The organism is Caballeronia zhejiangensis (assembly GCF_022879815.1).
In the GTDB taxonomy this organism is placed as follows: Bacteria; Pseudomonadota; Gammaproteobacteria; order Burkholderiales; family Burkholderiaceae; genus Caballeronia; species Caballeronia zhejiangensis.
This window is the reverse complement of sequence record NZ_CP084284.1, coordinates 686,383-742,249: the sequence shown is the minus strand read 5'-3', so window position 1 is coordinate 742,249 and position 55,867 is coordinate 686,383. Positions and strand designations below refer to the sequence as shown.

The window sequence follows — 55,867 nt, the reverse complement described above, 5'->3', positions numbered from 1 at the left end:
GTCGGCAGGGCTTCGAGCAGTTCCTCTTCCGTGACGAACTTGCCGTATTCGAAGTATTTGCGGCATTGCGCGGCGAAGCCACGAATCATGCGCCGGTTCTCTTCATTGTTTCGCAGCACGAACATCTCGGTGTTAATGCCGAAATGCCCTTTCGTGACCAGGACGTCGCGGTCCGCCATGATCGGCTCGAAGTCGTGAAAGCGGAGGAACAACGCGTTTTCCGTGGCGAAAATGACGAGTTCGCCCTCTTCGGCCTCCCGCAGTACGTCGTTCAGCAACTGGTATTTGTAGAGCGTGCGCAATTCGAGCGAATCGACGCAGCCGGATATCGGCTCGAAACGATGCTTCGCGTTCGCGCGCCGGCAATATTCGATGTGATTGTCGAGCGATGATGTCGCGTTGCGATCGGAGAAACAGCTAACCAGAGTCACCATGGCGGTTCAACAGTCGGAAGACGGAAAGCGAGCAGATACGGACGACCCGCCCGGATGGAACATCCGAGCTTATCCGGCCCGTCTCGTGGATTTGTAAATTATTGCGTCAAATCAGCGGATTGCCCCTAGGAATAGGCCGATTCTCAGCATTTCTTGAGACGGGTCGACGGCGCGGTCAGCGATGCTATTGCGTGTGTTCTTGTCAATCCGCAGTAGGTGGTCGCGGCGGCGTTCGTGTGCGCGACGTCGAGTCTCGCGTCGTTCGGACATCTCGCGGGGAAACCGGCGCTCGCGTGGCTGTCGCTGAGTGCGCTCTTTGTGACGGGCACCGGCACGGGCGGCGCGATGCTCGGCGCGCCTGGTTGCCGCCGCGCATTTTTGAAGCGGTAGCCGGGCCGGTCGCGATCGCTGCGGTCAGCGTGTGCGCGCTCGTGGTGTATCGCGCGCGGCATCCGGCGACGCCGGACGGCGCCGCGGCGGCGACTTCGGGCGAGCCGCGCACGAGCGGCGCCTGAGCGACGGCATCAGCCCGACACCGCCACGCGCGGCGCGCGCATCGCGGATGCGCCGTCGAGTTCCGCCTTGCCGCATTCGAACGCGAAGTTCGCGGCGGCCTGCGCCGTCGCAAACGCGCGCATCGGCCCGATCGCGCGCCGCACGCCGCCCGGCCGCTCGATCAGAAGCGTCGCGACGAATTCTCCAGCCCGATGCTGGACGATGACCGAAAGCTCACAGCCTCGATATTCGATTGGGGTGGAGTCCATCGCTGACCTCGTTTGCCTGAATGCACTGGGAGAACTCAATCTACGCAAGGTCCGCGAAACGCGTAACCCCGCGTGTGAGTGGCTGCGAACGCATGCCGAGCGATTGTTCCGCGCAAACGTTTCACCTTGCCGTCGGTGGAAATAGGAATTAGTCAGAACTTTGCGGGAGTTTTCCTAAGTCTGTATCCTGCATCGGAACAGACCGCACGAAAGTTGCCGGAACCTTCCGAATCCGACCTCGCCGATGACAAGAACCCAGAACGAACGACATTGCAGAACGGCCCTTCGCGCGATCGCTTTCGCGCTACTCGGCATTGCGAGCAGCGCGGCTCACTCGCAGGAATTTTCGTTTCTGGCTGGCGCACTCCAGAGCAGCAGCCAGAACACGTATTCGTGGGAAGCGAATTATCGTGAAGGGCTCGGGCCTTACGCCGCCTGGAGCTTTTCCTGGCTCAATGAGGGCCATATTCCCGATCATCACCGTGACGGGCAGGCGCTGCAGTTATGGGGACGCCTGCCGCTCTGGAACGAGCGGCTGGAATTGTCGGCGGGCGCCGGGCCGTATCGCTATTTCGATACGAGCGAGGCGCAGTCGGGCGGCGAATACTCGAACACGCACGGCTGGGGCGCGATGTTCACGCTGCGCGCGGCGTATTACTTCGACAACCGCTGGATCGCGGAGATGAAGCTCAATCGCGTGCAGGCATTCGGCGGTCCCGACACGACCGCGCTGCTCTTCGGCATCGGCTATCAGCTCGACGCGCCCGAAGGACGCGGACCGCGCGCGCGCCCCGTGTCGCGCACGACCAACGTCACCAACAACGAAGTCACGGTGATGCTCGGCACGACGATCCTCAACAGTCCCGACTCGGAAACGAATCTGGCGGAGAGCATCGAATATCGGCGCGGATTGTGGCGTTACTTCGACTTCACCGCGTCGTATCTGCACGAAGGCGGCCACGTCCAGTCGCGCCGCGACGGCGTTGCCGCGCAACTCTGGGCGACGCGCGCGTTCTTGAATGACAAGCTGACGCTCGGCGTCGGCGCGGGGCCGTATCTGTCGATTACGCAGAACGACGATCTGGCGCAGAACCGCACCGGCGACGGACGCTTCTCCGGTCTCGTATCGGTGTCGGCGAGTTACCGCTTCTCGGATCGATGGCTCGCGCGCGTGACGTGGAATCGCATGGTCACGCGTTACGACCGCGATGCGGACATCATCGAAGCGGGCTTCGGCGTGCGTTTCTAGACTCGGAACTCAGAACAGCTCTTTCTGACCGGACATCAGCGCGGTGAAATCGTCGCGCAGGAAAGGCAGAATGCCGTCCGCGACCGGCTGAAGCTGCTTGCTGACGTAGTGCTCGTAGTCGATCGGCGCGTGGCGCGCTTCCACCGGTTCGGGACCGACCGCCGTCATCACATAGCTGATCCAGCCGCCGTTCTGATATTGCAGCGGGCGTCCGGCACGCGCGTTGTACTCATCGGCGATGCGCGCGGCGCGCACATGCGGCGGCACATTACGCTGATAGTCGCCGAGCGTGCGGCGCAGGCGCTTGCGATAGACGAGCAGTTCGTCCAGCTCGCCGCGCCGCGTGCGTCCGACGTAATCGCGCACGTAGTCCGCGTATGCCTCACCCTTGAATACGCGCAGGTAAAGCTCCTGCTGGAAGCGTTGCGCGAGCGGCGTCCAGTCGGTGCGCACCGTTTCGAGCCCTTTGTAGATGATTTCCTCGGTGCCGTCGGCGCGCGTCGTGAGGCCGGCGTAGCGCTTCTTGCTGCCCTCTTCCGTGCCGCGGATCGTCGGCATCAGAAAACGCGTGAAATGCGTTTCGAACTGCAATTCCAGCGCGCTGTCGAGCCCGAAGGTCTCGCGCAAATGCTCGCGCCAGTATTCGTTGACATGCGCGACGAGCGCGCGGCCGATGCGCCCCGCGTCTTCCTCGCTGCGCGCGCGCCTCAGCCAGACGAAAGTGGAATCCGTATCGCCGTAGATGACGCCGTAGCCGCGCGCTTCGATCAGCTCGCGCGTGCGATGCATGATTTCGTGACCGCGCATGGTGATCGACGACGCGAGACGCGGATCGAAAAAGCGGCAGCCGCTCGATCCGAGCACGCCGTAGAACGAATTCATGATGATCTTCAGCGCCTGCGACAGCGGCTTGTTGCGCTGACGCTTCGCCGCTTCGCGCGCTTCCCACACTTGCGCGACGATCGCGGGCAGACAGTGCGTGTCGCGTGAAAATCGCGCGCCGCGAAAGCCGGGAACCGTGGCGGTCTCGTCGGAAGCCGCCATGCCTTGCGCGAGCCCGGCCGGATCGATCAGAAACGTGCGGATGATCGACGGATACAGGCTCTTGTAATCGAGCACGAGCACGGAATCGTAGAGACCGGGACGCGAATCCATGACGAAGCCGCCGGGACTGGCTTCCTCGGGCACGTCGCCGAGATTCGGCGCGACATAGCCGAGCCGATGCATCCGCGGCATATACAGATGCGTGAACGCCGCGACCGATCCGCCGCTGCGATCCGCCTGCAAACCGGTGACGGTCGCGCGCTCCAGCAAAAACGGCAGCAGTTCGGTCTTGTCGAAAACTTTCGTGACGAGCTCGCAGTCGTTCAGGTTGTAACGCGCGAGCGCGGGCTTGTCTTCCTGAAAGCGCCGCTCGATCTCGTCCATGCGCGCGTACGGACTGTCGATGGCCTTGCCCTCGCCTAACAGCGATTGCGCGACGTACTCCAGGCTGAACGACGGAAAATTCCACGTCGCCGAACGCAGCGCCTCGATGCCGTCGATGACGAGCCTGCCCGCGATCGACACGAACCAGTGATTGCGCTTCATGCCGTGCTCGCGCCATTCGACCGTGCCGCCGTCGCGGCCGAGCGTAAGCGGCACGCCGTAGTCGTCGGCGTGCCGCTGGAGGATGCGCAAGTCGAACTGCACGACATTCCAGCCGATGATCGCGTCCGGATCGTGATGCGCGATCCACGCGTTGAAGCGGCGCAACATGTCGGCGCGGGTGTCGCAATAGTCGAGCGCGAAATCCGCTGGCTCGGCGGCGCCGGTCGGCGGTCCGAGCATGTACACCTGACGCGCGCCGCAGCCTTCGAGCGCGATCGAATAGAGATCGCCCTTCACGCTCGTTTCGATATCGAGCGACACGACGCTCAGCGACGGCCGGTAATCCGGCGCGGGCTTCAGTTCGCTGCAAATGTAACCGTCGCGCGGCGCGCCTTCGAACGACACCGGCGCCGTGATAAAGCGCTCCATCAGATAGCGCTCGTGCGGACGGATATCGGCCTCGAAGACATTGACGCCGGCGCTTCTCAGGTTCTTTTCGAGCGCGAGTAACTGACGATACTGCGGGCAGTAAAGCCCGAGCACCGGCTTTTGACGGAAGTCCTTGAGCGGCAGCTCGCGCAGATACGTGTCGCGCACGCCGGCGACGACAGGCTCCGCCTTCGCGCGATCTTCGGCGCGAATGAACGCGACGCTCGTCTGCGTCGCGATGCGGATCTTTCTCGGGCCGTCGTCGGTCGCGAGCCAGAAATCGACTTCCGTCCCTGCCGCGGTGTCGCGCCAGTGGCGAGTCAGCAGAAAACCCTGTTGTGCGGTAGCCAAGCCGTTATCTTCGAGAGCGCGTGCCATCGAAGCATTTTACTGGGCGGCAAAACAAAAAAGCCCGGCACGCCAATCGGCGCCGGGCTATGGATTCGGGAAAACGGACGAGAAGTAAAACGCGGTAGCGGCGAGCCGGACATCCACCATCCTCGCGGACAGTCCCCGGAAGGAACGCCGGCGGCCGCTACCGCCTAAGCAGCCTGTGCGACCAGGCTAGCTCGTTGCGGCTGTAACGCCGCTACTGCCGCTACGTTAGCGAGTACCGTGTGCTCCGCATGCTCCGGCACTTCGTTCTTCGACATCACTACCTCCAGCGCGGCTTCTTTGCTGGCCTGTTTCGCGGCCGCCGCTTTCTTGGTCTTCCCCGCGCGTGACGGCGGCTGGCAGGCCCCGCACACCACGTTGTTCTGCAAATCATGTTTGTGTGCGACAAACTTCCCGGTGCAGCGGCAGCAAGCCGTCATCTGCAGCATGCCCGCGTCGAAGAAGCGCACAAGAGTCCAGGCCCGCGTAAGATCGAGTACCGCCTCGGCGCCGCTATGGTTGCAGTGCTCGAGATACAGCCGATACCCCTTGGTCAACGCATCGAGATGCGAACAGCCGGCTTCGTTCTTCAGGAACGTATAGGTGTTATAGAAAAGCGATGCGTGGATATTGGCGAGCCACGTCATGTACCAGTCGGCCGAGAACGGCAGCATGCCCTTCGGCGGCGACACGCCCTTCACTTCGCGATACAGGCGGATCATGCGATCGCGCGAGAGCGTGAGTTCGCTCTCCAGCACTTGCATGCGCGCGCCGAGCTCGATCAGCGCGATGGCGCGGAACACTTCCTGGGCGTCTTCAGTGAGGCTCTTCTTCAGCATGGCTCGCTCCGTCATCACTTAAGCGAACTGTTCGGCCGGCTGGCCAGCCAGCAGGATTGCCGCGTGCGTCGGCGCGATGTCCGCGTTCTTCGCGGGCTGCACCAAGGCCGACAGCATCGTGTGATCGTTGAAGCGGAATGCGCAAAGCAGGTTATCCGACGACGCGAGCTTGACGACCTGTGCGAGCGTGAGCCCCGACAGCAGATCGGCGAGTTCCGCCGACAGACCGAGCCGGAACATGCCGATGGCGCGGTCTTCGCGCAGCAGACGCTGCGCGAGCATGATGTACGACAAATTGATTTCCCGGATCGATTCCAGCGTTTCGCGACCGTTCATGGTTGCAACTTCCAGTAAATCCCCGATTTCCCGCCGGCTTTTTGCCGATGTCTTTTTTGTGCCTCACCGGACTCGTTCTGCCCGGCTACGTACCGCGTAATCTTTGTTTCAGTGCGTTACATCTTGTAACAACCACTGTGAGACGGATTCTAAGAACTGTCTGAACCTAAAGCAAGAGTGTCTCAATAATATTTTGTTGCAAACAACACTTTAGGTCGGTAATTTTTTCGGTCTGGAGAATTTGACCGATTCTTTGATCCGGTGCGTATTTGTCTAACGTTTGCGAGGTCCGCCCGGCGCGGCTTCGTTTTTATCTTAATAATCGCCTTCCGCGCCATATAACGGGCATTTACGGGATTCCGTTGACGCCAAGACCCAGCTTTTATTCGCCATTCATCGGACGTGAAAGAGCAAAAAAATGCCGCGAAATCGGCGATTACCGATCCGCGGCAGGTTAGGTAATAGTTACTTGGTCGCAGTAACAGAGTTGTTACTGCCAGAAACATGGCCTTGTTACCGGCTTTGTAACGCCGTGGCGTTACTTTTGCGGGATGCCTTTGCGCCAGGCGCCCCAATGTGTAACAACCTCCTGTATGAATGGATTGCCCGTTCGATACAGGTTTTCGATGGCCGGCGCAAAGCCGCCCTGATCGGCGTAATTGAGCAGATTGTCCGAAGCGGCTTGCCCTTCGTACGGCCGGTCGAAGTCCGATCCGGCGCGCAGCACCGCCACGCGCGACAGATCCACCCGTTTCACGCTCGCCGCGCGCTTGAGCGCCTCGTACGTCGCGTTGTCTTCCTGTTGCGTCGTGCAATAGACACCGCGCCCGTCGGTCAGGAGGCGCGTCCACTCCCTCGCCCGCTCGCCGATATATTTGCCGGACCACCACGTATCGCCGGCGAGCGTGTCGCACTGGATCACGCGCGGCGGCTGGTTGGCCGGCGCGTAGTTGAATTTCGCGCGCGCGACTTTCGCCTGATCGCTGTCCGAGAGCGTGACGTTGCGCGAGATCGCGAAGGCCGCATCCGCAAGCGATGCATTGAGCGCGAACGCCTCCGTCCGATAGTCGAGCGGCGGTTTCTCGTACGGACTTTTCGTGTTGATGCCGAGGAAACCCGAAGGCCAGTCGGCGGGCTTCTCGCGCGCGTCGAGTTCCCATTGAATGCCGAAATCGACGAGATACTTCGCCCAGGCTGCCGAGCCGACCGTGCCCTGCTTCGGATCGATACCGGCGATGCCCGCGACGAGAAAATACGTGTGCCGCAGATTGAAGCGGTCGGAGAATGCCAGCGCCATCATCGACGCGGCCGCGTTGGTGTGACCCATGCCCGTCGTGATGACGCAGACATCGTCGCGATTGCAATTGACCTCGGGATAATCCGGCGACAGTCCCGGCACCTTGATCGCCTGCCACGGACCGAGCTTGTCGAGCCAGACCTGGCCCTCGGGGCCGAACATCGTGACGATCATCACTTTGACGTGGCGGCCGCCTTCGGGGCCGCTGTCATCGGATGGCTGGGCGAACGCGCAACCTGTCAGGGTCGCGAGGCCGGCGGCGAACAGTGACGCACAGGCGGTTTTTCTGAGCTTTATCGATCGTGACGCGCGGAGTTTTCTCATGGCGAGCGGATCCTCGTAAGGGTTCGACCTTCGAAAGAAGACCGCGCCCGGCCAGGGCGCGGTCAACCCGCACGATTATAGGAGCGCTAACCGAAAACTCAGGTGCCGCTTTGCGATGAGCGCGGCGGCGGCGCGTTCGACGCGACGTTCGCCGAACCCGCCGCCTCGCCCGTCGGATGCTGCGCGGCCTTCGACGGCTCGCCGCGCTGATCCGCGCCCGCCTCGTCCGCGTCCTGAACGCCTTCCGGGCCGCCTTCCTGATTGCCGCCGTTCACGATCACGAAGTTGCGCTGCGGATTCGCGATCTCGATGCCGCGCGCCGTGAACTCGTTGAGAATGCGCCGGTTGAACTCGCGCTGCACCGGCCAGCGCGCGCTGTCGCGGCATTGGATCTGGCCGGCGAGCGTGACGGTCGAGCCGTCGACGGCATCGACGCCCCAGAAACTGAAGTCGGAGAGAATGCCGTCGCGGAACGCTTCGTCGTCACGCAAGGCGGCGCCGATTTCCTTCAGCGTCGAAATGGCGAGATCGACGTCCTGACCGAGTGCGATCGAGACGCGCACCGCTGCATTGCCGATGCCGCGATTCGTGTTGTTCACCGTCGAGACCGAACTGAACGGCACGGTGTAGAGCGAGCCGTCGCCGCCGCGCAAGCGCACCGTGCGAATCGACAGATATTCGACCGTGCCCGACACGCCCGCGAGCGTCACCCAGTCGCCGACCTGCATCGCGTTTTCCATCAGCAGGAAGATGCCTGTGATGAGATCCTGCACGAGCTTCTGCGAGCCGAAGCCGAGCGCCACGCCGAAGATGCTCGCACTCGCGAGCAAGGGCGCGGTGTTCACGCCGAGTTCCGAAAGGCCCGTCAGCACGACGACCATCGCGATCACGATGAAAAGGCCGGTACGCATCATCGGCAGCAGCGTGCGCAGGCGCGCGGCGCGCAGACGCTCGCCGCTCGCGGTCCATTGTTCGAGCCGCCGTTCGACGACGATGTTCGCCGCTTCCCACACGAGCACGGCGAACACGGCCGCGATCACGATGGTGACGAGCGCCGACGCGAGCCGGTTGCCGACGCCGCCCGACGTGAAGAAATGCACGATATCGACGTGCCACACCTGCAGCAGCGCGACCACGGTGATGACGGAAATCAGCGCCTGCACGATACGCCGCAGCGCCGGGTAATAGCGATACGCGCGACGCCGCGCGATCGACTCGCCGGCGAGATCCTCTTCGTCGTTCTGATGGAAAACGCGGCCGAGCGCGCCGAACGCGACGATCGCGAGCACGCGCGCGCCGACCAGCACGAGCAAGGACACGCCGCCGAGATGAAACAGCGTGCGGTAGCCGTTCTGCACGTCGAGCGCCCACACGAACCACAGCGCGATCACGAAGAAGATCGCGACGCCCGCCCAGATATCGGCGAACCACGCGCCGACCAATCTCACCGAGCGGTTCGAACGCGCGCGCTGCCGGATGCGCTCCGCCACCGAATTGCGGCTCTGGAAGATCACGAATGCGATCATCAGATGCACGATCAGCAGCGTGACCTTCAGCACCGCGATGCGCGCATCGCCCGACAGGCCGATCGGTTCGCCGGCATTGGCGAGCGCGATGCCCGCGCCGGCGGTGCACACGATGCGCCGCACCCAACGATGCGTGTACGCGGCGGCGGCATCGCGCATCTGGATGAGGCGCAGTCCGGGCGCACGCGGCGCGACGAAAAAGCCGCTCACGATCACGACGGCGCGGCACGCCAGATAGACGTCGATGAGCGAGCCCGCGACGCGCGCCTCGGCCGTGTTGTCGTCGATGAGGATCGACATCAGCAACGTCACCACGCCGATGAACACGATCAGCGGAACCAGCGACAGCAAGCCGTACAGGAGCGCGCTCGGCAGGCGCTGCAACAGCGTCCAGTGACGCGCGGCGTGACGCTGGCCGCGCGCGGTGTCCGCCTTGCGCTCGGCGAGATGCATCGCGGTGGCGTCGCCGGTTTGCGCGGCGGCGTCTTCCGCGCGCTCGGCGGCGTGCTGTTCGCGCACGAGGTCGGGATCCTGCTCCTCAGCATCGGCGACGCCGCGTGCCGCGATCCGGGCGCGCGGGCGCTTCAGCAGGCGCAAGCACAAGAATTCGAGCAGCAACGCGGGAATCAGCGAGGCCAGCACGGTCCACATGACATGGCCGATGAGCGCGCGCCCCGCGTCGCTCGACGTACGGTCGCGCCACCACGAAATCACGGAGCCGAAATCGAGCAGCGCGACGGTCGAATGCCGCAGCCCCGCGCCGATCTCGACGAGCCAGTGCCCCGCCTGCCGCGACAATTGCGACGCGAGCCCATTCGCGGTCAACGAATGCGCGAGCACGCCCGATGCGCCCGATGCCGGCGCCGCGGACGATGCCGCCTGCGGCGCGCTCGCGGGCGCGGCCAGCGCGCCGGCCGCGGCGATCGCGCGCAACGTATCCGCGACTTGCGAACGGCGCGCGGGATCGTTGAGCACGGCAAGCGCATCGCGCGCCTGCTGCGGCGTCAGCGCGACCGCCGGCTGCGACGCGTGCTGCGCGGAAGCGGCTGCGGCGAACGAGGACTGGGAAAAGATCGGGAGAACGCTCGCCACGGCGACGAGCAGCACTGCAAGGAGCAATTTGCGCATGGGTCGGATGAAGATCACAGAATTTCAGGGACTCGATGCGGACGACGCGCACGCCATATGCTAGCGCGATGACGTCCGCGCGGCAGGAGCGGTCCCGGACGACCCTGAAAGCCGTAGCACGCCGCGCTCCTTACCTGCCCTCGCCTCAGGCGGCCGTCGGCTCGCCGCGATCGCGTGCTACGTCGGGTTCGAAGAACACCCAGCGCACTTGCGGAAAGGCGCGCTGCAGATCGTCTTCGATGATGTTGATCGCATCGATCATCGCGCCGCCGCTGGCGTAATCGATCATTTCGGCCTGCACTGCCACCACGACGTGCTTGCCCCATTGCAGCGTAATGAGGCTGATGATGCGCGTGATTTCCGGGCGCGTGCGCAAGTGCGCGTCGATCGCCTTGCGTACTTCCGGGCTCGCCGATTCGCCGACGATCATCGACTTCACTTCACGCGCAACGAGAAACGCGATGATCATCAGCAGCACGCCGACGCCGATCGAGCCGGCGGCGTCGTAGGCCGGGTTGCCGGTGAGCATCGTCATGAGCACGGCGGCGAACGCGATCGCAAGGCCGAGCAGCGCCGCGACGTCCTCGCCGGCGACGACGAGCAATTCCGATTCGCGCGTTTCGCGAAACCATCGCCATAAGGTTTTGTTCGGCGCGCCCTTGCGGATTTCGCGGATCGCGCCCGCGAGCGAAAAGGCTTCGAGCACGACGGAGATGCCGAGAATCACGAGCGCGACGATCGGGTTCGACAACGGCTCGTGATGCATCAACCGATGCGCGCCCTCGTACACAGAGAACGCTCCGCCGACGAAGAACAGCAGCAGCGCGACGATGAGCGCGTAGAAATAGATTTCGCGCCCGGAGCCGAGCGGATGCAGCGCGTTCGCGGGCGCCTGCGCGCGCTTCAGGCCAAAGAGCAGCAACAGTTGGTTGCCGCAATCGGCCGTGGAATGGATGGCTTCGGCGAACATCGCGCCCGAGCCGGTGAAGGCAGCCGCCCCGAACTTGCAGACGGCGATGCCGAAATTCGCGGCGAGCGCGTAGAAAATGGCTTTCGGGGATTCTTCCTTCATGCGTTTCGAGTTTGTTTAGCTGACGTCGACGTGGCCCCGGCCGTCCACCATTTCGCCGATGATCGTCGCGTCGTGAAAGCCGTCCGCGCGGAAGATCGCGAGCACGTCGTTCACGGCATGCGGGGCGCACGACACGAGCAGGCCGCCCGAGGTCTGCGGATCGGTCAGCAAGGCGCGGGCCTCCTCACCTTCCTTGCCTTCGACGTTCAACGAGATGTGGTCGCCATACGCGCTCCAGTTGCGTCCCGACGCGCCCGTGTAGATGCCCGCGCGCACGAATTCGCGCACCTGCGGCAGCCACGGCAGATCGGCGTAACGGATGCGCGCCGTCAGTTGCGCGCCGCGCGCGAGTTCGAGCGTGTGACCGAGCAGGCCGAAACCGGTGACATCGGTGAGCGCGTGCACGCCCTCGAGCTGCGCCAGTTCCGCGCCGGGACGATTGAGCTTGGTGGTCGCGTCGATCATCGCCCTGTAGCCCGCCGCGTCGAGCTTGTCCTTCTTCAGCGCCGCCGACAGCACGCCGACGCCGAGCGGCTTGCCGAGCACGAGCACGTCGCCCGAGCGCGCGGCCGCGTTGCGCTTCACGCGCGACGGATGCACGATGCCGAGCGCCGCAAGCCCGTAGATCGGCTCGACCGAATCGATCGAATGGCCGCCCGCCACCGGAATGCCCGCTTCCGCGCACACCGCTTCGCCGCCCTTCAGCACTTGCGCGATGACTTCATGCGGCAGCACGTTGATCGGCATGCCGACGAGCGCGAGCGCGAGAATCGGCTTGCCGCCCATCGCGTAGACGTCGGAGAGCGCGTTGGTCGCGGCGATGCGGCCGAAGTCGAATGGATCGTCGACGATCGGCATGAAGAAGTCCGTCGTCGCGACGATCGCCTGCTCGTCGTTGAGCTTGTAGACGGCGGCATCGTCGGCGGTGTCGTTGCCGACCAGAAGATTCGGGAACGCGGGCAGCGGCGTCGCGCGCTTGAGCAGGTCGGCGAGCACGCCGGGCGCGATCTTGCAGCCGCAGCCGCCGCCGTGGGACAGGCTCGTGAGCCGGGGGGAAGTCGTGTCGGTCATAGTGGAAATCGGTTGAGGCGAATGTCTGCGTATTATCGCCGGATGCGCGTGAAGAGGCCGGGATAGTCGATCACGAGGCCGTCTTCGTCGACGGTGATATCCGCCGTGAAGCCCGTGTCGAGCCCTTCGTAACGATAGCGACAATCCGGCTCGATGCACGTATAAGCCTGCTCCACCGCGCTCACGCCGAGCTCGGGCACGCGCACATAAGCGACGCGAATCACGCGCCGTTCGCCGCGTTCGAGTTTCAGGCGGCGGATGGGCAGCGTGTTGGTGAAAGGCGTCGCGGTGATGTCCACGTCGATACAGCCGCGCAGCGCCTCGAGCGGCTCGCCGTTCGCATCGGTCCATGCGTGCGCGTCGCCGTTGTCGCCGTCCCTGCGATGCAGATCGAGCGATGCGCCGCCCGCGAGCTTCAGCGCGAGCCGCGTCACTTGCCAGCGCGCATCGCATTCGATGCGATACACGAGACCGAAGGCACACGCTTCGTCTTCGCCCACGACCGCGCTTTCGATCACGATGCCATCGCGCGTTTCATCGAGAACGAGATGCTCGAGCCCTGAGCCGTCTCGTTGCGACCATCGCACCGCTTTCATTGGGCACCTCGTTCGCGTGTTTATCGGCATCAAAGGATACATCGCTGCGGGCGAGGCTTTCGATCGGCATTCGACCTGCGCGAATCGCTCGACGTCACAAAACGTCACACGGTATACTTCGCGCCATTCCTGCGCAGGCGCGCGCACCGCACGTTCAGCGCCATTCACGCGATCCGTGCTCCGGCGATCCGCGCTCTGCCCGAACATCTCCGAACGCCCTTTTCATCGCCCATCGCATGAAGAACATTCTTGCTCCCGCCCTGGCCGCGCTCGCTTTGTCGGCGTCGATGTTTCAGCTCGTCCAGGCGCAGGAAACGCCGGACGTGCCCGAGGATTATTCGTATCTGACGAGGCTTCACGTACCGGATGCCGTCGCGCAATGTGTCGCCGCATTCGATCGCTGGGTGGAGAACGCGCCGAAGTACGACACGCTCATCGTGCCCGACCGCCGCGTGCTCTCCGCGAAGATCGACGACGATACTACGATCTTCAGTGTCGGCAACCCGATTCCGGTCGATCAGGTCATCGTGATGCGCGCGTTCGCGAAGGCGCGCGGCAAGGAGCAATGGACGCGCGTAGATAGCCGCTGCGGCGTGCGCGCCGGACATGTGGTCGGCGTATCGCTCACGCCGAACATGAAGCCGAAGATCGTCCGCTAAAGTCTTTCAGCGCTTGGCCGCGCGGCGCTGGTCCGTGCGCCCGCCGAGCCATTTGACGACCTGCGGCCCGAACGTGCGCGGCGCTTTCGCATGCATGCGCCCGGAGAGATCCGCCAGCCGATCCGCCGCGAGCGCTTCACGCATGCGCTTTTCGGCGTTCTTCATCACCGCGTGAACCGCGCATACGCCGCTCGTCGCCCAAGGCGGCGCGTCGTCGCCGAACACGGCGCAGCGCGCGCGAATCTCCCTGCATTCGAAGAGAGGCTTGTCGCCGTCGATTGCGTCGACGACATCGAGCACGCTGATTTCCTTCGACGGACGCGCGAGCGCGAAACCTCCGCGCGCCCCTTCCGTCGCGACGACGAGTCCCGCCTTGTGCAGCTTCGTGAAGAGCTTCGCGACGTATTCCGCAGGCACGCCCTGCAATTCCGCCAGATCGCGCACGCTCGCCTCGCGCACGCCGTGTGGCGGCTCCGCGAGATACAGCATGCAGTGCAGCGCGTACTCGACGCCCGTGCTGATGTGAGACATGTTCACTCCGACATTTCGAATCGGAGTTCAGAATAGCGCGTCCTGCATCCGCCGTACAACGGCGCACGACGGAGCTTGTAGACGCCCGTCGCGAATATTTCAGATTACACGTTTGCTTACAAACGAACACGGCTTGTCATTTTGCGAACCGCTAAATTGGTCTCCATGGATTCACACGGAGAAACCCATGAAGAAACTAGCGATCCTTGCAGCGTTGAGCGTGTTGTTGGGTAGCGCGCTATCGGGCTGCATCGTCGTGCCGGACGGCGGCGGTTATCACCATCATCACGATTACTACCGTTGATAAGCCGGTCCTGAACCACACGCCAAAGTTTGGCCGAACTGCGACCAATCGACTCGCGGTTTCACCGCCAGGCAAACGACCAAGGAGCACACATCATGAACAAGACGAAGAAAAGCCTGTTGATCGCTTCCCTTGCCGCCGCGCTGGGCATGGGTCTCGCAAACGCGGCGTCGGCGGACGTTCACCACGGTCCCACGCATCGCGTGACGGTCGGCTGGCATGGCGAGCGCTACTGGGACGGTCATCGTTACTGGCAGCGTCAGGAATGGGAACGCCATCATCACCATGTCGCGCCGCCTCCGCCGCATCGCTATCGATAAGCACGATCGCGCATGAGAAAGGCCGCAACGATCACGCATCGTTGCGGCCTTTTTATGGATTCCCGGCTCACCAGTTCTTCGGATCGCCGCCCAGCTCCTTGCAGGTGTCATAGGCGATTGCCTGCAGCTTTTCCTCGCCGATCTGCCCCGAAAGCGCATAGCCGACGCGATTCCACGCCCAATAGAACGTGGTGCGTTGTCCGTCCTTCAGCGTGCGGATCTTGCTGTCGTTGCGCCTGATCGTGGCGGTCGTCATGTAGAGCGTGAGGCGCTCGCCCGCCGCGTTCTGATACATGAACTGCGCGGCCGGACCCTCTTCGTCCGGCAACAGGCGTCCGCCGACGAGCTGAAATCCGTACTCGGCCAGCGACGGAATCGTCACCGCGCGATTCAGCCGCTTCGAGAGCCAGGTGACGAGATGATCTTGCTGCGACGCCGCCACTTCCACCGCGTGCCGCTGCTCGGGCGCGTACACGGCATACGCGATATCCGCGCGTTCCGCGAAGCGCGGCTTGTCGCCGAGCGCGGGCAGGAGCATCTGCAACAGGAATCCGCACGCGAGCCCGACGGCCATGAAGCCTGCCGCGATCAGATAACGCTCGCGCGAGCGCGGCCGCAGACGCACGATCTGCGGCTCGCTCTGATCGGCGAAGAGCGCGCGCAACGCATTGTCCTGCGCACGATACGCGGCGACGGTCGCCTCGCTCGCGGGATCGCCCGCGACGCGTTCGGCCACGGCATCGCGCTCATTGCCGGGAAGTTCGTCGTCGATAAAGGCGGACAGCGCCTGCAGATCGCGATCGGGTTTGGGCGGCCCCATACGGTCGCCGCCTTCGGATGGACGGTCTTGATTGGTCATGAGCGGCTCACCACTTTCAGCGACGAAGGCGACGCCTTGCGGCCCGATTCCTCGCCGAGCAGAACGCGCATGTGCTCCCGCGCTCTCGACAAGCGCGACATCACGGTTCCGGTCGGCACATTCAACACCACGGACGCCTCCTGATAACTCATTTCCTCGACACACACGAGCAGCATCACTTCGCGCTGCTCGACCGGCAGACAGTACAGCGCGCGCTGCACGTCGCGCAGCACGAGGCCGTCGACTTCCCCGCGCGGCGCGGCCATCTGCCGCCAGGGCGCGCTTTCGTCGTCGACGGCGATATCGCGGCGACCGCGCAACTGGTCGATATACAGATTGCGCATGATCGTGAACAGCCACGCGCGCAAATTCGTGCCCGCATGAAACGACCGGGCGCGATTGAGCGCGCGCTCGGTCGCGTCCTGCACGAGATCGTCGGCCCAGGCGCGATCGCCCGTCAGCGCGCGCGCGTAGCGGCGCAACTGCGGCAGATGCGCGAGAAGATCGCTCTCGAAGCTCAAGACCGTGCGTCCTCTTGCGTGCGGGGCGAGCCGGAGGCGTTCGCCATCAGTAGCTGCCTCCGCCGGCAGGTCCGCTCGGCGCGCCAGAAGAAGGCGGCGCACTTTGCGTACCGCTCGCGCAGCCCGCTGTGCCGAGCGCGAGCCCGAGCGCGATCAGGAGCGCCGTCACGCCGATCGATCGTTTCATGGTCGTTACCTGTTGATTGAAAGACTGGCGGACTCGCCGATTTATTCCGCGAGCCCGCATCGATGCGAAGGCGCTCAGGGCTTCACGACGTGCCAGACATCGCGGAAATTGTCCCCGTTCTTGTCGCCGGGCTTCGTGTCCTTCGCGAAGCGATAGACGCGCTTGCCGTCATAGGCCCACTGTTTGCCGCCGTCGGCGGATTCCATGGTCCATTTCCCGCTCGGCTTGTCGGAGTCGCTCGCCATCGCGGCGGGCCAGGCCTGCGCACAGCCGCCGCTGCACGCGCTCGGGCCGCCTTTCGTGTCCTTGTCGAAGGTGTAGAGCGTCATGCCGTTTTCATCGACGAACATGCCGTTCGATTCTTTCGGCGCCGCAGCATGCGCGGATGACGCGAGCGAAGCAAAAGCGGTAGCGACGGTTGCGGCAGCGACGAACATCTGGATACGCTTCTTCATTTCATCTTCCTTGTTGTAGAAGTATCCGTAGAACGTTCGGAAGCGCTGCACTATTCCGCGGACGATGAAATAAATCGATGCGGCAGCGCCGTCGCATCGCCTGTCGGCAATCCATTCAAGACCATTCGCGCGCGCTCGGCCAGTGCTTCGTTGAAATTTCGGTGCTCAGGCCCCCGCGGCGGCGGCCGTCGCGTCGCGCCAGCGGCGGGTGTCGCGCAACGGCGGCGCACCGAAAAGCCGGCTGTACTCGCGGCTGAACTGCGATGCGCTTTCATAGCCCACGCGATGCGCGGCGGTGGCGGCATCGACGATATCGAGCATCATCAGGCGGCGCGCCTCCTGAAGCCGCAGCTGCTTCTGGTATTGCAGCGGGCTCATCGCCGTCACCGCCTTGAAATGATGATGCAGCGACGACACGCTCATGTGCACGTCCCGCGCGATGTCCTCCACGCGCAGCGGCTGGTCGAAATGCTGGCGCAGCAACTGGATCGCCTTCGCGATGCGCTGCGTCTGGCTGTCCTGCAGCGCGATCTGCCGCAGACGCGCGCCGGAGCCGTTCATCAGCAGGCGATACAGGATTTCGCGCTTCACGAGCGGCGCGAGGATCGGCACGTCCTCGGGCGTGTCGACGAGCCGCAAAAGGCGCAACACGGCATCGAGCATCGAGTTGCCGAGGCGGTTCACGTAGAGGCCGCGCGAGGCGTCGGTCTGCGTCGCGGGCGGCAGGCTTTCGTCCTGGATCAGCGACGTGATTTCGTCGACATCGAGATCGAGCCGCATGCCGAGATACGGCTCGGACTCGCTCGCCACCGACACCTGCCCGCACACCGGCAGATCCACCGACGACACCAGATAGTGCATCGGATCGTAGATATAGACCTCGTCGCCGACCATGAGGCGCTTGCTGCCCTGCGCGATGAGCGCGAGCGCGGGCGTCTGGATGCCGTGCTTCGGGCCGCCCGGATTCATGATCCGATGCAGGAACAGCCCCGGCACCGGCGTCTCGACCGAGCCTTCGCAACCGATGGTGAAACGGTCGAGCAGCGCGACGAGATCGAGGCGCGCCTGATCCAGCGCGGCGTCATGACGCGTTTCTTTCGGCTGGTCATGACTTTCTTTTCCGGCGAAGCCGGGCGTGTCGTTCAGAGCCATGGTTTGCGGACCATTTTCAAGATGGGAGAAGTCTGGTTAGCTTACTCGCGCGAGCGCGTGATTGCTCGCGCGCGCCCCCAGCGTTTGCAGGAACAGGCAAGGATTGAACAGGATCAGGCTATGAACCCGCCGCGCGCCGGGACGATACTGCATTGTCGGCGCGGACCCTGTCGTGAAGGTCGTGCGATGCCGCGCCATTCCAGTCACTCGGGAGCAACCATGCGTTACAGGAAATTCGGCAACACCGGTCTTTTCGTCTCGGAGCTGTGCTTGGGCACGATGACCTTCGGCGGCGGAACGGGCGGAATCTGGGACAACATCGGTCAGTTGCAGCAGGCGGAAGCCGACAAGCTGATCGGCCGTTCGCTCGATGCGGGCATCAATTTCATCGACACCGCCGACGTCTACGCCGACGGCCGATCCGAAATCATCACCGGCCAGGCGCTGAAGAACCTCAACGTGCCGCGCGAAAACGTGGTCGTCGCGACGAAAATCCTTGGCGAGACCGGCACCAAGGGCGTGAATTCGCGCGGCGCGTCGCGCTATCACATCATCGATGGCGTGAAGGCGAGCCTGAAGCGGCTGCAGCTCGATCACGTCGATCTGTACCAGATTCACGGTTTCGATCCGGCGACGCCGATCGAGGAAACGCTGCGCGCGCTCGATAATCTCGTGCAGCATGGACACGTGCGTTACATCGGCGTTTCAAACTGGGCGGCGTGGCAGATCATGAAGGCGCTCGGTATTTCCGAGCGTCTCGGTCTTGCGCGTTTCGAGTCGCTTCAGGCGTATTACACGGTCGCTGGCCGCGATCTGGAACGCGAAATCGTGCCGCTGCTGCAAAGCGAGAACGTCGGGCTGATGGTCTGGAGTCCGCTCGCGGGCGGCCTGCTTTCGGGCAAGTTCACGCGCGAAGGCGGCAAGGAAGAAGGCAGCCGGCGCACCAAGTTCGACTTCCCGCCGGTCAATGTCGACCGCGCGTACGACTGCGTCGACGTGATGCGCCGCATCGCGGAATCCAAGGGTGTATCGGTCGCGCAGATCGCCCTTGCCTGGCTGCTGCATCAGAAGGTCGTGTCGAGCGTGATCGTCGGCGCGAAACGGATCGAGCAGCTCGACGACAACATCGCGGCGACCAACGTGCGTCTCAACGAAGACGAACTCGCCGCGCTCGATGAGGTGAGCCAGTTGCCGTCGGAATATCCCGGCTGGATGCTCACGCGCCAGGGCGAATATCGACGTAATCAGTTGAAGGAGGAAGCGGCGGAGTAAGGCCGTCCGGCGCGGGCGACCGGCCCGCGCCGGCTAGGGATTTACCCGTACTTCAGGCCATTTTGCCGCGTTTTAGGGGCTTTATCTCCGAATCAGATAGTTCTTATCCTCCCTATCGCGTTGCGGCATAAGGCCGCTCTGCCGACACTGTACGCACAACATCACCACTGCCTCACGGAGACAATCATGCGTACTCAAGTCGGCATCGTCGGCGCCGGCCCGGCCGGGCTTCTTCTCTCGCACCTGCTTCATTTGCGCGGCATCGAATCGGTCGTGCTCGAAGCGCGCAGCCAGAACGACATCGAATCGACGATTCGCGCCGGCGTGCTCGAACAAGGCACGATGGACACGCTCACTCAGGCCGGTCTCGGCGCGCGCATGCAGGCCGAAGGCGCGCTGCACCACGGTTTCGAGCTCGCGTTCGAAGGCCAGCGCCGCCGTATCGCGCTGACCGAGCTCACAGGTCACTCAATCACGGTCTACGCGCAGCACGAAGTCATCAAGGATCTGGTCGCGGCGCGGCTCGCGGCGAACGGCGAGCTGAAGTTCAACGTGTCGAATGTGTCGCTGCACGACTTTCAGGATGGCAGCGATCGCAAGCCGCGCATCAAGTATCAGCACGAAGGCCGCGACGAAGAACTCGAATGCGACTTCATCATCGGCTGCGACGGTTCGCAGGGCGTTTCGCGACAGTCGATTCCCGAAGCGGTGCGGCAGGATTATCAGCGCATCTATCCGTTTGGCTGGTTCGGCATTTTGGTCGAAGCGCCGCCCTCCTCCGATGAACTCATCTACGCGCGGCACGATCGCGGATTCGCGCTCATCAGCACGCGCTCGCCGGGCGTGCAGCGCATGTACTTCCAGTGCGATCCGAAAGATACGGTCGATGCCTGGTCCGACGACCGCATCTGGGCCGAACTGCACGCACGCGTCGATACCGCCGATGGCTGGCAGATCACCGAAGGCAAGATCTTCCAGAAGAACATCGTCGGGATGCGCAGCTTCGTGTCCACGCCGATGCAGTCGGGCAAGCTGTTCCTCGCGGGCGACGCAGCGCATATCGTGCCGCCGACAGGCGCGAAGGGCCTGAACCTCGCCGTGTCGGACGTGCGCGTACTGAACGCCGCGCTTCTCGATTTCTATCAGGAAGGCAACGGCGAGAAGCTCAGCCGCTATACGGAAACGGCATTGAAGCGCGTCTGGCGCGCCGAGCATTTCTCGTGGTGGATGACGCGCATGCTGCACAAGCTGGACGATACGTCGCCGTTCGAGCAGCGCCTGCAGGTGGCCGAACTCGAACATGTGACGACATCGCGCGCGGCCGCCACTGCCCTCGCCGAAAATTACGTGGGCAGCGTCGCGGTATAAGCGCGGACCGGTCGCACGGCGCTTGGTCGGCGCCGTGCGTCGTCGACGTTACAGAACGGCCACGACCCTGACGTCGCCTTCGACGGACGGAATGACCTGCCCGCCGACGCGCCGGAACGTGATCGTCGCGGTCTTGTCGCCGAGCCGCAGATCGCCGATTTCGAGCCAGTCGATGCCTTCGGGCAACTCCGGCCGGTCGATACGCACTTCTTCCTTGACGGCGTCGACGGTCACGCCGAGACACGCTTCCAGAATCATGAAAGGCGCGCCCGCCGCCCACGCCTGCGGCAGACACGCGACCGGATAGGCGATCGGCCGTTCGCCGCGTTGGCGCGTGAATCCGCAGAAAAGCTCCGGCAGACGCATGTCGAACGTGACGGCGGCTTCGAACAGCGACTGCAGCAGTCCCACGGCCGCGCCGCGATCGCCGTAGCGCGCGAGGCCGCGTGCGCAGAGCGCGGTGTCGTGCGGCCATACCGAGCCGTTGTGATACGACATCGGATTGAAGCGCGGCTGCCCCGCCGCAAGCGTCCGCACGCCCCAGCCCGTGTGAAAGAGCGCCGATTCGAGTTGCTTGGCGACAGCCTCGCCGCGTTCGCGTTCGACGAGATCGAACGCGAGCAGATGCCCCGCATTCGACGACAGCACGCGGCATAGCTCGCCCTTGCCATCGAGCGCAATGCCGTAAAAATCCATCTCCGGCATCCAGTACATCTCTTCGACACGCTCGCGAATGTGACGCGCACGCCGCTCGAACTCGCTTGCGTTCTCGCCTTGCCCGCGCTCGCGGGCGAGACGCGCCATCGTGGAAAACGCGGTCGATGCGTAACCCTGGACTTCGACGAGCGAGATCGGGCCGATCGGAAACTTGCCGTCTGCGTGGAAGACCGAATCCTGGCTGTCCTTCCACCCCTGATTCGCCAGACCGTGCTCGGATGCGCGCTGGTAGTCGAGCAGACCGTGCGGATTCTTGTCGCAATGGCGCGCGACCCATTGCGCTGCGAGCTGCAGCGCCGGCCAGATTTCATCGATCAGGGCGGTGTCACCGGTGCGTTCCGCGTATGCGCCCGCCAGCACGATGAAGAGCGGCGTGCTGTCGACGCCGCCGTAATAGAGCGCGAACGGCACTTCGCCGGTTGCCGCCATCTCGCTCTTGCGCGTCTCGTGCATGATCTTGCCGATTTCGGCATCACGGAAAGCGGAGTCTTCACGCGCCTGATTCGCGGCGAGGAAGCGCAGCACGCCGCGCGCGAGCGTCGGATGCAGCCAGAGCATTTGCAGCGACGTGATGATCGCGTCGCGGCCGAACGCCGTCGAGAACCACGGAATGCCAGCGTACGGATAAGGGCCGGTTTCGAGATCGGTGGTGAGCAGCCCGAGATCGGCGAGCGAACGGTCGATCCATTCGCTGAAGAGCGGATTGCTCGAACGCACGCGCGCGCTCGCGCGGCGCCGGTCGCGCATGCGGCGATGCGCCTCCACGAGCGCGTCGCGGATCGCCGGACGGCCCGATTCGGGCGCGCATTCGGCCGCTTCCGCGGCGTTGCGCTTGCTTTGCTCGCTGGCGTCCGAGAGCGCGTGCGTCACGGCCGTCACCGAGAGATACACGGAAATGGCCGTTTCGGACTGGATATGCAGCGCGTAGTCGGCGCGGGTGGGCGAAAGCACGTCCGGCGCGGGCGTGAACTGGATGCGCGCCGTGCGCTCCACCTCGTCGAGGCCGACATAGCGCAACACGACCTCGCCGTTCTCGACGACCGGCGGACGCAAAGCCCCGCGCTTGCCACGTATCGCGCCGCGAACCTCGAACATGTCGAGGAAGTCGGCCTTGAAGGAGATCGACAGCGGCACGGTGGACGGCTCCGTGCCGTAGTTCGTCAGCACGATGCTCTCGTGCAGCACATGCCCCGACAGCACGCGCTTGCGTTCGACGTGGATTACGCCTTCCGGCGTGCGTGCTCCGCCGATGGGCGGCAGCGGGCGGTTGGTCAGGTGCGCGGTAAAGACGGCGTTGTCGCTCGATACGCTGCCCGAAAGCAGCGACGGCGCGCGTCCGCCGAACGTCAGCACGAGCTCCGAAAGCACGCGCGTGTCGTTGACGAAGAGGCCGTCGTCGTCGCCGCGGATATCGCCGTTCGCATCGTAGACGGCGAACGTGTTGCCCGACTTCAGCACGAACTGGCGTTCGCTCGGTATGTTCGGGTGCTCCGTCGGGATGAACGCTTCGTCCGGCAGCTTCGATTGCGACACCTGCATCTGCTGTTGTTGCTGCTGTTGCTGCTGTTCCTGTGTGTTCATTGCACCTTCCTGAAAGTAATCTGAAGGGTTTCGTGAGGCGTTCGGGGGCGCTTACCCGCTGTCATCGACAGCCTTTCGACCCGCCCACGCCTGACGCGTTCTCCGCGCGCAATGTCATCTCGATATGTCGGACCATAAGCCTCTCGGCCTTATGTGGCAATGGCTTGGGCTAAAATTGCGCTTTTTGAGCGAACTCAGAGGTGGATTTGCGCAACAGAACAATCGACGCAGCCCGAGGGATCGGGATCGTTCTTGTTGTCCTTGGACACGCCATTGGTTTGCCAGAGTGGCTCTTCCGAGTCATTTACTCGTGTCATATGCCTCTGTTCTTTTTCCTGTCTGGATACCTTTTCAACGGCAAGAGAGGTCCGCTAGAGGTCATGCGCAGGAATTCCCGACGCCTTCTGATGCCGTACGCAGTCGCCGCCGCAATCGCGATCTTCCCGTCGATTCTATTTGGGAATACAACCAGTCTCTCCCAATTCTTCGTGCAACTCGGGGGTACGGCGTATTCCATACCTCGATCGAATCTTACTTTCTATTGCACGCCGCTCTGGTTTCTAACTTGCCTGTTCTGCACCGAAGCCATGTACGCGGCGTTGACCCGGTACGCGCGACACGTTGTGCATGTCGTGATCGCCGCATCATTGGTCGTCGGCTGCACGTTAATGGCCTTCGTGAAAGGCTTCTCACCCTGGAACATCAAGATCGCTTTTGTCGCGCTCTTTTATTTCCACCTGGGTTTCGTTGCAGCCGAATCCAAAATGCTGGACGGCAGGCGTTTTCCCGCTTGGACGCTGCCACTTTGCGCGCTCGGATGGATCATCGCTTCGCTGTGGAATCCCAAAGCAGCGAACCTCGCCGGCGAGACTATCGGTAATCCAGCGCTTTTCCTCCTCGCATCAATATGTGGGATATGGGCATTGGCCAGGTTAGCCCGGCTCACCGCGACGTCGCGCGCACTCAGTTTTCTCGGTAAAAACACGCTGCCCATATTCGCGTTCAACTATCCCCTCAATCTTTTTGCTCAGTGGCTGTTCGCGCCGACCACGCCGTGGTTCGTCTTCGCTGCTTCGGAAATGGCGTTAGCCGTCGGGTTCGTTTTCCTGCTTCGACGCATTCCGGCAATCGCGCGCGTGTTCTCGATCGAATCGGGACAACGCGCAAGCCCAACTGCGGTCTAGGCCGGCCAGGCTGGTCAGTTCGGCATAGGCTCCGCGAGCCATAGCTGAAGAGTGCTATGCTCTTAGCCCTTTTGTCCGGCCAGCGCTAAAAGGCGTCTGCCGGGAGGCGCACGGTTTCATTAGAAGGCCGGCGCAGCGTTTGGGCTCCGATCGCTGAAAGAGTACTTCGCGGACGCGCGCGAAATCGGGACGCCCTAAGCCGCGACGCCGAAAGGTTCTCACGAAATCCGACCGCTCTCGGCGCGCCTCCGTTTGCAGGAAAAAGGAAAGGATTTTGCCCGGGCAATTTTCGGGCGTCGGTCGGCCGCGATGACCGAGTCGTACAAGGATGTCCGAAGCCAAGAGTCGCGATTCGGACAAATTTTGGATGAACGTTAAACAGCCCCGCCCAGCAAGGGTTGCGGGCGTCCGGCATGTCATTTCCGCATATCGACTTACTTTATTCTGCCTCAGGTCTCGCAGTGGGTTTCCTGGTCGGCCTGACGGGCGTCGGCGGCGGCTCCCTGATGACCCCGCTGCTCGTCCTGCTGTTCGGCATACATCCGGCGACCGCCGTCGGCACCGATCTGCTGTACGCCACCGCGACCAAGACGGCCGGCACGCTCGTGCACGGCATCAAGGGCTCGGTCGACTGGCGCATCACCGGCCGTCTCGCGGCGGGCAGCGTGCCCGCTGCGGCCATCACACTCTACTTTCTGCACGAGCACGGTGTGACAGCGCCGGGCACCGCGCGGCTCATCCAGCTGATACTCGGCACCGCGCTCCTCATCACGGCGGTTTCGCTGATCTTCCGGCCGCAACTCGCGCGCCTTGCCTACAAAAAGGGACATGGCCGCCCCGAACACCCGACGCGTACCGCCGCGTGGACCGTCTTCACCGGCGCGATTCTCGGCCTGCTGGTCTCGATCACTTCCGTGGGCGCAGGCGCAATCGGCGTGACTGTACTTCTGCTGCTGTATCCGCGTCTCGCGACGGCGCGCATCGTCGGCTCGGACGTGGCTCACGCGGTGCCGCTCACGCTGATTGCCGGCACCGGCCATTGGATGCTCGGCTCAGTCGACTGGTCCTTGCTCGCCTCGCTCCTCGTGGGCTCGATTCCCGGCATCGCCCTTGGCAGCATGCTGTCGACCAAGGCGCCGGAAGCGTTACTCCGTCACGTTCTCGCCGCGACGCTCGTTCTCGTCGGAGCAAAGCTCGTGTTCAGTTGATGTTAGTCACGGTCGTTCGCGCTTTCCAGTCGGCCAAAAGACATAGGCCGATTCGTACGATATTCCTGTTTTTTGCCTATGTCGTTCGGCCGGGTTTCCCGCGGCGGGACGATGCGGCATCATCCCCACTCAGTTGAGCCGCACGCAGAGCGGTTCAAGTCGGGGCGCCGGTAACGGGCGCGTCATCTTTCGGCGTCGATCATGCAGCGTGCGTCAACGGGCGTGGGCCGCATATTCACGAGGAGTCAGGCGATGAATGAAAACGATCATCCGCAGCACGAGCTTCCTTCCGGCAACGATACGCCAGCAGGCGACGCACCCGCCGACCCCGCGCGGCGGCGGCTGCTCGCCGCGGGCGTGGGCCTGGCGGGGCTGTCGCTCGGCGGGTGCAATCTGTTCGAAAACAAGCCGACCACCCCGAAAACTGCCGCCGATATCGCACTCGACCGCACGCTCGCCGCGAAAGTGCAGCACATCGTCGTGATTTACGCGGAAAACCGCAGCTTCACGAATCTCTACGGCAACTATCCGGGCGTGCAATATCCGCTGTCGGCGGTGCCGGCATCGCACTACACGCAACTCGATCGCGATGGCGTCACGCCCATGCCCACGCTGCCGAAAATCTGGGGCGGGCTTGTGCCGCAGGCGCAGGAAGTCGACGGCAAGCGCTACGCGATCACCGAGCAGCAGATCATCGATCTGCGCAACGCGCCCTTCCAGATCGCAGACGCGCACGGTGCGCCGCTGCCCAATTCCGTCATCACGCGCGATCTCGTGCATCGGTTCTATCAGAATCAGATGCAGATCAACGCAGGGCGCAACAACCAGTTCGCGGCGTGGGGCGATTCGGGCGGCCTCGTCATGGGGCACTACCAAAACTCACCCGAAACGCTGAAACTTTGGGGGCTCGCGCAGCAATACACGCTCTGCGACAACTTCTTCATGTCGGCGTTCGGCGGCTCCTGGCTGAACCACATCTTCCTCATTTCCGCGCAGGCGCCCTTCTATCCCGATGTCAAAGGCAGCCCGGCTGCGAAGCTGCTCGCGGTCGTCGAAGGCGACGATCCTGCCGGTTCGCGCCTGAAGCTCGCCCCGGATTCGCCCAAATCCGCGCTCGAGGGCCCGCCGAAGTACGTGCGCGACGGCGCGCTCACGGCGGACGGATACGCCGTCAACACCATGTTCCCGCCGTATCAGCCGAGCAACGTGCCGCCTCCGCAAGGCGGCGACTCGCGCTATGCGGACCGCTCGAACGCGCTGGTATTGCCGCCGCAGACGTACGCGACGATCGGCGACCGCCTGTCGGACAAGAACGTCGATTGGGCGTGGTACAGCGGCGCGTGGCAGTACGCACTGGAACATCGGGACACCGGCGCGGTGCCGGACTTCCAGTACCACCATCAGCCGTTCAATTACTTCGCCAACTTTGCGCCGGGCACGGCCGCACGGGCGCAGCATTTGCGCGACGCGGGACTTGGCGACGATCCGTCGACGAACAAGCTACTCGCGGACATCGACGCGGGCCGCCTTCCTGCCGTCACGTTCTACAAGCCCCAGGGCAATCTCAACATGCACGCGGGCTATGCGGATGTCGCTTCGGGCGATCGGCATATTTCGAACGTGATCGAGCGTCTGCGGCGCGGGCCGCAATGGGAGAACACCGTGGTGATCGTCACCGTCGACGAAAACGGCGGCTGGTGGGACCACGTCTCGCCGCCGAAGGGCGATCGCTGGGGGCCCGGTTCGCGCATCCCGGCGCTCGTGATTTCGCCGTTCGCGAAGAAGGGCTACGTCGATCACACCGTGTATGACACGAACTCGATCCTGCGCTTCATCTCGCGCGTGCACGATCTCGCGCCGCTGGACGGCGTGGCCGCGCGGGATCGCGCGTTCGCCGCAAGCGGTCAGGCGCCGCTCGGCGACCTGACAAAATCGCTCGATCTCGCGTAACGGCTAGACGCGTTCGACCCACGCTCGCGCGGAAATTTCCAGCAGATAGCCGTAGTGCAGCGCGCCGACCGGCACGACGGCGCGTGCCGGTTTCCAGGCGCCGAAGTGACGCGCGTAGATCTCGTTGAACGCTTTCCAGTGTTCGACGCCGACGAGATACACCGTCACCTCGATGCAATCCGCGAGGCTCGCACCCGCGGCTTCGAGCACGGTGCGCAGATTCGAAAGCGTCTGTTCGGCCTGCTCGTCGAACGGGAGATCGCCGGTATGCGTGCCGTCCGCGCGCATCGGCAATTGACCCGAAACGCAGACGAGATTGCCGGCGCGCGTCGCGTGGCTGTAGTGTCCGGCGGGAATCGGCAGGCCCGGAGCGTTGATGAGTTCGATCGGTGGCATCGTCGGTCGCGTTGGGTGGATGGCCTCGGATTATTGATTCCGAGTCAAGTTTCATTTGAGACTATCACCGTTTTTGCGAAAGTCGAAGCGGCTCATACTGTGTTCATCGCAGTTTGAACATTCAACGGAGCAAGAACATGAACGTTTTCATCACGGGCGCGGGCGGTTTCATCGGCGGCTCGATCGCGGCGGGACTCGCGCGGGACGGACATCGCGTGCGCGGCCTCATCCGTCGCGCGGAACAGGCCGACGAACTGAAACGCCTGAACATCGAACCGGTGATCGGCAGTCTCGACGACGCGGCCTTGCTCGCCGCCGAAGCGCACGCGGCCGATGCCGTCATCAACGCGGCGAGCAGCGATCATCGCGGCGCGGTCGAAACGCTGATCGGCGCGCTCGAAGGCACGAACAAGCCGTTTCTGCATACGAGCGGATCGAGCATCGTCGGCGACGCATCGGGCGGCGAGGCATCGGAGAAGATCTATACCGAGGACGACCTGCCGGAGCCGACGCCCGACAAGGCGCCGCGCGTAGCGATCGACAATCTCGTGCTCGACGCCGCCAAGCGTGGCGTGCGCTCGACGGTGTTCTGCAACACGCTGATCTACGGCCACGGCGCGGTGCGCGATACCGCGAGCGTGCAGTTGCCGCGTCTGGAACGACAGGCGCGCAAGAGCGGCATCGTGCGCCATGTGGGGCGTGGCCTCAACATCTGGTCGAACGTGCATATCGACGATGTCGTGACCATCTATCGGCTCGCGCTCGAAAAGTCGCCTGCGGGCACGTTCTACTTCGTCGAAAGCGGCGAGGCGCAATTCCGCGACATGACCGTCGCGATGGCGAAGGCGCTCGATCTGCGCGGGCCGGAAGACTGGCCGCTCGAAGAAGCGATCAAGGAATGGGGCTACGAGATGGCCTCGTACGGCCTCGGCTCGAACAGCCGCGTGCGCAGCAAGCGCACCCGCGAGATTCTGGGCTGGCAGCCGTCGCGCACGTCGGTGGTCGAATGGATCGAAACGGAATTGACTGCTTGAGTGAAGTTCGCGCGGCAAATTGGCTTGACCAATTTGCCGCGGCTACCGCTTCACGCAATTACTGCAGTGCGGCCGCGAACTTTTCGATTTCCGCTTCCGGCATGCCCGATTTCGTCGCCGAATCGCGGATTTGCTGCCACGTCGTCGGATCGATTGCGATGCCGTTCGCGCCGCGGTCCGCACGACGCGCCTCTTCCGGCTCGCCCGGCGCGTAGATCGCATCGACGCCTTCCGCGCGCGGCGACGCCTTCATCCATTCGAGGAACGCTTCGGCCTCTGCTTGCGCGGCGGGCGCATCGAACGCGTTCGGATCGACGATCACCGAAGTCATGCAGTTGATGATCGCACTCGATTTCTCCAGCGTCTCTTCGTGCGTCGTGTAGCCGCCCGAGAGCGCGCCGCCGAAGATCTCGCACAGCGCGGCCAGGCCCGAACCCTTGTGCAGGCCGAACGCGGTGAGGGAGCCGAACGGCTCCTCGTGCATCACCTTCGGCTCGATCGTCGGCTTGCCCTCATGATCGAGCAACATGCCCGGCGCGACCTTTACGCCCTTGTTGTAGGCGACGCGCGTCTTGCCGTACGCGATGCCCGCCGTCGCGAAATCGAGCACGAGCGGGCTCTTGCCGTCGCGCGGATAGGCTGCGCAGAACGGATTGGTGCCGAAGCGCCGGTCGATGCCGCCGAAGGGCGCGACGAGCGGATCGCCCGCCACGTTCACGAAGTGGAACGATACGAGTCCGGCCTTCGCGCACTGTTCCGCCCAGTGGCCGATACGCCCGATGTGGTGCGCGTTGCGCAAGCCGACCGCGCATACGCCGAGCTTCTTCGCGCGCTCGATGCCGTGCTCCATCGCCTCGTAGGCGACGACCTGACCGAAGCCCTTGCGGCCGTCGACGGTCAGCACCGCGCCCGCATCGCGCACGATTTCGGCGTGCGTGTTGAGCTGCAACTGACCTTCGGAGAGCGACGCGACATAGCGCGGGATCATGCCGACGCCGTGGGAATCGTGGCCCGAAAGGTTCGACATCACGAGGTGATCCGCGACCAGTTCCGCCTCGCGCGGCGCGCTGCCGGCCGACTCCCAGATGGCGCGGACGTACGCGTGCAGCGTGTCGGCGGCGATGCGCCGTTCAGTGGCGGATGGGGTGGACGTGGGGGATGCATTCATTGCGACACTCGTCTCCATAGTTGATGGCTCGCGCTCTGCTTTTCGAGATGCGCGCGGATTATCACTTTACAGACGATCAACTGGCCTTACCACTTTGTTTTTACGAAATCGCTGAAATCGGCCGAAAAAAAGCCCGGACGAACCGGGCTTTCTCCAGACAGAAGTTCGGCCGCCCGGCCTCAGGGCGCTGCCGCGATGACCTCGGCCACCGACGCCGTCAGCTTCTTCGCGTACGGCACGTGCAGGAATTCGTTCGGACCGTGCGCGTTCGATTTCGGACCGAGCACGCCGCACACCATGAATTGCGAGCGCGGGAAGCCTTCCTTGAGCGTATTCATCAGCGGAATCGTGCCGCCCTGCCCGATGTATGCGACATCCGCGCCGAAGTGCCGTTTCGACGCCTCATTCAGCGACGAGCGCAGCCACGGCGCGAGATCCGGCGCATTCCAGCCCGTCGCCGCGCCCGCTTCGGGCTTGAACGTCACCTTGGCGTTGTACGGCGGATCCATTTCGAGCAGCCGCTGCAGGCGGACGATCGCACTGGCAGCGTCGACGAGCGGCGGCAAGCGCAGCGACAGCTTGAACGCCGTGCGCGGCGCAAGCACGTTGCCGGCATCGGCCAGCGGCGGCAGGCCCGACGCGCCCGTCACCGTGAGCGACGGCCGCCAGGTCGAATTGAGCAGTGCCTCGCGCGGATCGGTCGTCGTGGGCAGAACGCTGCCGCCATCGGCGCCGCACGCCCACGGCAGCTTCTTCCAGACATCGTCGCCGAGAATGCGCGCGGTCATTTCGGCTTCGCGCCGGCGCAGCATCGGAATCGGACAATGAAAACTTTCCGGCAGCAGATTGCCGGTGCTCGAATCTTCGAGGCGCTCGAACAGTTGCCGCAAGATTCGAAATGCCGACGGCGCGATGCCGCCATAGCCGCCCGAGTGGATGCCCTCGTCCAGCACCTGCACTTCGAGATCGCCGGCGACGAGGCCGCGCAGGGACGTCGTGAGCCAGAGCTGATCGTAATTGCCCGCGCCCGAATCGAGACAGATCACGAGGCCGACATCGCCGAGCCGGTCGCGCAAGGCATCGATATACGGCAAAAGATCGTAGCTGCCCGATTCCTCGCACGTCTCGATGATACCCACGCAACGCGGACGCTCGACGCCCTGCGCATCCAGCGCCGCCAGCGCGGTGATGCTCGCGTAGGTCGCGTAGCCGTCGTCGGCGCCGCCGCGGCCGTACAGTTTGTCGTCTTCGAGCTTGGGCGTCCACGGACCGAGATCGCTGCGCCAGCCTTCGAATTCCGGCTGCTTGTCCAAATGGCCATACAGCACGACTGTTTCGGTGCTGCCCGAGCGCGTGGCGGGGGCTTCGAAGAAAATCACCGGCGTGCGCTCCGGCAAGCGGACGATTTCGACCTTCAGGCCTTTGACCGGCTGCGTTCTGATCCAGTCGACGGCGTCCGTGACCACGCGTTCGATGAAGCCGTGACGCGCCCAGTCGCTGTCGAACATCGGGCTTTTCGCGGGCACGGCGATGTAGTCCGTCAGCGCGGGCACGATTTCGTCATTCCATTTGCGATCCACGAAATCCCGCAGCGCGACGGAATCGAGCCGTACTGCTTCGTCGTGATGCGTGCTGTCGCCGATAGTCATGACCGTGTTTCCCTTCGAGGCAAACTTCCATCATAGACGGGATTTGCCCGCGGTTCGACCGCCGCCGAGCCGCGCGCGCACGTTTTCCGCGACTTTTTTCAACGTTTCGGCGCGCCCGGCCCTCCGTCGCGCGTTCCCGAAACGACGACGCGCGTCACCGCCGGATCGGAGTCGATCGACTGTTCGGTGAAGGGAAAGCGCGCCCAGCGTTTCGCCGCGAACGCGCGCGTCGCGTCGCCCGAATGGGGCGATGCCGGATCGTCCGATTCGGAGTGCGACAGCATCGTGTCGGCTTCGACGCCGTTTTCGCCGAAGGTGACGACTTGCACGTAGCTGTCGCCCTGGCCGCTTGAGTCCATCGGATAGCCCTTGGGATCGAGCGGACGCCGCGCGCAGACGATCGTGAAATAGCCCGCTTCGTCGCAGCCGCCGTAAAGCGGCACGCGCGCGCCGTTGCGCGTCGTGTAGAGGATGTCGCCGCGCCGCGAATCGAGCGCGAAGCCGTTCAGCTTCAGCGCGAGCGCCGCGCCGCCCAGCGCCTGACGCAAGTCCTGCACGACGGCAGGATTGTCGATGTTGAAGCCGCCCGGCGTCGCGAGCGGCTTGTTCGGATCGAAGCCGGATTCGTACAGGCGCTCGGGCGCGATCTGCATCGCGCGCTGCCAGAACTCGTCCCACAGGTTCGCGCCGCGCGCGTCGATATCCGCCGTGCCGTTCCACTTGCGCAACACCTCGCAGGCTTCGTGCAGCGGCCCGCCCGCTTCATTCACCGTGCACACGGCGTCGAGCAGCGGCCGGCGGAACAGCCGCTCGGACATCGAGTGCGTCTCGAGCACCGCCGATTCGAGCGCCTCGCGCGTCACGCCGCCGCGTTCGCGCTGCAGACGCGCCGCGAGCAGATGGCCGTAGCGCGTGCGCAGCGATTGTTGGACGCGCGCCGCGCCCGCAATACGCGGATAGCCAGACATCGGCGCATTCGCATTGGTGAGCCAGTAGCTGTCGTTGAAGTTGCCGACGTAGTCGCCGCGCACGGCGCTCGGCAGTTGCTCCAGCGGCAACGCGCCCGGCTGCGCGCTCGTCGCATCGACGCGCCACGCGCACGCGCTTTTCGAGCCGTCGAGGAACGGCACGCCCGGCGCGCGGGCCGCGAACGCGCGTCCGGCGGGCGGCGTGCACGATTGCGCGAGCGCGTCAGGCACGTTCGGGATCGGGCCGATGTCCGCGAACCAGACGCGCACGTCGTCGCGACCGATCGCGAACGTGTTGACCCACGGCATGCCGGCGTAGCGCTTCTGGATCGCCATGAAATCGGCGAGCGAGCGCGCCTGATTCCACGCGAAGAAGTTCTGAAAGGCGCGCGTGTTGTCGGCGTTCACGTCCGCGATCGCGAAGGCGGTTTGCGCGGTCCAGCCGAGGCCTTGCGCCATCGCGGACAGATCGACGACCGGCCCGAAGCGCGTCTTGTACAGCGTGCGCGACACGGACTCATACGTGCCGTCGGCGCGGCGCGCGCGCACGGTGAGCGGCACGGGCGTCATCGCTTCGCTCTGGCCATCGACGAGATAGCGCGTCGGATCGGCGGGATCGAGCGTCAACTGAAAGATGCCGAAACGCCGCGCGCTCGACACCGTATGCGTCCACGCGATGTTTTCGTTGAAGCCGAGGACGATCAGCGGCACGCCGAGAAAGGACACGCCCGCGACGTTCGTCTGGCCGGGAATCGTCAGTTGCGCCTGATAGAAACGGTCCGGGCCGCGCCAGAACCAGTGCGGATTGCCGAACAGGATGCTGCGCCGGTCGCGCGTGATCTGCGCGCCGAACGCGAGCGCATTGCTACCGATGCCCGGATTTTCGCCGATCGGAAACCGCAGCGAATCGAGCGCGGTACGCGCGGCGTCGGCGTCGGCGTTGTCGCCGCGCGGGGCCGCCGCGCCCGGTTTCGGCGGATGCGCCAACGCGATCGGCGTCACGAAACGCGCCGAGCCGCCCGCGAGATTCGCCGCGATCAGACGCAGGTAGATATCGTCGGCGCTGATCTTGTCGACCCACGGCTTGCCCCGGCACGCCGCATGTGCCTCGGGAAAGTTGCCGGCGTTGAGGTCGTCGAGATAGCGGTCGTAGCCGTTCGCGAAGCCGTCGATGAGATCGCGCAATTCGGGCGATTGCGCCGCACGGTAACGCTCGACGGCCGCCTGATCGCCGACCAGACGAAAGAAGAAATCGGCGTCGATGTTGCGCGGCTGACCGAACGTCGCCGCCGACGTCGGGCGTGCATCCGCGCCGAAATACGCCGAGCGCTCGCCGCGATACGTGACGAAGCCATCGGCGAGCGTGCAGAGATTGTCCTGCGCCTGCGCGTAGCCGAAACCGAAGCCGAGGCTGCCCCAATCGGCCGCTCGGATATGCGGAATGCCGTCCTGCGTGCGGCGGATTTCGGCGTGCCAGGCTGTTTGAGCGCCGGACTCCGGCTGCTGGCCGGGCGCCGCGCAGCCGCCAAGCAAAGCGCTCGCGAGCGCAGCGGAGATCGCAAGGCTGACGATCTGATTCATCGCGTGAGTTCCTCGATCCGATCGACGTGATGACGGGGCGCAATCGCCGCCCCGCGCGCAGTATCGCATTGCGCATGACGCGCGCCGCAGCCAAAGTCTAGCCGCCCGCGTCCGCTCAGCGAAGCCGATGCACAATGAAGCGATGAACGATCCATCCCACCCCGCCGACGATCCTCGCCCGACGCCGCCCGAGCGTCCGCTGCCGGAAGACTGCTGCCGCAGCGGCTGCAATCAGTGCGTGTTCGAGTTGTACAGGGAAGCGCTCGAGCGCTATGAGGCCGACGTGCGCGCGTGGGAAGCGCGGCATGCGCAGGCTTCCCGTTCGTGAGTGACTCCGGCCGATTCGAGCAGGCAACCGGGCGCGGCGCTATGCTTGTGACCCCTGTCGTTGTCGAATTCAAACCTCAAGGAGCGCAACCCATGTCCCTCACGATGTATCGCGCATCGATTCCGGTCTTCATTCGCGGACTCGAAGTCTGCGCGGATCTGCTGAAGAAAGGCGCCGCCTTCGCCGATGAAAAAGGCCTCGCTCACGCCGATGTGATCAACGCGCGCCTCGCGCCCGACATGCTGCCGCTCGCCGCGCAGATCCAGCGCGCGAGCGACACGGCGAAGCTCTCGGCGGCGCGTCTCGCGGGCATCGAGGCGCCGCGCTTCGAGGACAACGAGGACAGCTTTCCGGCGCTGCAGGCGCGCATCGAGAAGACGATCGCGTTCCTGAAGAGCATCGACAAGGCTTCGCTCGCCGGCTGCGAAACGCGCACCGTCACGCTGAAATTCCCGGATTTCTCGCCTTCGTTCTCAGGCGACGATTATCTGTTCGGCTTCGGCTTGCCGAACTTCTATTTCCACGTCGTCACGACCCACGACATCCTGCGCCATCTCGGCGCGCCGATCGGCAAGCGGGATTATCTCGGCCCGCTCAAGTAAGCCGGTCGCGGCGCTGCGTTATTGCTGCCGCGCCGCGATCTGCTTGCGCCAGCCCGCGAGAATCCGCCGCGCCAGCACATCGTAGTCGCCGCCGAAGTGATGATCGCCCGGCAGCTTCACCACTTCGATGCCCGTCTTCGTCAGCGCGGGACACAGTGTGTCTTCTTCGTTCGCGCCGTAGATGCACTGCACCATCGATGGCGGCAGTTTGTCGAATTCCGGCCGCACCTTCAGCGCCTTGTCGCTCGCCTTCATGCCGAGCCAGCCCGTCACGCGAATCTGGAAGTCGGCGTCGGGCGCGAAGCCCATCAGCGAGATATACGACACCTGCGCGCGGACTGCGTCCGGCAGACGGTTGTACGCGAACGGCATCACGTCCGCGCCGAACGAATAGCCGACGAGCGCGACATGGCTCGTATGCCAGCGCGCGTTGTACGTGCGGATGATTCGCGCCAAATCGTCGGCGGTTTGCTGCGGCGACTTCTCGCTCCAGAAGTAACGCAGCGAGTCGACGCCGATCACCGACACGCCATCGCGTTGCAGCGCCAGCGCCATCGTTTTGTCGAGATCGCGCCAGCCGCCGTCGCCGGAAATCACGATCGCCAGCAAGTCGGTCGGTTGCGCGGCGCGCAGTTCGATCAGCGGGAGATCGGAGACATCGTTCTCGGTCGGACGCCCGGCTTTTTTCAGACGCGGCGCCGTCATCGCGACGAGCGCGTCGGCCTTCGAGCGGTTCGCTTCCAGCACGGCCGTGTATTCGAAGAAGCCCGGCAAACCCTTTGCGTGGATGATGGTCGCATCCGGCGCGCACGGATTGAAACGCGGGTCGAGCATCGGGTCGGCCGCAAGCGAGACCGCGCCCGCGACGGTGTTGTCCGGCGCCTGCTTCAGCGCGCTTTCCGCGACCATCGCGCCCTGCCCGCTGCCGACGAGAATCGGCGAAAAATATCGATTCGACTGAACGGTGCGTTCGAGCTGATGGCTCATGTTTTCCGCATCGCCGACGAGGTTGTGGCAGGACTTCTCGGTCTTGTCGGCGGCGAGGCGCGCGGCATAGCGCGGCGTGTCGACGCCGATGACCATCGCGCCCTTGGCGGCGAGCGCATCGGCGGCCTGCTGATCGGCCGGCGTCCAGCCGCTCTTCTCGGAAAACAGCACGACGAAGCCGGTCATGTCGCCCGCAGGCTTCGTGAGTTGGACCTGACCGTAACGTCCGCCGGAGATCGACTCGGCGGCATGCGCCATACCCGTCACGGACACACCACAGACGGCGGCCACCACGAGCGCCGCCGCTTTCTTGCAAAGGAATTTCATGAACGCCAGCCGCCCGCGAGGAGCGAAAGATCCGCCAAAGTGAAAAATACGCCGACCGAGCCGGACGCCGCCAGATAGCGCGGCTCCCAGCGCGGCTGGAACTTGCTTTTGAATCCGCGCAGACCGCGGAAGTTGTAGAAACGGCCGCCGAAGCGCCACACCAGTCCGGCCATCCGATGCCACGGCGATGCGAGCGGCGTCGGCTCCATGCCCGACAGCGGCGCAATGCCGAGCGACAGCGACTTGAAACCCGCTTCCTTCAGATGCAGCGCGAGCTTGGTGAAGAGATATTCCATCGCGTAGGGCGACGCGGCCGAAACATGGCGCATCACGCCGACGGTCGCTTCGGTGTTCATGTCGGTCGTCATGAAAGTGACGAACGCGACCGGCTCGCCCTGCTGGCGCACGAGCAGCACCGACTGCGCCGCGAGGTATTCCTCGTTGAACGCCGCGACCGAGAAGCTCTTCTCGCGCGCCGAGCGGCTGCCGAGCCAGTCGTCGGAGATGGCGCGCAACATCGGCATGCTTGCTCCGATGCGCTCCGGTCCGATGACTTCCGTGTCCAGACCGTCGCGCTCGCCCCGTTTGATCGCATAGCGCAAATGCGAGCGATGCGAGCCCTTCAGATCGAAGTCGGACAGAGCGAGATGCGCTTCCTCGCCGAGCTTCATCAGCGTGAGGCCGGCGTCGAGATAGAGCGGCAGCGCATCGGCGCGCACCTGATAGAACGCCGCGCGGCCGTTGTGCGCGTGCGCGAGCTCGACGAACTTGCGGATCAGTTCGGCCCACTCGCGGCGCGGACCGACCGGATCGTGCAGCGCGGCCCACGTGCGGCCGTGTTTCGCGTACATCAGAAAGGCTTCGCGCGACTCGGAGAAGAGGAAGCTCTTGTCACCCATCATCGCGAGGCCGGCGTCGCTGCGTTCCTGCGCGCGCAGGATGCGTGCGGCATCGGCGAGATCCTGCGGCGCGGGCTTCACGAAGCGGCCCGCCGCCGGGCGCAGCAGTTGCCACACCGCGAACGCGGACGCGAACAGCGCCGCCGCGAGCGTCGCGCGCAGCGCACGCGGGGCGCGCTCGTCGAATGCGAACTGCCACCAGAGATCGCGGCTATAAGGCACGTCGCGGAAGGCGAAGAACATGATCCACACGGCGAGCGCCATCACGACGCCGATCGAAATGAGCCACGTCGCGGTGAAACGCTCGGCGAAGAGCGATGAACGGCGATTGAAGCGCTCGCGCGTCAGGACGAGCAGCACGACGAGAAACGCGAGCACGCCCACTTCGACGAACGCGAGACCTTTCGCGAGCGACAGCGCGAGGTTGGCCACCGCGAGAATCAGCGCGAGCCACCAGGCGGCGTCGAGGCGGCGCATGAGACCGCGCGCGACGAACAGCAGCAGCACGCCGAGCACCGAGCCGAGCAGTTGCGAGCTTTCCAGCACCCAAAGCGGCACGATGGTCTGCAACAGCGCGATACGCATCTTGAACGCGGGCGTCGCGCCCGAGATGACGAGCATCGAGCCTGCCGCGAACGTGACGATCGACAGGAACAACGGCGCAAGCTGCGAAACGTGATGCGGGCTCAGAAAATTGAAGCGGCCTTTCAGCGCGCGGCCTTCGAAGGCGGCCATGACGCCGGCCGACAGGATCAGCGGCAAGCCGAAGTAGATCGCGCGATACGCGAGCAGCGCGGCGACGACGTCCGGCGTCTGTGCGCTGCCGCCGAGCGCGAAGACCATCGCCGCCTCGAACACGCCGACGCCGCCCGGCGTATGGCCGATCATGCCGAGCAGCATCGCCGCCGAGAAGACCGTCATGAATTCGCCGAAGCCGACCTGGGGATTCGGCAGGAGCGCCCAGAGCGCGAGTCCGGCGCCGAACACGTCGACGACGGCGAGCGCGGCCTGCGCGACGAAATCGCGGCGCGCCGGCACGGTGAACGACAGCCACTTCCAGCGCGAGTGCAAAGTGCGCGGCTCGCGGCCGCAGACGATGACCATCGCGGCGAAAACGGCGAGCAGCGCCGCGCCGGTCGCGCGCAACGCGGCCGGCGGCAGGTGCATCATGCCGGAGAGCGTCTCCGCGCCGAACACCATGCCGGCGGCGGCCATGAACGCGAGGGACAGCGCGAGCGTGATGCTCGTGAAAATCGTCAGACGGCCGACTTGCGCGGGCGTGACATCGGCCGCGCCGTACACGCGGCAACGCACGGCGCCGCCCGTCAGCGCGCCGAAACCGGTCACGTTGCCGAGCGCCGAACCGACCGTCGCGCCGACCCACAACAAAGACCGCGGCACCGCGACGCCGATGTGACGCAGCCCCACGGCGTCACGCCCGACGAGCGCGGCGAAGCTGAGCGCGGTGGCGAACAGCGCGGCGAACCACGCTTGCGCCGTCATCATGCGCAGCGAGTGCATGACCGACTTGTAATCGACCGAGCGCGAAAGATGCTGGAAGACGACGAGCAGCAGCACGCAGATGACGACCGTGAGCACGGGGGCGGCGAGCCGCTGAAGATCGACGCCGCCGGACAAACGTCCGATCGGGGAAATGGCGCGAAGCCGGGCGAGCAACTTTGTGCGAGACATGCGTTCTATGAAACTGGCTCACGCTGCGTTTCGTCAGCGAATCGACGACGGCAACGGTACGTCAAGGTTATCGGGGTCCACGCATTGCCGGGACTTCGCGCGGACGGAGAGCGCCATTTCGGCTCCCGCCGCCCGCGCTCGCGCCATACAAAAGGCTTCAACGTGTGAAACGCCTATATAACGGCCATGGTTGACCCGACTTGACCAATATTGGGAAAACTACGGATCGAAAGCTTGCTTTCAGATCTGGCGCGGAGTTCCGGACAGCGCGACCGGCACGAACGAGCGGTCGCCCATGCTTTACGGTTTGTCAGGGAAACGGTTAGGATCGACGGCCGTGAAGCTTGTCGGGCATCGAATAGACGCGGGTCGGTAGCTTAAGCGGATACTACAGAAAAAGGCATCGGAATCATGAGAAAAACCACATCGATCTTGTTCGCCGCCATCGGCGCGTGCGCCCTGAGCGCCTGCGTTTCGACCGACGACGCCCTGCTCAAGACCGTCCCGTTCGGGTCGGGCACGTCGCAGTACAAGCCGTACGAGTTCATCCGCTGCGTGAAGGAAAAATGGACGCCGATCGCGCCGCGCGTGCGCGAATATTCGCCGAGCTCCGACACGCTGGCCGTCTCCGTGCCCAGCGGCGGCCTGACGAGCCAGTCGCTGGTGCTCGTCATCGCGCAGGCGTCGGCGAACGGCACGGGCTACACGATCTACGGCGACATCGCGGCGGCCGGCCGCTACGTCACCGCGACGCACACCTGCGATTAACCCCGGTTTCCGCGCTTCAGGAGGGCTTGCCGTTGCGCATGTCGACGCCGGCGAGATGCGTCCCGACGACACGCCCGATCAGATAACCATCCGACGCGCACGCGTTGACGCGCTCCTTTCCTTCCCACTGGATCTTGTATTGATCGTCCTGGGAATGAACGGCCGATGCGTCGAACTTGCGCTTCGCCTTGCCGCCGTTGCGCACGTCTTCGCTGACGAGCCGGTTCCATGTCAGCGCATAGCCGTAGCGCACGCCGTCTGCGAACGCGTTGTCGTCGCAGACTTGCGATGGCGGCGTCGTCTTGAGCATCAGGTGATAGCCGTTCGCGGTGCCGACCATGATGCGCCTTTCCCCCGGCGGCGCCGGCGCGACGGGCGCCTTGACCGCCGCCTGAGCCGCTTGCGCGGCCGATGCCGCCGATGCCGCCGCGGCCGCGTCCGTGTCGTTCTGCTGCGGAAGCGGCGCACATGCGCCAAGAAGCAGCGCCGCTGTCACCGTGAATGCCGTGCCGGCGCCTTGCATTTTCGTGAACGTCATCCTGCGAATCACCTACGCTGACCCCATCTCAAATTTAGTCCGGGCTCTACCTTACCATCCCCGGGATGATTCATCGGACCGATGAAAAAAAGACGACGCGGACGCCCTTTCGGTGCGCCCGCGTCGAGGAAGAGAAACTGGCGGCTCAGGACGCCGACGACGTATTGCTCATCGGCATTTCGATCCCGCGCCGCGCCATTTCGACGATTAGAAACGTTCGCCGCGTCACGTGAAAGCGCGCGAGCAGATCGCTCGAATATTCCTTCGCGGTGTTTTCGCTGATGTTCATCTTTCGCGCGATCGCCTTGTTCGACAGCCCTTGCAGCAGATAGCGCAGCGTCTCGGTGAGGCGCGGCGGCAGTTCGAGCGATTCGATCGTCACGCCCGCGTGCGGCGAGACCGGCTTCGGGCTGTGACCGCCCTTGCCCAGCACCGTATTCGGCAAATACACGCGCCCGTTCAGAATCGTTTTCAGCGCCTCGCGAAACACGCCCGCGCCCTGCTCACTGCCCTTCGAGATGAATCCGCACGCGCCGTTCTTGATGCATTCGAGCACCGTGTCGCGGTCATCCTGCGCCGACAGCATGATCGTCTGGACCTCGCGTTCTTCTTCGCGGATCCAGTTGAGCAGATCCATGCCGGTCGCCTGGCCGCGCAAGTGGTAGTCGAGAAACATCAGATCGTAGGTATTGGCGGAAAGCTTGGCTTTCGCCTGCTCGACTCCATCGGCTTCGTCGATTTCGAGCAAAGGCTCGTTCGCCAGGATCAGGCTTTTCATCGCGCTCCTGGTGAGCCCTTCGTCCTCTACTAGCAACACAGTTTTGAAATAGCCATTTTCCATTGCGACGCTCCGAGAACGGTTCCGATATTACGCGCGCCTTGCCCGACTTCCACCCTCCTTTCGCAGGGATACATTCGGCAGTCTCCCAAAATCTCCCGCGTTCCCCTCCCGCGCCGGGTTTGGCGACCGCCACGTTCGGCCGAAACTGAACGCAGTCGAATCACCACGTAACCCAAAACGAGAATGGAGGATGAGATGTCAAGCCGTCTGGCCGCCAGCGAAAGCGAATTCGCATTGTGGCGCATCAAGCGGGCGCGTACCGGAGACGCATCGCGCCGTGTGCTGATCGCCCACAAGGACAAGTCGATCGGCGATTCGCTCGCCGTGCAACTTCGGCTCAAAGGCTTGCAGGTCATCCTTTCGCAGGATCTGAAATCGGTGCGCGCGCTGGTCAATAGCTGGCATCCGCACGCGCTGCTTCTCGACACGAGCCTTGACAACGAATCCGGCTACGTCTTTCTGCGCACGTTGAGTACGGACGGCGATGTCACCGGCCGCCTGCTCGTCGCGATGAGCAACGTGTGGCCCGCCGATCCGGTGCAGACGCTCAAGGACGCCGGTTTCGACGCCCATTGCCGCCGGCCTTGCGCGACGTGGCGCATCGTCGATCTCGTCGAATCGTTCTTTTCGATGCCGCTCACGCGCTGAGTCGATGGAGGTGCGCCATGAACACGGATATTTGCATCGTCGGGGGCGTGCTGCCCGCGAACGCATCGCGCTGCCGCGCGGTCCGCGAGCGCGCCTGTGTCGAAGCGCGCGTCAGGCGGCGGCGCCGTCGTGCCGGGCCGGGTTCGCGCCGGCTGCCATCGAGAGCGACGCCTGTATTTCACTACCTGGCTCGATGACGGCGATGCCCGTCCCGCGCAAGCCCTGCGCCGCGAGATTGAAGCCGTCGCTCACGTGCGACACCGGTTCGACGCACAGATAACCCGCCCCGGCCGGACAATGCACGACGACGTGACCGAGCGCGTCGTCGGCGATCAATCCGAGCGTGCGGCCGTCGGCGTAATGCAGCGTCGCACGGCCGTCCCAGCCGCTCAGATAGCGCGTGTACCCTTCCGTCTCGCGTTGGTGGAGAAGCGCGGGACGTTCGTCCGTCGGCTCGATCGCGATTTCGGCTTCGTGACGCCAATGCGTCGTCGTATGGAGTTCGGCTTCCAGCGCGACGAAATACGGATGAAAACCGAGGCCGACCGGCATCGGGCTCGACGACCGGTTCGCGACACGCATCGACAGCCGCGCGCCATCCGCATTGGCCTCGATCAGTTGCACGGCCTCGAACGCCCACGGCCAGCCGTGCTCGCCCTCGCCGTGCGTGTAACGCATCACGACGCAATCCGCCTCGTGCAACTCGACGCTCCACGCCGCGTACTGGCCGAATCCATGCAATGCGTGCGTCATGCCTGGAAACGTCGCCAGTTCGACGACGGAACCGTCCGGCGCGGGAAAACGCGCATCGCGCACGCGATTCGAAAACGGCACGAGCGGATAGCTGCCGCCCTTGGGCCACGCATCGCAAGACCAGCTCGCGACTGTCACCGGCGCGAGCCAGTCATGCAATCCGCGCGCATCCCGCGTGGCGAAGCGCGTGATGCGCCCGCCCGCCATCGGCGCAATTTCGAGCACATGCGGCCCGCTCGCGATACTCAGGCGCGGTTCCGCGTTCAGCTCTCCAACTGCACGAAATTTCGTCACTGCTTCTGTTCCTTCACGCGCGACACGAGCTGCGTCGGGCTCACGAACTGCAACGCGATCAGCACCCAGATCATCGTGATGGCCATGTAGATCATCGCCATCGCGTCGATGGACTGCGGCGCGCGCACGCCCGTCGAGAACACCGCGTAGTACAGCGCGACGACGAGCGTCTGCGTCGTCGGACCGGCGGTGAAGAACGTCAGCTCGAACATGCCGATGGTCCGCACCAGCACCAGCAAGCCGGCAGCCAGCATGCCCGGCACGAGCAGCGGCAGCAGCACGTAGCGGAAATACTTCGCCGTGTTCGCGCCGAAGATGCGCGCGGCCGATTCCAGATTCGGATCGATCTGCTCGATGAACGGTGTCATCACGAGAATGACGAACGGCAGCGCAGGCACCAGGTTCGCGAGGATCACGCCGGTCAGCGTGCCCGCGAGATGGAACTTGTACATGACCGTCGCCATCGGGATGCCGTAGGTCACGGGCGGCACCATCAGCGGCAGCAGGAAGACGAGCATCGCGAAACGCTTGCCGGGAAATTGCACGCGGGCGAGCGCATACGCGGCGGGCACGCCGAGCGCGATCGACAGCAGAACGACCGCGCCGACCACTTCGAGCGTCACGAGCAGCACGCTCGAAAGCTGGAAGTCGCTCCACGCCTGCGCGTACCAGTGCAGCGTGAAGCCTTGCGGCAGCAGCGTGCCGAACCAGCGCGTCGCCACCGAATTCACGGCGACCGTCGCGATCAGCAGCAGCACGTTGACGAGGAAGAAGGCCATCGTCGTCCAGACGAAGAACTTCCATAGCCTGGCGCGCAGGCTCGCTTGCTGTTTCATCTGTTTGCCCGTGCTTCGAGTCGGGGCGCCGGCCTGCCAGCCGGACGCCGCGCGGTTATCGGTCGTCATTATCCCTTGCCTCCCGTCACCGGACCCGTATAGAAGAAGCGGCGCGCGCCGAGCATGCCGCCGACCACGAGCAACTGCACGAAGCCCATCACGATCGCGATGGTCGATGCGAGCGCGTAGTCGTAGTTTTCGAACGCAGCCTCCGATGCGGCGATCGAGATCACGCGCGTCGGGCCGGCCGGCGCGCCGAGCAGCACCGCCGACGGAAACACCGAGAACGCCTGCACGAACGAGAGACACGCGGTCATCGTGAGGCCGGGCAACAGCAAGGGCAGATAGATCTGACGGAACTGCTGCCACGGATTCGCGCCGAGCGTGGCCGCCGCGCGCGCGAGCGTCGGATCGATGCCGGTCACGTACGAAAGCGTCAGCAGAAACGCGAACGGAAATCCCGACACGATCAGCGAAATCAGCACGCCCCAGTAGTTGTGCGTGAGACGCACTTCATCGCCGTAGAGATGCAGCGCCTGCAACGCCTGCGGGAACCAGCCGTTCGGACTGAAGTACGTGAGCATGCCGTCGGCGATCAGCACGGTGCCGAGCGTCACCGGCACGACGAGCAGCGTCGTCGCGAACTTCTGCCACGGCGACGTGCGGCGCAGCGCGAACGCGACGGGCACCGATACGCCGACGTTGATGATCGTCGCGGGCACGGCGAGCTTGAGCGTGACGATGATCGTCGGCCACATCGACGAATCGGTGAAGAACGTGACGTAGTTCGCCCACATGCCGCCGCCGTTCATCGGATTGAACGACAGCATCAGCCCATAGGCGAACGGATAGATGAACAGCGCGAGAATGAAGATGAGCGCGGGCGCTACGAGCCAGCCCTTCGGATCGCGCTGCGCGGGAAGCGCGATCATTTTTCTTCTCCGTACACGAGCGTCTTCGAAGGCGCGACGCGCAGCGTGATGCGCTCGCCTTCGCTGCATTCGCCCGCGATGCGCGCCCAGAGCTTGCCGAACGCCGTATCGATGATGATGAGCGAATCGCGTCCGCCGTACTCGACGACTTCGACGTGCGCGTCGAACGCGTTTTCCGTGCCGGGCGCGACGCGCTCCATGTCTTCCGGACGCAGCGCGACCGCAACGCGCTTGCTGTCGAAGCCTTCCATCGGCGTGCCGAGCAGCCTGACGCCGTTCGCGTTCACCGCGACGCAATCGCCCTGCGTGCCTTCGAGCGTCGCCTGCACGACATTGCGAAAGCCCATGAACCGCGCGACGTGCAGGTTCTTCGGACGCGAATAGACTTCCTTCGGCGACGCGACCTGCTGCACGACGCCCTCTTTCATCACGACGATGCGATCGGCCATCGAGAGCGCTTCGTCCTGATCGTGCGTGACGTAGATCGTCGCGCGCTCCAGCTTGCCGTGGATGCGGCGAATCTCGGCGCGCATTTCGATGCGCAACTTGGTGTCGAGGTTAGAGAGCGGCTCGTCCATCAAAACGAGCGGCGGTTCGATGACGATCGCGCGCGCGATCGCCACGCGCTGTTGCTGGCCGCCGGAAAGCTGACCGGGCAGCTTGGCGTCGTGGCCGATCAGTTGCACGAGTTGCAACGCGGCTTTCGCCCGCTTCGTCGCTTCGGCCTTGGATACCCCGCGCATCTTCAATCCGAAACCGACGTTGTCCAGCACCGACATGTGCGGAAAGAGCGCGTAGTTCTGAAAGACCATGCCGAAGCCGCGCTTTTCGGGCGGCAGCACGTCGATACGTTTGTCGTCGAGCCAGATGCCGCCGCCGGTCAACGGCTGCAATCCGGCGATGCAGTTCAGCGCGGTCGACTTGCCGCAGCCCGACGGTCCGAGCAGCGCGATGAACTCGCCGCGCTGGATGTTCAGATCGAGTCCCTTCAACGCCGCGAGTTGCTGACCTTCGGCGTTGGTGAAGCTGCGCGAGACCGAGTCGAGGCGCAACTGCTCAAAAGTGTGCTTCATGACATTTCCTGCGCTTTTTTGTACAAGCGGCGACGCTCCTCGCGAGGAACGTCGCCGTCTCATCACACCGATACGTCGACTTACTTCGTCTTCGCCGCGCCGATTTCGCGGTCCCATTTTTGGAACGCGGCGACCATCGCCTGCGCGTTCAGCGGCAGTACGTGCGGACGGTCGGCGAGGAGCTTCGCGTATTCCGGACGGCCGAACTTCTGGATGACTTCCTGGCTCTTCGCGGGCGCCATCGAGAGCGGCACGTCCTTCACCGCCGGGCCAGGATAGAAATAGCCATCGTCATATGTCAGCGCCTGCTGCGCCGGCTCGAGCATGAAGTTCATCAGCTTGTAGAGCACGTCGAGCTTTTCCTTCGGCACGCCTTTCGGAATCACCATGTAATGGGCGTCGTTGACCCACGTCATGTTGTCGAATGCGCCGACCTTGAATTCCGCCGGCACGATGCCGAGCGCGCGCGGATTGATGTCCCAGCCCGTCACGGTGACGGTCATGTCGCGCGTGCCTTCACCCAGCTCCTTCATCACGGCCGACGTGCCGCCCGGGTAGTACGGAATGCAGTCGTTCAGTTGCTTGAGGAACGCCCAGGTCTTGTCCCAGCCGTTGATCGGGTCCATCGGGTCCTTGTCGCCGAGCACGTACGGCAGGCCCATCAGGAAGGTGCGGCCCGGACCGGAGTTGGCCGGACGCGCGTAGATCAGCTTGTTCGGATGCGCCTTGCACCACGCGAGCAGTTGATCCGGCGTCTTGGGGACATCGGTGACTTTGGCCGGGTTGTATTCGAGCAGCGGACCCGCTGGCATGTACGTCACTTCCAGACCGTAGCCCTGCGCGATGTCCTGCATCTTGCGCGGACCGGGCGCGTACTTGTCGAGCACGCCGGGGAATGCCTTGGCGTTGTCGGGCAGAAGCTTCTCCCACAGACCTTGCTGAATGCCGGCCGCGAGCGCGTCGGTGCCCGTCACGACGAGGTCGATGTCCGAGCGCCCCGCCGCCTGCATCGCCTTGATCTTGCCCGGCAGTTGCGGCGCCGGCGCATTCGTGAACGTGATGCTGGACACGAGGTCCGGATACTTGGCCTTGAACGCCTCGAAGCCCTTTTGCGTCAGTTGCAGATTGCCTGCAACGTCGACGATGTTGATCGACACGGGATCGGCCGCGTGGGCCGCGCTCGTGCCGAAAGCCGCGCTCACGGCGACGCAAATCGCCGCCAGTTTCACTGACAGTCCTGCCTTGAAAGCCATGTTGTCTCCTCACTTCTCTCGCAACCGCTGGTCGGGAAGAGGTCCGGTCGGATCGTCGATGTTGTCGATTGTGTTGATCGCCGGCCTGTTTGTACTTCGTTCTGATTCTTGCGTGTCTATCGTGCGCGTGCGTCCTCGTTGCGGCTTGGATGCTGAAAAATAGCTAACGAGGTTATAGGATGTCAAGCAAATCGCAACCCGCCGATGCTGTTACCGAAACAGCCGAACCGCCTTTTTTCCTCTGCCGATAGCGCTTTGCAAGCCGACTCGGGATATACCCCGAGCGCTTGTTACCTCCCGCTTTAACCTGTATTTAACTGGGGTTTCCTGCACGTTTCCCGGAGACGCGGAGGGTTTCATCGAATGCGAGCAGCGCGCGCGCTTCACGTTCGATGGCCGGCAAGGCAGCTTCAGGCGACGCGCTCAGCAACGGCAGTATCGGGCCCATGTCGGCGATGCCCGATAAGGTCACGGCGTCGTGCAGAACGCGGATCAGCGAGACTTCGTCGCGAAGGGTTTCGAGCGGCATAAAGTGCTCGTGGATGGAATCGGCCCCGGTGCCGCCTGCTTTTGCGGCGCGCAGCAGCGCCATCACTGCGTGCGGCGCGATGCATCCCGAGCCGGTCGTCCATGACGCGAGACCGAAGTCGCGCGTGTGAACCAGCGCGGGGCGCTCGCCCATGCCCGACACGACCTTCGACGCCGGCACGCTTTCGAGCAAGCGCCGCAGATAGCCGTCGTCCGCTGGATTGGCCCGCTGAATCGCGTATTTCACCGCGAGCAGCGTGCCGTCATCGACGAGGCCGGCAAGCCCGTCCACGTCGATGTAACTCTCGCTCTTGATATAGAGCGTGAACGGCATGCCGGCCACATCGGCAAGACGTCTGAGGCCGTGCGCGACGCCCTCCGGCGTGGTGAAACCCGCGAGCGGCAGGATCATCGCGGTGCGGTAGCCCGTCTGCGCGAGGATGCGCGCCTGATCGAGCATCTTCCCGTAGTCAGGGCCGATGGCCGGAATGACGCGAGTCCGCGGACCAGCCGACTCGGCCAGCATGTCAAGCAACTCCCGGAACTCGCTGACGGCGACGTGGTACAGATTCGCGTTGCCGCCGTAAAGCAGCGTGGAGACGCCGCCGGCCTCGATATGAGCGATCAGCCTGCGGTTGGCTTTGGGATCGAGCGAATAATCCGGGCGACGCGCCAGGGGCGGCACCGCCATGACGGATGCGGAAAACTCGCTGACGACGATGGGATCGGTATTCATGACGCCTCGCTGAATCGACGGAAAAGGTCCGCAGAAGGTAGCAAGGCGGGTTAAAGTTGTCAAACAACTTTGCCGGGAGGGAGCCGGTTTATCGCAAGTTGGCTAAGGTTGTGTGACAACTGTCGGGTCGAAATTATTCACCGAACATGCGCTCGACCGCGTTCTCGAGGTGCGCCTTCATCGCTTGCCCGGCTCGGGCGGAATCGCGCGCGCGGATCGCTTCAAGGATTTCGCGATGCTCTCTCTGAACGAGACGCTGGCGTTCGAGCGTCTTCACGTACGACAGGTTGCGTGACAGGTTCATGCTGACTTCGACCTGTTCTTCGATGAACGACAGCACGGTGATGAAGAACTGATTTTTAGACGCTCGCGCGACCGCGAGATGAAACGCGAAATCGTCTTTCGCGCCGATGCCCTCCTGCGTTTCGACGACGCGTTCGAGCTGGTCCCACGCGTCCTGAATCGCGCGGATGTCTTGCTCCTCGGCCTTGACGGCGGCCAGTTCCGCCGCGCCCGACTCCGTCACCACGCGAAATTCGTAGCAGCGACGAATGTCGGATAGCGTTTCCAGCGGAGCGAAGCGGCGCACGTCGGGATCGGGGCGGCGACCCACGATCGTTCCCGATCCGCGCCGCGTCACGATGATGCCGTCTGCGCGCAACCGCGCGAGCGCCTCGCGCACGGTCGGACGCGAGGTGGCGAATCGTTCCGCGAGCGCGTGTTCGGTGAGGAGCCGGTCGCCCTCCTTGAACTCGCCTTCGATGATGCTGTTGAGGATGTCGCTATAAATCCGGTCGGCGAGGCCGGATGACTTACGCTCGTTCATGTTCGCGCGTGACGTGCTTGTCAGGGTGGAGACCGATTGTAAGGCAGATTTTGTCAGGCAGATTTTCGCGCGAGGCACCGCAAGCCGCCTGTCCCATGCTCAGTATTTCACCGCACGCGAAGTGCGAGCCGTGAATGACATTTCGGCATGCGAAGCGATATTGCGCAGCGTAAACAAAAACGCGCCCGCGGTCTCCCGCAAGCGCGCTTCGGCCATCGCCATCGAAATTCAGATCGACAACAGCTTCCTCGCTTCCTTCGCCGTCGCCACCGGCCGACCGTACTCCGCGCATAACGACGCCACCCGGCTCACGAGTTGCGCATTGCTCTTCGCGAGCGTGTCCTTGTCCCAGCGCACGTTGTCTTCGAGTCCCGTTCGGCAATGTCCGCCCAATTGCAACGTCCAATGATTCACTTCGAGCTGATGGCGCCCGATGCCCGCAGCCGTCCACGTGGCATCCGGCAGATTCTTCTTCAACTGCTCGACCTCGAACTCGAGAATCTCGCGTCGCGCGGGCAATGCGTTCTTCACGCCGAGCACGAACTGAACGTGTACAGGCGATTTCAACAAACCCTGATTCACGAGATCGACGGTGCTATAGAGCATCGCCAGATCGAAGATCTCGATCTCGGGCTTCACGTTGTGATCGAGCATCGTCTGCGCGAGCGAGCGCACGAAATCGGGCGGATTTTCGTAGACGATCGTCGGAAAGTTGACCGATCCCGTCGCGAGCGACGCCATGTCAGGCTTCAAGTCCAGCATCGCGCCGCGCTGCTCGAACGAACGCCCGCGCCCGCCCGTCGAGAACTGGATGATGATGTCAGGGCAATGCTTGCGGATGCCTTCCTGCAATTCCGCGAACCTGTGCCGGTCCGAGCTCGATCGTTCATCCTCGTCGCGCACATGCAGATGCACGAGCGTCGCGCCCGCCTCATACGCCTCGTGCGTGCTTTCGATCTGCTCGGCAATCGTGATCGGCACGGCGGGATTGTCTTTCTTGCGCGGCACCGAGCCGGTGATCGCAACCGATATGACGCAAGGTTCTTTCGTAGGGGATTGGGTCACGCTTCGCTCCTTGACGGCGCCATGCTTGAAACAACTTCGCGGAGATCGAATATGGCGCTCAAATTTGAACTAACTAGTACATTTGTGATGTTGAGGCATTCTCCGTGCCGCTGCAAGCCACGCAAACCCTAAGCTCTCGACGCGCGTTCGTACGACGAATCGGGCCGCTTGCCCCGCTACTGTCGCTGCGCATACTCGGCGAGCATTTTTCCGACCTGCTCGTCCGTGATCGCCGGCTTGATGTCGAACATGAACAAATCGGCCCATTCGTGCGCCCATTGCGCGAGCGGCTCGACGTTGTCGCATTCGCACACGGCGATACCCCAGATCGAACCGATCGCATGCCAGCGGCCCAGCAGATGAATGCCGTCGGGCGGCGCGCCGCGAGTTTGCAGGAATCGCTCGGCCGCGAGTCGTTCGGCCTCGGGTTGCGCAGTCCAGTTGACGATGAATAGCATGGCTCGATCCTCCTGTTGGAACGCCATGAAACGGCGCGACGCGCCGGGCTCGCCGCCGCATCGGCAGTTGCGCCGATGCGGTTCATCCAGTATAGGAGGCGGCCGTGGATCGCATTGATCAATGCATGACGACGACGGGCGTCGCGAGCACCGGCTGCGCGTAAGTCACTCTGACGGCAGGCGCAACTCCATACGGCGTCACGATGACGGCAGGCTGCGGCGGCGGAGGCGGCGGCGCGGCGACCACCACCGGCGCGAACGCCGGCTCGACGACGATCGTGCGCGCGGGCACGTAGTAATACGGCGGCCTCGGCGGCGGCGCGTAGTAGTACACGGGACGCGGCGGCGGCGCGTAAACGACGGCGGGCGCGACGTAGGAAACCTGCACGCTCGTTCCAGCCGATGCGGTCTTCGCGCAGGTCAGGCTGATGGCGGCAACGGCGGAAACGCTGAGCAAACGGCAATTCATGTTGAAGTCCTCATGCATCGTGAGACGTTGAATACGGCAGCAACAAAGAAATGCAACTGCCGGCGATGAGAACGATAGCGAAGCCCTGCCCGATGCGTGAGTCGTAACTTATGTCGCGGGATGTCGGCGCGAATGCGCGGCATCGAACGCGAAATACGGCGACATGATTCGTAGCATCCCCAAGATTGCGTTCGCGGCGCGGCTCAATAGAATGGCATCACCGTCGACGTTCATCCGTAGCGAATCAGGGGAGAGAGCCATGCGAAAGATTCTTGTCATCCTTGCGGCATGCGCGGCGTGCGCCACGTCGGGCGCGGCGTTCGCGCAGACCGCTACGCAGCCGATGGGCGCGAGCCCGCGCCTCGAACACGTGCTCGGCCAGTTGCAGACGCGCTTTTCGAGCGCCAACACCACGCACGACGGCAAGCTCACGCGCGAGCAGGCATCCACGGGCATGCCGATGGTCGCCAAGCACTTCGACGAAATCGACACGCAGAAGAACGGCTACGTCACGCTGCCGCAAATCGAAGCCTTCATGCACGAGCACGCCGCGCAACGCTGACCCGGAGCCTCCATGGAAACCCTGCCGAAGATCATCGTGCTTGACGACGAAGCCGAGTTGCGCAACATGCTGCAGCGATTTCTGAGTTCGCAGGGTTTCGAGGTACGCGTCGTCGAAAATGGCAAGCGGCTCGACCGCTATTTGCAGCGCGAGCCTTACGACCTGCTGGTGCTCGACTGGATGATGGAGCCCGAAGACGGCCTCTCGGTCTGCAAGCGCCTGCGCGCCGAAGGCCAGACGCTGCCGATCCTGATGCTCACCGCGAAAGGCGATCCGGTCGACAAGGTCGTCGGCCTCGAAACCGGCGCCGACGATTACCTTGCCAAGCCCTTTCTGCCGCAGGAACTCGTCGCTCGCGTGCGTGCGTTGCTGCGCCGCCAGAAGATTGCGGCGGGCGACCCGACGCATACGCAGCAGCGCATCCGTTTCGGCGATTTCCGCCTCGATCTCGCGAAGCAAAAGCTGTATCGCGGCGGCGAGCCGTTCGAGATTCATTCCGCGCAGATGCAGTTGCTCACGGCGCTCGGCTCGTCGCCGAACCGCGCGGTCAGCCGCGACAACCTCATCGCCCGCACGCGCGGCCGCGATCACGACGCGCTCGATCGCAGCATCGACGTGCAGGTGTTGCGGCTGCGTCAGATCGTCGAGGAAGATCCGGGCAAGCCTCGGTTCATCAAGACCGTGTGGGGCGTCGGCTACATGCTGCTCGCGGAAATCGAATCGTGAAGTGGGCGCCGCGCTCGCTCTTCGCGCGCAACATCCTGCTGCTGGTCGCGCTCGTCGCGGTGAGCCAGGTGTGCGCGATCGCCGTGCTGCTCCATTTCATCCAGACGCCGCGCATCGAGCGCGCGGCGGCGACCTTCGCGAGCTATATCGTCACGCTCGATACGCTCCTGAAAACTTCGCCGCCCGAAGCCGCGCAAGGCGTTGCCGTGAACCTCGACCTTCGCGCCGAACTGCCCGCCGGCGCGCGCGACATGGCGCCGGGATCGCGCTTGCGCTTCTATCAAACGTATCAGCGCCGGACGTTCATCGAGAGCCTGCGCGCGCATCTGCCCGCCGACATGCTCGTGCGCTGGCAAGGCGCAGAAGCGTCCGACGACGGTCAGCAGCGCTTGTGGATCCGCGCGCATCTGGCGGGCGAGCCGCGCTGGCTGGCGCTGCCGGTGCCCGAAGCCGCGCACGACGACGGCCTCGCGACCGCCCTTTTCCTTTCGCTCGGACTCGGCGCGCTCGCGTTCGCGACGGCGTACTTGATCCAGCGCCATCTGAACCGTCCGCTCGCGCATCTCGCCGATGCCGCTCGGCTCGTGTCCGCGGGCGGCGAGCCGGGCGTCCTGCCGACCGACGGTCCGACGGAAATCGCCCAGGTCAGCGGCGCCTTCAATCGCATGACGGCCGCGCTGAAGGAAGCCGACGCCACGCGCGCGCTGATGCTCGCGGGCATCTCGCACGACATTCGCACGCCGATGACCAAGCTGCGCCTCGCCATGGCGATGTCCGCCGTGCCATCGACGGACGCGGCTTTCGCGGCATCGGCGGAAGGCTATCTCGACACCATCGATACGATTCTTCAGCAGTTCATGGACTACGCGGGCAGCGGCGCGAAGGAAACGCCCGTCGTCGGCGATCTCAACGCGCTGATCGCCAATCTGGCCGCCGATTTCGCCGGACTGGGGCACGAGTTCGCGCTCGATCTCGGCGAGATCGAACCGTTCCCGTTCAGGCCGATCAGCATGATGCGGATGCTCATGAACCTGATGCAGAACGCAGTGCTCTACGGCGTAGTCGGCCTGGAAGTGCGGACGTGGACAGATCGCGAGGCGAACACGGCCTGCGTCGTGATCGCGGATCGCGGAAAAGGCCTCGGCGGTCAGGATCCGGAAGCGCTGAAGCAGCCGTTCAAGCGCGGCGGCGGCGAAGGCCAGCCGAAGGGCACGGGCCTCGGACTTGCAATCGTCGAGCGCATCGCGCGGCTGCACGGCGGAACGCTCGAACTGCGCGCGCGCGACGGCGGCGGCGCGGAGTCGCGCATCGTTCTGCCGCTCTCGAGCTAGCGTTATTCGGGATCGGCGATCGCCTGTTTGTCATCGCCCGCGTTCGCCGTCTGCGCCTGATCCTCTGCGACCGTGGATTCGCGTGCGAGCGGCGCGATTGCGTGCAAGGGCACCATCGGCTGCGTGCGCGCATTCACACCGGCGGGACTGGGCTCGTTGTCGTGGATCAATGCGCGAATGCGCGGATAAATCTGCTGCTCCCAGCGCTTGCCGTTGAACACGCCGTAGTGGCCGACGCCCGTCTGAACATGATGCGCCTTCAGATACGGCCGCAGCTTGTCGCACAGATCCTGCGCCGCGAGCGTTTGGCCGACGGCGCAGATATCGTCGCGCTCGCCCTCGACGGTGAAAAGCGCGGTGCGCCGGATCGCCGACGGATCGACCTTGCGGCCGCGCACTTCGAGCTGCTTCAGCGGCAGTGCGTGCCGCTGAAACACGGTGTCGACGGTTTCCAGATAGAACTCCGCGGTGAGGTCCATCGTCGCGAAGTATTCCTCGTAGAAAACGCGGATCGCATCGGCCTTCGCGACGTCGCCCTTCGCGCGTTGATGATGCATCTCCTCGAACGATTCGATGTGACGCGCGAGATTCATCGACATGAACGCGCCCAGCTGTACGAAGCCCGGATAAACGCGCCGCATCGCGCCCGCGAAACCGAACGGCACCATGCTGATGAGATTGCGCTCGAACCAGTCGATCGGCTTGCTTTTCGCGAGTTCGTTCACGCGCGTCGGGTTCACGCGCGTATCGATGGGACCGGCCATCAGCGTCATGCTCGCCGGCTCGGCGGGATGCCGGTCCTCGGCCATCAGCGCAACCGCCGAGAGCGCCGCGACGGTCGGCTGGCAGACGGCGAGCAGATGCGCGCCCGGCCCGATCGTCTCGATGAAATCGATGATGTGCTGCACGTATTCGTCGAAGCCGAAGCGGCCGTGCATCAGCGAGACGTCGCGCGGATTGCGCCAGTCGGTGATATAGACGTCGTGATCGGCGAGCATCGTCTGCACGGTGCCGCGCAAGAGGGTCGCGAAGTGGCCCGACATCGGCGCGATAACGAGCACGCGCGGCTGCACGATGGACGCATCGTCCTTGCAAAAATGCAGCAGATCGCAGAACGGCGTCGATGCCGCGACTTCTTCCACGACGCGCATCGTTTTGCCTTCGGCTTGCACCGGCGCGATATCGAATGGCGGCCGCGCGTGCGTCAGGCCCGTGAGCGCGACCTGTTCGCAGAGCGCCGCCATACCGCGGGCCTGCGGCGTCTCGCCGATATCCTTCCAGACACGCAGCGCGCCTTCGACGAGCGTGGCGGCGTGGCGGATCGGCAGCATCGAATCGGACCAGGCCTGATAGCCCGCATAGGTGAACGGATTCATGGCGACGAAAGGAGGCAATAGCCATGCCAATCGATGGCTACATGGGCCTTCATATGTCACGCGATTGGCATAGGCTTTGCACAGATGCCATTCACGAGCGCGTTTTGCCGCGCTTCGGTGCTTGGGCGCACCGCGCTCGATCCGTCTTGGTGCACGACGCGCGAGGAACGACTCATGGCGAACGCCACGCTCACCATTAGCAGCAAGAACTATTCGTCCTGGTCGCTGCGCGGCTGGCTGCTCACGAAGTTCAGCGGACTGCCGTTCGAGGAAGTCGTGATGCCCGCCGACGATCCCGGCGCGCGCGCCGAACTGCTTTTGCTGTCGCCATCGATACTCGTGCCGTGTCTCTTTCACGATGGCATCAAGGTCTGGGACACGCTCGCCATCGCGGAATATCTGAATGAAGTATGCCCCGATGCCGGCCTGTTGCCGAAGGAGCGCGCCGAACGCGCGCATTGCCGCGCGATTTGCGGCGAGATGCACTCGGGTTTTGCCGCACTGCGCTCCGCCCTGCCGATGAACCTGAAGGCGCACTTTCCGGGCTTCAAGGTATGGGCGCGCGCGCAGACCGACATCGAGCGGATCGTGACGATCTGGCATGAATGTCTCGCGCAGTATGGTGGTCCGTATCTGTTCGGCGAACGGACGTGCGCGGACGCGATGTTCGCGCCGGTCGTCACGCGCTTCGTGACCTACGATGTCAAGCTCGACGCCGATATCGTCGCGTACGGCGAGCGCATTCTCGCGATGCCGGAGATGCGCCGCTGGATCGCCGATGCGCAACAGGAAGCCGAGGAAATCGACGAACTCGATATCGAGTTCTGAAACGGTCGCGCGAGTCAGGCCGATTTTCTTTTCCTCCATTCGTGAACCATACTGGTCTTGAAGGAGGAAGTCGCAATGGAACCTTCAATCGATGCAG

Annotated in this window: 55 protein-coding genes (2 of these 55 running past the window's edge); 19 read left to right on the top strand and 36 right to left on the bottom strand. The window is 64.1% G+C overall.

Annotation, left to right across the window (positions count from 1 at the left end; translation table 11 throughout):
- Positions 1-434 carry the beginning of a glycosyltransferase family protein gene (locus LDZ23_RS17925; RefSeq protein ID WP_008353366.1) on the bottom strand. The gene continues 952 nt to the left of window position 1, outside the view, so 434 of the gene's 1,386 nt are visible here — the first part of the coding sequence; it begins with the start codon at positions 432-434; the stop codon falls past the left edge of the window.
- 234 nt (positions 435-668) lie between these two features.
- Between LDZ23_RS17925 and LDZ23_RS17920 the strand changes: the two genes are divergently transcribed.
- The gene (locus LDZ23_RS17920) at positions 669-824 is read left to right on the top strand and encodes a hypothetical protein (protein ID WP_160172886.1); all 156 of its coding nucleotides are present in this window, start codon (positions 669-671) and stop codon (positions 822-824) included.
- A 134-nt stretch (positions 825-958) separates the two neighbouring features.
- On the opposite strand, the gene LDZ23_RS17915 is transcribed toward LDZ23_RS17920, so the two are convergent.
- Complete coding sequence (locus LDZ23_RS17915; protein WP_008353367.1) at positions 959-1,198, bottom strand: hypothetical protein; 240 nt, start codon at positions 1,196-1,198, stop codon at positions 959-961.
- Between the two features lie 244 nt (positions 1,199-1,442).
- Between LDZ23_RS17915 and LDZ23_RS17910 the strand changes: the two genes are divergently transcribed.
- Positions 1,443-2,447: a hypothetical protein gene (locus tag LDZ23_RS17910; protein ID WP_008353368.1), complete on the top strand. Its 1,005-nt coding sequence runs from the start codon at positions 1,443-1,445 to the stop codon at positions 2,445-2,447.
- Between the two features lie 9 nt (positions 2,448-2,456).
- Here the strand turns inward: LDZ23_RS17910 and LDZ23_RS17905 are convergent, their stop codons facing one another.
- The 8 genes from LDZ23_RS17905 to LDZ23_RS17870 all read right to left on the bottom strand — a co-directional run bounded on the left by LDZ23_RS17905 (position 2,457) and on the right by LDZ23_RS17870 (position 13,030).
- Positions 2,457-4,844 carry a DNA polymerase II gene (locus LDZ23_RS17905; protein ID WP_174447721.1) on the bottom strand — a complete coding sequence of 796 codons (2,388 nt, stop codon included), beginning with the start codon at positions 4,842-4,844 and terminating at the stop codon, positions 2,457-2,459.
- Between the two features lie 164 nt (positions 4,845-5,008).
- Complete coding sequence (flhC, locus tag LDZ23_RS17900; protein ID WP_008353370.1) at positions 5,009-5,680, bottom strand: flagellar transcriptional regulator FlhC; 672 nt, start codon at positions 5,678-5,680, stop codon at positions 5,009-5,011.
- A gap of 18 nt (positions 5,681-5,698) precedes the next feature.
- On the bottom strand, positions 5,699-6,016 hold the full coding sequence (gene flhD / locus LDZ23_RS17895) for a flagellar transcriptional regulator FlhD (protein ID WP_008353371.1): 318 nt from the start codon (positions 6,014-6,016) through the stop codon (positions 5,699-5,701).
- 538 nt (positions 6,017-6,554) lie between these two features.
- On the bottom strand, positions 6,555-7,637 hold the full coding sequence (locus tag LDZ23_RS17890; protein ID WP_033536139.1) for a purine-nucleoside phosphorylase: 1,083 nt from the start codon (positions 7,635-7,637) through the stop codon (positions 6,555-6,557).
- A gap of 98 nt (positions 7,638-7,735) precedes the next feature.
- Entirely contained in the window at positions 7,736-10,291 is a 2,556-nt protein-coding gene (locus LDZ23_RS17885; RefSeq protein ID WP_033536138.1) for a mechanosensitive ion channel domain-containing protein, read from the bottom strand.
- A gap of 145 nt (positions 10,292-10,436) precedes the next feature.
- Positions 10,437-11,363, bottom strand: coding sequence for a cation diffusion facilitator family transporter (locus LDZ23_RS17880; RefSeq protein ID WP_008353375.1), 927 nt, complete (start codon positions 11,361-11,363; stop codon positions 10,437-10,439).
- Positions 11,364-11,378: 15 nt separating this feature from the next.
- Positions 11,379-12,434, bottom strand: a complete 1,056-nt coding sequence (gene selD / locus LDZ23_RS17875; RefSeq protein ID WP_008353377.1) for a selenide, water dikinase SelD — start codon at positions 12,432-12,434, stop codon at positions 11,379-11,381.
- Between the two features lie 32 nt (positions 12,435-12,466).
- The gene (locus tag LDZ23_RS17870; RefSeq protein WP_033536168.1) at positions 12,467-13,030 is read right to left on the bottom strand and encodes a putative glycolipid-binding domain-containing protein; all 564 of its coding nucleotides are present in this window, start codon (positions 13,028-13,030) and stop codon (positions 12,467-12,469) included.
- A gap of 236 nt (positions 13,031-13,266) precedes the next feature.
- On the opposite strand from LDZ23_RS17870, the gene LDZ23_RS17865 reads away from it, so the two are divergent.
- Positions 13,267-13,689 (top strand): BspC domain-containing protein, encoded by a 423-nt coding sequence (locus tag LDZ23_RS17865; protein WP_008353380.1) that lies wholly within the window; start codon positions 13,267-13,269, stop codon positions 13,687-13,689.
- A gap of 6 nt (positions 13,690-13,695) precedes the next feature.
- Here the strand turns inward: LDZ23_RS17865 and LDZ23_RS17860 are convergent, their stop codons facing one another.
- Complete coding sequence (locus tag LDZ23_RS17860; protein ID WP_008353382.1) at positions 13,696-14,220, bottom strand: RrF2 family transcriptional regulator; 525 nt, start codon at positions 14,218-14,220, stop codon at positions 13,696-13,698.
- Between the two features lie 399 nt (positions 14,221-14,619).
- On the opposite strand from LDZ23_RS17860, the gene LDZ23_RS17855 reads away from it, so the two are divergent.
- Entirely contained in the window at positions 14,620-14,844 is a 225-nt protein-coding gene (locus LDZ23_RS17855) for a hypothetical protein (RefSeq protein ID WP_008353384.1), read from the top strand.
- A 67-nt stretch (positions 14,845-14,911) separates the two neighbouring features.
- Here the strand turns inward: LDZ23_RS17855 and LDZ23_RS17850 are convergent, their stop codons facing one another.
- The 5 genes from LDZ23_RS17850 to LDZ23_RS17830 all read right to left on the bottom strand — a co-directional run bounded on the left by LDZ23_RS17850 (position 14,912) and on the right by LDZ23_RS17830 (position 18,018).
- The gene (locus tag LDZ23_RS17850; protein WP_081851847.1) at positions 14,912-15,703 is read right to left on the bottom strand and encodes an anti-sigma factor family protein; all 792 of its coding nucleotides are present in this window, start codon (positions 15,701-15,703) and stop codon (positions 14,912-14,914) included.
- Positions 15,700-16,224 (bottom strand): RNA polymerase sigma factor, encoded by a 525-nt coding sequence (locus tag LDZ23_RS17845; protein WP_008353386.1) that lies wholly within the window; start codon positions 16,222-16,224, stop codon positions 15,700-15,702. Before LDZ23_RS17845 ends, LDZ23_RS17850 begins: the two co-directional genes overlap by 4 nt.
- A gap of 46 nt (positions 16,225-16,270) precedes the next feature.
- The gene (locus LDZ23_RS17840; protein WP_160172887.1) at positions 16,271-16,411 is read right to left on the bottom strand and encodes a hypothetical protein; all 141 of its coding nucleotides are present in this window, start codon (positions 16,409-16,411) and stop codon (positions 16,271-16,273) included.
- Between the two features lie 74 nt (positions 16,412-16,485).
- The gene (locus LDZ23_RS17835; protein WP_033536167.1) at positions 16,486-16,866 is read right to left on the bottom strand and encodes a COG4315 family predicted lipoprotein; all 381 of its coding nucleotides are present in this window, start codon (positions 16,864-16,866) and stop codon (positions 16,486-16,488) included.
- Positions 16,867-17,031: 165 nt separating this feature from the next.
- Positions 17,032-18,018, bottom strand: a complete 987-nt coding sequence (locus LDZ23_RS17830; protein WP_008353388.1) for an AraC family transcriptional regulator — start codon at positions 18,016-18,018, stop codon at positions 17,032-17,034.
- 219 nt (positions 18,019-18,237) lie between these two features.
- On the opposite strand from LDZ23_RS17830, the gene LDZ23_RS17825 reads away from it, so the two are divergent.
- The gene (locus LDZ23_RS17825; RefSeq protein ID WP_008353389.1) at positions 18,238-19,290 is read left to right on the top strand and encodes an aldo/keto reductase; all 1,053 of its coding nucleotides are present in this window, start codon (positions 18,238-18,240) and stop codon (positions 19,288-19,290) included.
- A gap of 186 nt (positions 19,291-19,476) precedes the next feature.
- On the top strand, positions 19,477-20,658 hold the full coding sequence (locus LDZ23_RS17820) for a 4-hydroxybenzoate 3-monooxygenase (protein WP_008353390.1): 1,182 nt from the start codon (positions 19,477-19,479) through the stop codon (positions 20,656-20,658).
- Between the two features lie 48 nt (positions 20,659-20,706).
- On the opposite strand, the gene LDZ23_RS17815 is transcribed toward LDZ23_RS17820, so the two are convergent.
- On the bottom strand, positions 20,707-22,914 hold the full coding sequence (locus LDZ23_RS17815) for an amylo-alpha-1,6-glucosidase (RefSeq protein ID WP_235366214.1): 2,208 nt from the start codon (positions 22,912-22,914) through the stop codon (positions 20,707-20,709).
- 242 nt (positions 22,915-23,156) lie between these two features.
- Between LDZ23_RS17815 and LDZ23_RS17810 the strand changes: the two genes are divergently transcribed.
- The 3 genes from LDZ23_RS17810 to LDZ23_RS17800 all read left to right on the top strand — a co-directional run bounded on the left by LDZ23_RS17810 (position 23,157) and on the right by LDZ23_RS17800 (position 27,298).
- Positions 23,157-24,140 carry an acyltransferase family protein gene (locus LDZ23_RS17810; protein WP_008353393.1) on the top strand — a complete coding sequence of 328 codons (984 nt, stop codon included), beginning with the start codon at positions 23,157-23,159 and terminating at the stop codon, positions 24,138-24,140.
- Positions 24,141-24,553: 413 nt separating this feature from the next.
- On the top strand, positions 24,554-25,348 hold the full coding sequence (locus LDZ23_RS17805) for a sulfite exporter TauE/SafE family protein (protein ID WP_008353395.1): 795 nt from the start codon (positions 24,554-24,556) through the stop codon (positions 25,346-25,348).
- A gap of 252 nt (positions 25,349-25,600) precedes the next feature.
- Complete coding sequence (locus tag LDZ23_RS17800; protein ID WP_008353396.1) at positions 25,601-27,298, top strand: acid phosphatase; 1,698 nt, start codon at positions 25,601-25,603, stop codon at positions 27,296-27,298.
- A 3-nt stretch (positions 27,299-27,301) separates the two neighbouring features.
- Here LDZ23_RS17800 and LDZ23_RS17795 read toward each other — a convergent pair whose 3' ends face one another.
- Positions 27,302-27,694 (bottom strand): RidA family protein, encoded by a 393-nt coding sequence (locus LDZ23_RS17795; protein WP_008353398.1) that lies wholly within the window; start codon positions 27,692-27,694, stop codon positions 27,302-27,304.
- 137 nt (positions 27,695-27,831) lie between these two features.
- On the opposite strand from LDZ23_RS17795, the gene LDZ23_RS17790 reads away from it, so the two are divergent.
- Positions 27,832-28,728, top strand: coding sequence for an NAD-dependent epimerase/dehydratase family protein (locus tag LDZ23_RS17790; RefSeq protein ID WP_008353399.1), 897 nt, complete (start codon positions 27,832-27,834; stop codon positions 28,726-28,728).
- Between the two features lie 58 nt (positions 28,729-28,786).
- On the opposite strand, the gene LDZ23_RS17785 is transcribed toward LDZ23_RS17790, so the two are convergent.
- From LDZ23_RS17785 to LDZ23_RS17775, 3 genes are all read right to left on the bottom strand, one after another.
- On the bottom strand, positions 28,787-29,896 hold the full coding sequence (locus LDZ23_RS17785; RefSeq protein WP_008353401.1) for a malate/lactate/ureidoglycolate dehydrogenase: 1,110 nt from the start codon (positions 29,894-29,896) through the stop codon (positions 28,787-28,789).
- Positions 29,897-30,075: 179 nt separating this feature from the next.
- The gene (locus LDZ23_RS17780) at positions 30,076-31,545 is read right to left on the bottom strand and encodes a M20 family metallopeptidase (RefSeq protein ID WP_034471776.1); all 1,470 of its coding nucleotides are present in this window, start codon (positions 31,543-31,545) and stop codon (positions 30,076-30,078) included.
- Between the two features lie 98 nt (positions 31,546-31,643).
- The gene (locus LDZ23_RS17775) at positions 31,644-34,094 is read right to left on the bottom strand and encodes a penicillin acylase family protein (protein ID WP_244808144.1); all 2,451 of its coding nucleotides are present in this window, start codon (positions 34,092-34,094) and stop codon (positions 31,644-31,646) included.
- A gap of 142 nt (positions 34,095-34,236) precedes the next feature.
- Between LDZ23_RS17775 and LDZ23_RS17770 the strand changes: the two genes are divergently transcribed.
- A complete protein-coding gene (locus LDZ23_RS17770) occupies positions 34,237-34,422 on the top strand; it encodes an oxidoreductase-like domain-containing protein (RefSeq protein ID WP_235366212.1) in 186 nt (61 codons plus the stop codon).
- Positions 34,423-34,514: 92 nt separating this feature from the next.
- A complete protein-coding gene (locus LDZ23_RS17765; RefSeq protein ID WP_008353409.1) occupies positions 34,515-35,024 on the top strand; it encodes a DUF1993 domain-containing protein in 510 nt (169 codons plus the stop codon).
- Between the two features lie 18 nt (positions 35,025-35,042).
- Here LDZ23_RS17765 and LDZ23_RS17760 read toward each other — a convergent pair whose 3' ends face one another.
- Together LDZ23_RS17760 and mprF are read right to left on the bottom strand one after the other, a co-directional pair.
- Positions 35,043-36,338: a virulence factor family protein gene (locus LDZ23_RS17760; protein WP_008353411.1), complete on the bottom strand. Its 1,296-nt coding sequence runs from the start codon at positions 36,336-36,338 to the stop codon at positions 35,043-35,045.
- A complete protein-coding gene (mprF, locus tag LDZ23_RS17755; RefSeq protein WP_033536136.1) occupies positions 36,335-38,929 on the bottom strand; it encodes a bifunctional lysylphosphatidylglycerol flippase/synthetase MprF in 2,595 nt (864 codons plus the stop codon). The genes LDZ23_RS17760 and mprF overlap by 4 nt, the downstream gene beginning before the upstream one ends.
- A 411-nt stretch (positions 38,930-39,340) precedes the next feature.
- On the opposite strand from mprF, the gene LDZ23_RS17750 reads away from it, so the two are divergent.
- A complete protein-coding gene (locus LDZ23_RS17750; RefSeq protein ID WP_008353413.1) occupies positions 39,341-39,697 on the top strand; it encodes a hypothetical protein in 357 nt (118 codons plus the stop codon).
- Between the two features lie 16 nt (positions 39,698-39,713).
- Here the strand turns inward: LDZ23_RS17750 and LDZ23_RS17745 are convergent, their stop codons facing one another.
- Both LDZ23_RS17745 and LDZ23_RS17740 read right to left on the bottom strand, forming a co-directional pair.
- Positions 39,714-40,235 carry a hypothetical protein gene (locus tag LDZ23_RS17745; RefSeq protein ID WP_008353414.1) on the bottom strand — a complete coding sequence of 174 codons (522 nt, stop codon included), beginning with the start codon at positions 40,233-40,235 and terminating at the stop codon, positions 39,714-39,716.
- A 145-nt stretch (positions 40,236-40,380) separates the two neighbouring features.
- Positions 40,381-41,013 carry a response regulator transcription factor gene (locus LDZ23_RS17740; RefSeq protein ID WP_008353415.1) on the bottom strand — a complete coding sequence of 211 codons (633 nt, stop codon included), beginning with the start codon at positions 41,011-41,013 and terminating at the stop codon, positions 40,381-40,383.
- Positions 41,014-41,271: 258 nt separating this feature from the next.
- On the opposite strand from LDZ23_RS17740, the gene LDZ23_RS17735 reads away from it, so the two are divergent.
- Positions 41,272-41,724 (top strand): response regulator, encoded by a 453-nt coding sequence (locus LDZ23_RS17735; protein ID WP_008353416.1) that lies wholly within the window; start codon positions 41,272-41,274, stop codon positions 41,722-41,724.
- A 111-nt stretch (positions 41,725-41,835) separates the two neighbouring features.
- Here the strand turns inward: LDZ23_RS17735 and LDZ23_RS17730 are convergent, their stop codons facing one another.
- The 10 genes from LDZ23_RS17730 to LDZ23_RS17685 form a co-directional block, all read right to left on the bottom strand.
- A complete protein-coding gene (locus LDZ23_RS17730) occupies positions 41,836-42,771 on the bottom strand; it encodes an aldose epimerase family protein (RefSeq protein WP_008353417.1) in 936 nt (311 codons plus the stop codon).
- Positions 42,768-43,676, bottom strand: a complete 909-nt coding sequence (locus LDZ23_RS17725; RefSeq protein ID WP_033536134.1) for an ABC transporter permease — start codon at positions 43,674-43,676, stop codon at positions 42,768-42,770. Before LDZ23_RS17725 ends, LDZ23_RS17730 begins: the two co-directional genes overlap by 4 nt.
- Complete coding sequence (locus LDZ23_RS17720) at positions 43,676-44,539, bottom strand: ABC transporter permease (protein WP_008353421.1); 864 nt, start codon at positions 44,537-44,539, stop codon at positions 43,676-43,678. Before LDZ23_RS17720 ends, LDZ23_RS17725 begins: the two co-directional genes overlap by 1 nt.
- Complete coding sequence (locus tag LDZ23_RS17715; protein WP_008353423.1) at positions 44,536-45,612, bottom strand: ABC transporter ATP-binding protein; 1,077 nt, start codon at positions 45,610-45,612, stop codon at positions 44,536-44,538. Before LDZ23_RS17715 ends, LDZ23_RS17720 begins: the two co-directional genes overlap by 4 nt.
- A gap of 80 nt (positions 45,613-45,692) precedes the next feature.
- Positions 45,693-46,865 carry an ABC transporter substrate-binding protein gene (locus LDZ23_RS17710; RefSeq protein ID WP_008353424.1) on the bottom strand — a complete coding sequence of 391 codons (1,173 nt, stop codon included), beginning with the start codon at positions 46,863-46,865 and terminating at the stop codon, positions 45,693-45,695.
- A 313-nt stretch (positions 46,866-47,178) separates the two neighbouring features.
- Positions 47,179-48,129 carry a dihydrodipicolinate synthase family protein gene (locus LDZ23_RS17705; RefSeq protein ID WP_008353426.1) on the bottom strand — a complete coding sequence of 317 codons (951 nt, stop codon included), beginning with the start codon at positions 48,127-48,129 and terminating at the stop codon, positions 47,179-47,181.
- Positions 48,130-48,262: 133 nt separating this feature from the next.
- Positions 48,263-48,955: a FadR/GntR family transcriptional regulator gene (locus LDZ23_RS17700; RefSeq protein ID WP_008353427.1), complete on the bottom strand. Its 693-nt coding sequence runs from the start codon at positions 48,953-48,955 to the stop codon at positions 48,263-48,265.
- 228 nt (positions 48,956-49,183) lie between these two features.
- Entirely contained in the window at positions 49,184-50,020 is an 837-nt protein-coding gene (locus LDZ23_RS17695; RefSeq protein ID WP_008353428.1) for a 3-oxoadipate:acetyl-CoA acetyltransferase, read from the bottom strand.
- A gap of 176 nt (positions 50,021-50,196) precedes the next feature.
- Complete coding sequence (locus tag LDZ23_RS17690) at positions 50,197-50,478, bottom strand: DUF3303 domain-containing protein (RefSeq protein ID WP_008353429.1); 282 nt, start codon at positions 50,476-50,478, stop codon at positions 50,197-50,199.
- A gap of 118 nt (positions 50,479-50,596) precedes the next feature.
- Entirely contained in the window at positions 50,597-50,947 is a 351-nt protein-coding gene (locus LDZ23_RS17685) for a hypothetical protein (protein ID WP_144403665.1), read from the bottom strand.
- Positions 50,948-51,206: 259 nt separating this feature from the next.
- On the opposite strand from LDZ23_RS17685, the gene LDZ23_RS17680 reads away from it, so the two are divergent.
- The 3 genes from LDZ23_RS17680 to LDZ23_RS17670 are packed head-to-tail and all read left to right on the top strand — an operon-like array spanning position 51,207 to position 53,566.
- Positions 51,207-51,509, top strand: coding sequence for an EF-hand domain-containing protein (locus LDZ23_RS17680; protein WP_008353431.1), 303 nt, complete (start codon positions 51,207-51,209; stop codon positions 51,507-51,509).
- A gap of 12 nt (positions 51,510-51,521) precedes the next feature.
- Complete coding sequence (locus LDZ23_RS17675) at positions 51,522-52,235, top strand: response regulator (protein WP_008353432.1); 714 nt, start codon at positions 51,522-51,524, stop codon at positions 52,233-52,235.
- A complete protein-coding gene (locus tag LDZ23_RS17670) occupies positions 52,232-53,566 on the top strand; it encodes an ATP-binding protein (protein ID WP_008353433.1) in 1,335 nt (444 codons plus the stop codon). The genes LDZ23_RS17675 and LDZ23_RS17670 overlap by 4 nt, the downstream gene beginning before the upstream one ends.
- A 2-nt stretch (positions 53,567-53,568) precedes the next feature.
- Here LDZ23_RS17670 and LDZ23_RS17665 read toward each other — a convergent pair whose 3' ends face one another.
- A complete protein-coding gene (locus tag LDZ23_RS17665) occupies positions 53,569-54,942 on the bottom strand; it encodes a polyhydroxyalkanoate depolymerase (protein WP_008353435.1) in 1,374 nt (457 codons plus the stop codon).
- Between the two features lie 174 nt (positions 54,943-55,116).
- Here LDZ23_RS17665 and LDZ23_RS17660 point away from each other — a divergent pair, with 174 nt between their 5' ends.
- Both LDZ23_RS17660 and LDZ23_RS17655 read left to right on the top strand, forming a co-directional pair.
- On the top strand, positions 55,117-55,770 hold the full coding sequence (locus tag LDZ23_RS17660) for a glutathione S-transferase family protein (protein WP_008353437.1): 654 nt from the start codon (positions 55,117-55,119) through the stop codon (positions 55,768-55,770).
- A gap of 75 nt (positions 55,771-55,845) precedes the next feature.
- Positions 55,846-55,867, top strand: partial view of a Crp/Fnr family transcriptional regulator gene (locus LDZ23_RS17655; RefSeq protein ID WP_008353439.1) — the start only. It continues 683 nt past the right edge of the window; the window shows 22 of its 705 coding nt (coding positions 1-22); it begins with the start codon at positions 55,846-55,848; its stop codon lies beyond the right edge, outside the window.

Excerpts from the sequence above, each read along its gene's own strand:
- LDZ23_RS17915 (WP_008353367.1), bottom strand. The coding sequence starts at position 1,198 with ATGGACTCCACCCCAATCGAATATCGAGGCTGTGAGCTTTCGGTCATC.
- LDZ23_RS17910 (WP_008353368.1), top strand. The coding sequence starts at position 1,443 with ATGACAAGAACCCAGAACGAACGACATTGCAGAACGGCCCTTCGCGCG.
- LDZ23_RS17905 (WP_174447721.1), bottom strand. The coding sequence starts at position 4,844 with ATGGCACGCGCTCTCGAAGATAACGGCTTGGCTACCGCACAACAGGGT.
- flhC (WP_008353370.1), bottom strand. The coding sequence starts at position 5,680 with ATGCTGAAGAAGAGCCTCACTGAAGACGCCCAGGAAGTGTTCCGCGCC.
- flhD (WP_008353371.1), bottom strand. The coding sequence starts at position 6,016 with ATGAACGGTCGCGAAACGCTGGAATCGATCCGGGAAATCAATTTGTCG.
- LDZ23_RS17890 (WP_033536139.1), bottom strand. The coding sequence starts at position 7,637 with ATGAGAAAACTCCGCGCGTCACGATCGATAAAGCTCAGAAAAACCGCC.
- LDZ23_RS17885 (WP_033536138.1), bottom strand. The coding sequence starts at position 10,291 with ATGCGCAAATTGCTCCTTGCAGTGCTGCTCGTCGCCGTGGCGAGCGTT.
- LDZ23_RS17880 (WP_008353375.1), bottom strand. The coding sequence starts at position 11,363 with ATGAAGGAAGAATCCCCGAAAGCCATTTTCTACGCGCTCGCCGCGAAT.
- selD (WP_008353377.1), bottom strand. The coding sequence starts at position 12,434 with ATGACCGACACGACTTCCCCCCGGCTCACGAGCCTGTCCCACGGCGGC.
- LDZ23_RS17870 (WP_033536168.1), bottom strand. The coding sequence starts at position 13,030 with ATGAAAGCGGTGCGATGGTCGCAACGAGACGGCTCAGGGCTCGAGCAT.
- LDZ23_RS17865 (WP_008353380.1), top strand. The coding sequence starts at position 13,267 with ATGAAGAACATTCTTGCTCCCGCCCTGGCCGCGCTCGCTTTGTCGGCG.
- LDZ23_RS17860 (WP_008353382.1), bottom strand. The coding sequence starts at position 14,220 with ATGTCTCACATCAGCACGGGCGTCGAGTACGCGCTGCACTGCATGCTG.
- LDZ23_RS17855 (WP_008353384.1), top strand. The coding sequence starts at position 14,620 with ATGAACAAGACGAAGAAAAGCCTGTTGATCGCTTCCCTTGCCGCCGCG.
- LDZ23_RS17850 (WP_081851847.1), bottom strand. The coding sequence starts at position 15,703 with ATGACCAATCAAGACCGTCCATCCGAAGGCGGCGACCGTATGGGGCCG.
- LDZ23_RS17840 (WP_160172887.1), bottom strand. The coding sequence starts at position 16,411 with ATGAAACGATCGATCGGCGTGACGGCGCTCCTGATCGCGCTCGGGCTC.
- LDZ23_RS17835 (WP_033536167.1), bottom strand. The coding sequence starts at position 16,866 with ATGAAGAAGCGTATCCAGATGTTCGTCGCTGCCGCAACCGTCGCTACC.
- LDZ23_RS17830 (WP_008353388.1), bottom strand. The coding sequence starts at position 18,018 with ATGGCTCTGAACGACACGCCCGGCTTCGCCGGAAAAGAAAGTCATGAC.
- LDZ23_RS17825 (WP_008353389.1), top strand. The coding sequence starts at position 18,238 with ATGCGTTACAGGAAATTCGGCAACACCGGTCTTTTCGTCTCGGAGCTG.
- LDZ23_RS17820 (WP_008353390.1), top strand. The coding sequence starts at position 19,477 with ATGCGTACTCAAGTCGGCATCGTCGGCGCCGGCCCGGCCGGGCTTCTT.
- LDZ23_RS17815 (WP_235366214.1), bottom strand. The coding sequence starts at position 22,914 with ATGCAGGTGTCGCAATCGAAGCTGCCGGACGAAGCGTTCATCCCGACG.
- LDZ23_RS17805 (WP_008353395.1), top strand. The coding sequence starts at position 24,554 with ATGTCATTTCCGCATATCGACTTACTTTATTCTGCCTCAGGTCTCGCA.
- LDZ23_RS17800 (WP_008353396.1), top strand. The coding sequence starts at position 25,601 with ATGAATGAAAACGATCATCCGCAGCACGAGCTTCCTTCCGGCAACGAT.
- LDZ23_RS17795 (WP_008353398.1), bottom strand. The coding sequence starts at position 27,694 with ATGCCACCGATCGAACTCATCAACGCTCCGGGCCTGCCGATTCCCGCC.
- LDZ23_RS17790 (WP_008353399.1), top strand. The coding sequence starts at position 27,832 with ATGAACGTTTTCATCACGGGCGCGGGCGGTTTCATCGGCGGCTCGATC.
- LDZ23_RS17785 (WP_008353401.1), bottom strand. The coding sequence starts at position 29,896 with ATGAATGCATCCCCCACGTCCACCCCATCCGCCACTGAACGGCGCATC.
- LDZ23_RS17780 (WP_034471776.1), bottom strand. The coding sequence starts at position 31,545 with ATGACTATCGGCGACAGCACGCATCACGACGAAGCAGTACGGCTCGAT.
- LDZ23_RS17775 (WP_244808144.1), bottom strand. The coding sequence starts at position 34,094 with ATGAATCAGATCGTCAGCCTTGCGATCTCCGCTGCGCTCGCGAGCGCT.
- LDZ23_RS17770 (WP_235366212.1), top strand. The coding sequence starts at position 34,237 with ATGAACGATCCATCCCACCCCGCCGACGATCCTCGCCCGACGCCGCCC.
- LDZ23_RS17765 (WP_008353409.1), top strand. The coding sequence starts at position 34,515 with ATGTCCCTCACGATGTATCGCGCATCGATTCCGGTCTTCATTCGCGGA.
- LDZ23_RS17760 (WP_008353411.1), bottom strand. The coding sequence starts at position 36,338 with ATGAAATTCCTTTGCAAGAAAGCGGCGGCGCTCGTGGTGGCCGCCGTC.
- mprF (WP_033536136.1), bottom strand. The coding sequence starts at position 38,929 with ATGTCTCGCACAAAGTTGCTCGCCCGGCTTCGCGCCATTTCCCCGATC.
- LDZ23_RS17750 (WP_008353413.1), top strand. The coding sequence starts at position 39,341 with ATGAGAAAAACCACATCGATCTTGTTCGCCGCCATCGGCGCGTGCGCC.
- LDZ23_RS17745 (WP_008353414.1), bottom strand. The coding sequence starts at position 40,235 with ATGACGTTCACGAAAATGCAAGGCGCCGGCACGGCATTCACGGTGACA.
- LDZ23_RS17740 (WP_008353415.1), bottom strand. The coding sequence starts at position 41,013 with ATGAAAAGCCTGATCCTGGCGAACGAGCCTTTGCTCGAAATCGACGAA.
- LDZ23_RS17735 (WP_008353416.1), top strand. The coding sequence starts at position 41,272 with ATGTCAAGCCGTCTGGCCGCCAGCGAAAGCGAATTCGCATTGTGGCGC.
- LDZ23_RS17725 (WP_033536134.1), bottom strand. The coding sequence starts at position 43,676 with ATGACGACCGATAACCGCGCGGCGTCCGGCTGGCAGGCCGGCGCCCCG.
- LDZ23_RS17720 (WP_008353421.1), bottom strand. The coding sequence starts at position 44,539 with ATGATCGCGCTTCCCGCGCAGCGCGATCCGAAGGGCTGGCTCGTAGCG.
- LDZ23_RS17715 (WP_008353423.1), bottom strand. The coding sequence starts at position 45,612 with ATGAAGCACACTTTTGAGCAGTTGCGCCTCGACTCGGTCTCGCGCAGC.
- LDZ23_RS17710 (WP_008353424.1), bottom strand. The coding sequence starts at position 46,865 with ATGGCTTTCAAGGCAGGACTGTCAGTGAAACTGGCGGCGATTTGCGTC.
- LDZ23_RS17705 (WP_008353426.1), bottom strand. The coding sequence starts at position 48,129 with ATGAATACCGATCCCATCGTCGTCAGCGAGTTTTCCGCATCCGTCATG.
- LDZ23_RS17700 (WP_008353427.1), bottom strand. The coding sequence starts at position 48,955 with ATGAACGAGCGTAAGTCATCCGGCCTCGCCGACCGGATTTATAGCGAC.
- LDZ23_RS17690 (WP_008353429.1), bottom strand. The coding sequence starts at position 50,478 with ATGCTATTCATCGTCAACTGGACTGCGCAACCCGAGGCCGAACGACTC.
- LDZ23_RS17685 (WP_144403665.1), bottom strand. The coding sequence starts at position 50,947 with ATGAATTGCCGTTTGCTCAGCGTTTCCGCCGTTGCCGCCATCAGCCTG.
- LDZ23_RS17680 (WP_008353431.1), top strand. The coding sequence starts at position 51,207 with ATGCGAAAGATTCTTGTCATCCTTGCGGCATGCGCGGCGTGCGCCACG.
- LDZ23_RS17675 (WP_008353432.1), top strand. The coding sequence starts at position 51,522 with ATGGAAACCCTGCCGAAGATCATCGTGCTTGACGACGAAGCCGAGTTG.
- LDZ23_RS17665 (WP_008353435.1), bottom strand. The coding sequence starts at position 54,942 with ATGAATCCGTTCACCTATGCGGGCTATCAGGCCTGGTCCGATTCGATG.
- LDZ23_RS17660 (WP_008353437.1), top strand. The coding sequence starts at position 55,117 with ATGGCGAACGCCACGCTCACCATTAGCAGCAAGAACTATTCGTCCTGG.